Below are 55462 nucleotides of genomic sequence, written 5' to 3' on the forward strand. Positions count from 1 at the left end.
AATGGGTCGACTGGTATAATAACACGCGCCTGCACAACGCCATCGGTTACGTCACGCCGAACGAAGCAGAGGAGACCTTCTACGCAAGCTTGAACGCAGATGAAAAAGCAGCCTAACTATTGAACCAAACCCTCTCCGGTAAACCCGGGGCGGTTCAGTCACGACCTCATTCGGATCGCGGGTTGGCGGGGATGGCGTCGATCCGGCGCGCGGCGCCCGGGCATAGCGCAGAACTGCGCTGCCATGGGGCACCCTGCGCCACGCCCACCCCGCCAGCCCGTGATCGGTCCATCGCGCGGGGGTCTGACACATCTGCCCCCTACCCCGCCACGCGAACCCTTGCTAACGTCTTTCCATGCGCTGGCTGGTTCCCCTTCTTTGCATGTTGCTGCTCGCTTGCGGCCGTCCGCTGACCCCGGCCGAGCAGAGCTTTGCCACCCAGATGCACGGACCCAGCCTTGATGTCAGCCGCATCCGGGTGCATGACGGCGCGCTGATCGGCAAGATGACCTATACCAGGCCCCGCCGCCCGCGCCTGACCTGCCGCGAACGCATCCTGCCCGAACCGACATCGAAAACGGTCACCGTGTCGCCCGCCGCGGCGGTGCTGTTCAACCACATCTACTTTGCCCGCGACTGGTACGCGGATGACTATCTGCCCGCCTATCCCGACCGGATCAGCCTGGTACACGCCATGCTGCTGGCGCATGAGATCACCCATGTCTGGCAATGGCAGAACCGCCACCAGACGGGTTATACCCCGTGGCGGTCGATGACCGAACACAGCCACAGCGCCGACCCCTATCTTTTCGACATAGACAGCAGCGCGGACCTGCTGGATTTCGGCTATGAACAGCAGGCTTCGATCGTCGAGGAATATGTCTGCTGCGCCGCGCTCGACCCGCAGGCGCCACGCACGAAGCGGCTGAAACAGATGCTGCACGGGGCCTTTCCCATGCAGCAGATCACCATCCCCGACAAGGTGGTCCTGCCCTGGTCGGGGGCGCAGCGGCGCGGCATCTGCCGCTAGGTCGGGCGGTTATTCCGCCTGGATGCTTTCGAGATAGGCCAGCAGTGCAGCCAGCGGGCGCGGCGTCGGCGTCAGCACCCCGTCACCCACATCCACCGGCACGGTGGGCCCTTCCAGCAGCAGGCCGAATTCCGGCATCTCCTTGCCCGGCAGGCCGGTGCGGTCATAGCCGTCGATCACGCTCAGCACCTCGGCGCGCGGGAACACGCCATTGTGCGACAGCCGGGTCAGGTCGGCCGGCGCCGGGTCGTATGACCCCGCCCAGGGCCCGTCGCCCCGCCCCGCGGGACCGTGACACTGGGCGCAGTCGGCCTCATAGATCGCCCGGCCCTCGGATGGTTCGGGCATCGAACGCACGGCACAGGCCGCCGCCGCGATCGTCACGCCCGCCAATAGCATCGCCGTCTTGCCCTGCATGCCTAGCACTCCCTTTTCAAACCACCCTAACAAGGGCCGAGCGGCGCAGCAACGGCGCCGAACCGCCCCGCCGGATCAGAGCAGTTCGCCCGCCAGCGCGCTGTCGATCAGCGCCACGGTTTCCTCGACCCCGTAAAGCGCGATGAAGCCGCCGAAACGCGGGCCCTGGCTGGCGCCCAGCAGCACCTCGTAAAGCGCGCGGAACCAGTCGCGCAGCGGGTCGAACCGGTCGCGCCCGATGGCATAGACCAGCGTCTGCAGCGCCTCGTCCTCGACCGGGCCGTCATAGGCGGCCAGCGCATCGCGCAGTTCCACCAGCGCCGCGCGCTCGGTCTCGGTGGGGGCGCGGTAGGTCTTGGCGGGCGCGACGAAGTCCTCGTAATACTTCACCGCGAAACCGGCGGCGGCGTCCAGATCGGGATGCGTTTCGGGGCTGGCATCGGGCGCATAGCGGCGGATAAAGCCCCAAAGCTGGTCCTTGTCATGGGCATGCGCCACCGAGGCAAGGTTCAGCAGCATCGCGAACGGCACCACCATGCGGCTTTCGGGCACGTCGCCGCCGTGGATGTGCCACACCGGGTTGGTCAGCCGCTGGGCCGTGTCCTGCCCGGCATAGGCGCGCAGCTGCTGGTGGTATTCGTCCACCGCCTTGGGGATCACGTCGAAATACAGCCGCTTGGCGGTCTTGGGCTTGAGATACATAAAATAGCTCAGGCTTTCGGACGAGGCATAGCTCAGCCATTCGTCGATCGAGATGCCGTTGCCCGAGGATTTCGAGATCTTCTGCCCGTTCTCGTCGAGAAACAGCTCATAGGTGAAATGCTCGGGCGCCTTGTGGCCCAGGATCTGGCAGATGCGGTCATAGATCGGCGTGTTGGTGGAATGGTCCTTGCCGTACATCTCGAAATCAACGCCCAGCGCGGCCCAGCGGGCGCCGAAATCGGGCTTCCACTGCAGTTTGACGTTGCCGCCCGTCACCGGCAGCGTCCATTCGCGCCCGTCCTCGTCGTCAAAGGTGACGGTGTGATCGCGCGCGTTCACCTCCTTCATCGGAACGTAAAGGACACGGGCGGTTTCGGGGTGGATGGGCAGGAAGATGGAATAGCTCTGGCGGCGCTCGTCACGCAGGCTTTTCAGCATCACCTTCATGATGTCGTCATAGCGTTCGACCGCGCGGCACAGCACCTCGTCGAACTGGCCGGAGCGATAGAAATCGGTGGCCGAAATGAATTCATAGTCGAATCCGAAGGTATCGAGGAACCGGCGCAGCATGGCGTTGTTGTGATGGCCGAAACTTTCATGCGTGCCGAACGGGTCGGGCACCGATGTCAGCGGCTTTTGCAGATGTTCCTGCAACATCTCCTGGTCGGGCACGTTGCCGGGCACCTTGCGCATCCCGTCGAGATCGTCGGAAAAGCAGATCAGCCGCGTCGGGATGTCCGAGATCACCTCAAACGCGCGACGGATCATGGTGGTGCGCAGAACCTCGCCGAAGGTGCCGATATGCGGCAGGCCCGAGGGGCCATAGCCCGTCTCGAACAGCACATGGCCCTTTTCGGGCGGCGCTGCCTCGTAACGTTTGAGCACCCGGCGGGCCTCTTCGAATGGCCAGGCTTTCGACGTCATGGCAGCTTTGCGCAGCTCGGTCATGGGGGCTCTCCGCTAATTTGTCATTCGCGCAAACCATTACGCGAAAGTCGCAGGGGTTGCTATTGCCGCGCGACGTGACAGTCAATATGCTGCACCGCAACAAACCGCAGGTAAGGAAAGCCCGCATGACCGAACAGATTCCGCACCCGCTCAGCCCGCAGGACTGCCTTGTCACGGTGATGATCGCGGTATCGGCCTCGGACGAGACGATCCGCACATCCGAACTGGTCAAGATCGAGAACCTGATCAACCACCTGCCGATCTTCGCCACTTACGACCTCGACCGGATGCGGCTGATGGCGCAGACCGTGTTCGACCTGTTCAGCGTCGAGGACGGGCTTGATGCGCTGTTCGGTCTGGTGCGCGACAACCTGCCCGATCATCTGTTCGAAACCGCCTATGCGCTGGCCTGTGACGTGGCGGCGGCGGATGGCACGCTGACCGATGCCGAGCTGCGCCTGCTGGAAGAAATCCGCTTTGAGCTGGACATCGACCGGCTGCACGCCGCCGCCATCGAACGCGCCGCGCGGGCACGGCACCTGACGGTATAGTTAAATCGGCGGTTTCCATCGCGCCGGTTTTGGCGTTTAAATGCGCCCGACGGATCAAGGGGGTGACCACATGCGCTGCGTTTTCGTCAATATCCGCTGCCGGCCCGGCACGTCCTACCGCGTGGCCGAAGAGATCGCGCTGCGGGAAATCCATTCCGAGCTCTATTCCACCTCGGGCCCGTTCGACCTGTTGATGAAGATCTACATCCCCGAGGACGCGGATGTCGGCCACTACATCAACGAGAACCTGCTCGACATCGACGGGATCGAGCGCACCGAGACGACGCTGACCTTCAAGGCGTTCTGATCCGAGGGGCCACCTCGCCTGGCGGGGCAAAGGCGGCTTTCTTGCGCCCCCGGCGCATGCTAAGGTCGCCCGAACGAGGGCAATCCGGGCAAGACCCCAGCATGACGGCAAAAGACAGGCGCGACGACACGGCGGTCCTGGTAGTGGACCTCGACGGCACTCTCATTCGCTCAGACACGCTTTATGAAACCTTCTGGGCCGGCATGGCCGAGGACTGGCGCACCCTGTTCACCGCGCTGTCGGCGCTGGGCCAGGGGCGTGCCGCGCTGAAACGGCGGCTGGCGCTGCGTGCCCGGCTCGACCCCGAACGCCTGCCCTACAACCAGGCGGTGCTGGACCATATCCAAGCCTGGCGGAAAAATGGCGGGCGCACGGTTCTTGTCACGGCGGCGGATGAAAGCCTGGCCCAAGCCATCGCCGACCATCTGGAACTTTTTGACGAGGTTCACGGATCGGACGGGCGGCACAACCTCAAGGGTCCGGTCAAGGCGCGTTTCCTCGTCGAACGCTATGGCGAGGGCGGTTATGTATACATGGGCGACAGCGCCGCCGACCTGCCGGTCTGGCGGGGCGCGCGCAAGGCGGTCACCGTTGACGCCCGGGCCGGGCTGCGCCGCCGGGTGGCCGCGCTGGGCGTGGAAACCGATGACATCGCCTCTGAACGGGGATGGGCCTGGCTGACCCAGCTGCGCCCGCATCAGTGGCTCAAGAACGTGCTGGTTTTCGTGCCGCTGCTGGCGGCGCATACGATGAACGCACAGCTTCTTCTGTCCGCGCTGCTGGCTTTCGCCGCTTTCAGCCTGGTCAGTTCCAGTGGCTACGTCCTCAACGACCTGATGGACCTGGCCGCCGACCGCGCCCACCCGCGCAAGCGCAATCGCCCGCTTGCCTCGGGGCGGCTGCCGATAACGGTCGGCACGGCAATGATGCCGATGCTGCTGGGCGCCGGGCTGGTGCTGGCGGCGCTGGGTGGGGGTCTGTTGCTGGCCGTCATCGCCGCCTACTTCGTACTGACCACCACCTATTCCATGGTGCTCAAGCAGCACGCCATCGCCGATATCGGTACGCTGGCCGCGCTCTATACCCTGCGCATCATCGCCGGCGGCATGGCGACCGGGATCGCGCCGTCGGTCTGGCTGCTGGCGTTCTCGATGTTCTTCTTCTTCGCGCTGGCCGCGGTCAAGCGGCTGGCCGAACTGGTTGACCTCTCCAAACGCGGCGGCGGGGCGGCCAAGCGGCGCGGCTATCTGGTGGAGGACCTGCCGCTGGTGTCGCAGATGACCACCGCATCGGGCTATATCTCGGTTCTGGTGCTGGCGCTCTATCTCAATTCGCCCGGCGTGCAGGACCTATACAGCGCGCCCTGGCTGTTGTGGGGCATCTGCCTGGTGCTGATGTACTGGATCAGCCGGGTCGTGCTGGTGGCCCATCGTGGGTTGATGGACGATGACCCCGTGATCTATGCGGTGCGCGAACCCAAGAGCCTGGTCTGCATCGTCCTGGCCGGGCTTTTTGCCGTCGGGGCGGCGGTGTTGTGAGTCGCTCCGCGCTGATCCTGCGATACGGCGCTTTCGCGGTGATCGCGGTGCTGGTCAATCTGGCCACGCAGCGGCTGGTGCTGGCCTTTCCCTGGCCTGTACCGGGTACCGGGCTTGCCGCTGCCATCGCCGCCGGCACGCTGACCGGGCTGGTGGTAAAATACCTGCTCGACAAGCGCTGGATATTCCTTGATGCTGAGGGCGGACTGGCCGCGCATGGGCGCAAGTTCACGCTCTATACCGTCATGGGGCTGGTCACGACCGCCATCTTCTGGGGCAGCGAAACGGCGTTCTGGCTGATCTGGAAAACCGACACCATGCGCGAGGTGGGCGCGGTGCTGGGGCTGACGGTGGGCTATGTCACCAAATATCAGCTGGACAAGCGGTTCGTCTTTGCCCCCCCGCCTGCAAGCGCGAGGGCGGCACAATGAAACTCTCCGGTTGGGGGCGCTATCCGGTGGCCGACTGCGCGCTCAGCGCGCCCCGCGATGACGCCGCGCTGGCCGCCCTGCTGGCCGAGGGCACACCGCTGATCGCGCGCGGCAACGGGCGGGCCTATGGTGACAGCGCCCTGAACCGGCAGCGCACCGTCTCGACGCGGCATTTCAACCGGATGCTGGATTTCGACACGAAAACCGGCGTGCTGACGGCCGAGGCCGGCGTTCTGCTGGGCGACGTCATCGCCGCGTTCCTGCCGCATGGCTGGTTTCCCGCCGTCACCCCGGGCACCAGGTTCGTCAGCCTGGGCGGCATGGCGGCGGCCAATGTGCACGGCAAGAACCACCATCTTGACGGTGGCTTTCGCAACTTCGTCGACTGGGTCGAGGTGATGGGCGAAGACGGCACCGTCACCCGCGCATCACGCGACGAAAACCCCGACCTCTTTGACTGGACGCTGGGCGGTATGGGGCTGACCGGCGTCATCCTGCGGCTGGCGATGCGCCTGCGCCGGGTGGAAACCGGCTGGATCCGCCAGCGGGCCATCGCCGCGCCTGACCTTTCCGCCGCGATGGCGGCGTTCGAGGCGGGCCACGACGCGCCCTATTCGGTGGCTTGGATCGACTGCCTGAGCAGCGGCGCCCGGCTGGGCCGCTCGGTGGTGATGCTGGGCGAACACGCGCCGCTCGACCATCTGCCGACACGGTTTCGCCGCCTGCCCTATGGCCCGCCGCCCAAACGCGGGCGCAGCATGCCTTTCAACGCGCCCGGATTTGCCCTGAACCGCTGGACCGTCTCGGCCTTCAACGCGCTCTACTATCGCATGGGCGCGCGCAAGGCCGGCACCACCTATGTGCCGTGGGACAGCTATTTTTATCCGCTCGACAGCGTGCTGGGCTGGAACCGCATCTATGGCCGGCGTGGTTTCATACAGTTCCAGTGTGTGCTGCCCGAAGGCGCCGCGCGCGAGGGGCTGACCGCGCTGCTGAAAACCATCGCCGCCGCCGGACAGGGCTCTTTCCTGGCGGTGCTGAAAAAGATGGGCGCGGATGGCGGGCGGTTTTCCTTTCCCATGCCGGGCTATACGCTGGCGCTCGATTTTCCCGTTACCGACAAGGTGCTTACGCTCATGGATGAACTCGACCGCATCACGCTCGACCACGAGGGGCGTTTCTACCTGGCCAAAGATGCCCGGCTCCGGCCCGAAACCCTGCACACCGCCGACCCGCGCGCGGGCGAATTCGCGTCAATGCGGCGCCAGACCGGCGCGGCGCCGGCGTTTGCCTCGCTGCAATCCGAAAGGCTGGGGCTATGAGCGGCGGCGCGGTGCTGATCCTCGGGGCGCGCTCGGATATCGGGCTTGCCATCGCGCAGGCCTTCGCCGCCGAGGGGCACGCCATCCAACTGGCCGCGCGCGACCCGGACACGCTGGAAGCGGCGCGAAACGACCTGGCCTTGCGCCACGGCGTCGACGTGTCGCTGCACGCCTTTGACGCGCTCGATTATGACAGCCACGAGGCGTTTCTCGACGCCCTGCCGGTACTGCCCGAAATCGCCGTCTGCACCGTCGGTTTCATGGGCGAGCAGACCGAAAGCGAGACCGACATGAACGCCGCACGGCTGGTCATGCGTTCGAATTTCGAGGGGCCAGCCAGCATCCTGGGCCTGATCGCCAACCGGTTCGAGGCGCGCGGCAACGGCATCATCGTCGGCATCAGCTCGGTCGCGGGCGATCGCGGGCGGGCGACGAACTATGTCTACGGTTCGGCCAAGGCCGGCTTTACCGCCTGGCTGGCGGGGCTGCGCAACCGGCTGGCGGGCAGCGGCGTGCATGTGCTGACGGTCAAGCCCGGTTTTGTCGCCACCGCGATGACCGAGGGCATGGACCTGCCCGAACGCCTGACCGCCCAGCCACAGGCGGTGGGCCGCGCGGTACTGCGTGCGGTGAACGCCCGGCGCAACGTCATCTATGTCAAGCCGGTCTGGTGGCTGGTGATGCTGGTGATCCGGTCGATCCCTGAGGCGATCTTCAAGAAGATGCGTATCTGACCGGCGCTATTCCCCCTGCGCCAGCCGCTGTGCCGCGCCCAGTGTTCCGGGACCGACCATGGCGTCAAGCGCGCCGTTGTAATAGCCCAGATACTGCAGGATGTTCTGGAAATTGATCGCGGTCTCGCGGTCCCACCGGACCTGGCGGCCGTTGACCGTGCCGCGCAGCTGCGACACCGGCAGATCGCCGGTCTTGAGAGCCTCGATATACAGCTCGGCGGCGCGGACCGGGTCGTATTCGACCCCGTTGCCCTGTTCGTACATGAAGCCGAGCGCGTTCATCGCCTGGGCATTGCCGTTTTGCGCGCCGTGGCGCAGCCATTTCATCTGCACCTCGGGGTCGTCGAAACCGGTGCCGCCTTCATAGAATTTTTTCAGCGCCGCCTCGGCCTCGGCACTGCCCTGCGCCGCCGCCAGTTCATACAGCTCCGCCGCCTTGATCGGGTCGGGCAGGTCCATGCTCTGCGCCATCCGCTGGGGGATCGCGCCGGGGTTCATGTAAAGCTCGGCCAGGCGGAACTGGGCAAAGTGATAGCCCGCATCGGCGGACTCTTTCAGCAACTCGATCAGGCGGTCGAAATCCTGCGGCACGCCGCGACCGATCTGGTACATGATCGCCAGCGTCGATTTGGCCGGCGCATCCCCCGCCGCGGCGGCCTTTTGGTATTCCGCCACCGCGCGGGTGTGATCCTCGGGCACGGGGCCGATGCCGAAGTTGTAGTAATCCCCCAGCTTGGTATGCGCCGTTGCCAGCCCGGCCTCTGCCGCCATGCTAAAGACCTCGAGCGCGCGTTCATGCACGCCCTCGCGCTGCATGATGACGGCCAGGTGAAACAGGGACACGGTATCCGGGTCGGGGCCGATCACCGCCGCCTCGCAATGCGCGCGCGCCTCGCCCAGGCGACCGAAATGCGCGGCCAGCGCGTCGCGGCTGACGGGGGCGCCGCTGTCGGGCACGCCGGCAATGTCCTGACACCGCTGCGCCGCCGCACCGGACTGTGCCAGCCCCTGCCCCGCCGTCATCGAAATGGCTGCCCCCAAGACCGCCGCAACACCGCTGATATACCGCATTCCCAGTTCCCTCGTTAAATTCCGCTGCCGCATTCGCGGGCACATGTCCCCTGTCGGGCCAAATTGCCAGCACCGCGCCAAAAAAGCTACCGGTCTTTCCCTTCAACCAAGCGACAGGTGCCCCCGACAATGCACCTGCAGCATGGCGGGTATGTGCGCCAGGCCGGGCGCCACAGGCCGATACCCGCGCAACTTGTGGCCAATGGGCGGTTTCCCGCCGTTTGCCCCCCTGCTTAAAGGCCGGCGTTGACCGTGTTGTTGAAGCATCAAACATTCACTTCTAAGGGACAGCTGATGAAAAACGATTTACCTCTCTCACTGACGCAAGGCGCGAAACGCGTTCTGCCGAAGAATGCCGCACCAAAGGGTGCGGCCATCATCTGTACCTATCTGCTTGGCATGACCGCTATCGGCGCCGGTGCATTTGCCATGCGCCACCAGGTTTTCACCCCCCCGGCAATCGCGGCCGTGGTAACCACCACCCTGCCCCGTCTGGCGGCCGAAACCGACCAGGCGCCGCGTCTGGGTGCGGACAAGTCCGACACCAAGCCCGCCACCACCGCCCCGCGACTGTCGTCGCTGGCGCCATCGGGCACGCGCCTGCGCAACAATCTGGCCTCGCCGCTGTCGCGGGTCTTTCTGGGCCAGCCGGCCGCCGTTCCGCCGGCCCGTCCCGGCACACGCGCGGCCAAAGAGGCCGAAGCGGCACGCATCGCCAGCCTGCGCCCGCGTCTGCGACCGGCAGGGCTGAACACCACGCCGGCCCCAGCCGAGGCCGAACCGGTGATCGAGAATATCCAGCTTGCCAGCCTCGCCGTGCCCGACACCGTGGCCGAGGCTGCGCCGCAACGGCCCGAGGCTACGGCCCTGCCCGCCACGCCGCGCATCGCCCCCGCCAGCGGCAGCTGCCCCAGCCGCCTGAGCCGCGCCATGCCGCGCCGCCCCGGCAGCGCGCCCGGCGCGCAGGCGGTTCTGGCCTCTGTTCAGGGCCTTGACGGCGTCAAGCGCGACGCCGTGGTGTTGCGCGAGATCCTGCGCGGCAACATGCCCGGCTTTCTGCAGAACCTCGCACCGGTCACCGTCAGGGGCCTTGCCAGCGACGGCAGCGCGGCGGAAATCACGCTGTGCGTGACGCCCGATTACCTGGCGGTGGGCAGCGACCGCGACTATGTGCGCGTGCCTCTGGGGCTGCGCGCGGCCACCCGCATCAGCGACGAATTCAACATGATCCTGCCGACGCCACGCATGGTTGACATGATCTATCGCGCCGCCGCGCTGCGGCTGGCGCCGCAGCCGATGCCGCCGGGGCCGCAGATGACCTCAACCGCCTATTTCGTGCGCCACAACGCCACCGTCGAGGCCCAGCGCCGCCGCGCCGGCGCGGCGCCCGGCACGCTGATCTCGGGCCAGAAAAAGGACGTGGTGCTGACCACGCGGCTGGCCTCGAACCGCGGACGCGTCGCGATCTATGGCTGGCACCGCACCAACGGCCAGCCTATCCAGCCGCTCAGCACCGTGCATGGCGCGGGCTATGCCGACTACAGCCACGGCGTGCGCCTTGTCAGCCGCACGGCATTCCTGAACGGCAAGCCGGTCGATCTGCGCAGCCTGATGGCTGATCCGCGCTATGCCGGCCTGCTAAGCAAGGAAGGCCCGGTTGGCGGCCCCGCCCTGCGGATGGCGGCGCTGGCGGCGAACTGATCACTCTGAACAACAAGATCGGAAATGGCGGCCACTGGCCGCCATTTTCTTGCGTCGGGCACGACAGCCGGAGCTGGCAAAGATCAACGCCGCGCCGAAGAAATGCGCCCAGCCCGGAATCAAGGAGCGTAGCGACGCCGGGCAATACCCGACCGCCCCCCTGGCGGGCGCTTTTGCACCGATGCATTGCATTCATGACTCGGACGTGGGTGGCACCATGAAGCGCCACAATTCAACGTGGATGCGCCCACCCGCGGTCGGGCACTGCCCGGCTGAGCCAAACAACAGCGGATCGCCCCCTACTTCACATCCTTGAAGCAGCGGAAACCGAGGTGATAGTTGTGGTGGCTGCCCGCCGCCATCACCCGGCTGCCGTGCCAGTAGGGCGCGCGCCAGCGGCTCCAATGGGTGTGGGCGCGCACGGTGTCCCAGATGAACCAGCTTCCCTTCATCTCGGTCACGCCCAGCTTGCGGCTGCCGCGGCTTGCCATCTGGTCGGGGGCCAGGGGAAGGTTCATATGCTCGGCGGCGTTGCCGTCAAGGTCATAAACCCCAAGCGGGCTCTTGCACGCCGGAAAGCTGCCGGCGGGATAGGTGTTCGACCCGCAGCCGGTAAAGCTGCCGCCGTTGCAACTGCCATTCTTGAAACTGCCGGTGGCGCAGACGCCCGACCGCCATTGCGGCCCGATCGAATAGCGTGCGGTCGACTGGTACTTGGCATTATGCGCTGCGCGAGCGGCCTGCACGCTCATGCCAAAGAAATAGTCCGGCGGCGTCAGTGCGCCGTGCGACGCACCTTCCCATTCATGGGCATCGCCGATGCGCTTGCCCTCGGCCCAGCACAGCTCGGCCGCCTCCTTGGCGCGCACCCAGGTCACCGGGTACATGCCCGGCACGTCGGGATATTCGAACATGTCGGCGCAAACCCTGGCATCTGCGGGCGTCTCGGTCGCCGGGTCATAGAGCGGGGCCATATAGGGTTCTCCGCAGATACGCTCGAACGCCGCGTTGCGGTAATAGACCTTGGGGTCGGCGCCCAGTTTGGCTGCCAGCTGTTCGGGCGTCATGGGATGACGCGTCACCGCCGGGTTGCCCTGGCCGATATAGCTGGACCCGGCAAAGATGGCGCGGATGCGTTGCATCTCGGCATTGCTCAGCCCGCGCGCCGCCTGCATTTCGCGGAACATGCGTTCGTTGTTTTGCTGCAGCGTCTGCGCACCTGCCGGCAGCGCCAGCACCAGCGCCGCCACCGCGCCCATCCACCTTGTACAGCGTCCCATGTTCTCTCTCCGTCGTGTCATTTGCGAAGAAGGTAAAAGAAGTCGCGATTGTCAGCAAAGCTGACAAAACGGGGAATCGGCGTGCCGTCCCGGCCGCGCGAATCGGTCTCGGCCATGCCGCGGACCAGGTGATGCGGGATCACGTTGCGGTCTTCGCGGGTGTAAAGCGCCATGTAGGTAAGATCCTGCGAATTCATGTCCAGCAGCATGGCGTGATCGCAGCCATAGGCCTGGAACGTCCGCGCCATCGCCGACGGCGTCGCGGTGGAGAAATAGGCATAGATCAGGAACTGCCGGCCGTTCACCGTCTTCATGCAGGCGCCGCCACGCAGGGTGCGCAGATCGGCCTCGGCAGAGCCCGACCAGTTGCCGCCCAGCCAGCTGACGACCTGGTCGCCCGGCACGCCATCGTTGATCAGCGGCACGCCGTTCTGGCGCGCAAAGCGCACCCGCTCCAGCAGCGCGTTGTCGGCCTCACGCCATTTGCGCATCTGGATCGACCCGTCATCGAGAACAAACAGCGTCGATAGCCCCGGATAAAGCCTTGAAAAGATGACGCCCTTGGACAAGAAGCCATAGTGATGGCCCTTGTTGCTATAGGCCATGTCGCCCGCGCGCCATGCGCCGTGATCGCGCTTGTAGCCGCCGGTAAAGGCGGCGGCGACACGCTCGGTCAGCGAGGGGCTGAGCATGCCGGTGCGCACGATCGGGTCAGAGGTATTGAACCCGTCCGGCCCGGACAGACCGCGCACACGCGCCGCCCCCGGCGGGCGCGACGACCAGCCAAGGCGCGGGTGATCTGTGCCCGCCTCGTAGCCCACTTCGAACTGGGTCAGATCGAACGCCACCAGATAGACATCGGCGCGCCGTTCGACCCCGTCCAGGCCGTGGGTCTCGCCCCGGCGATTAAGGATATCCGGTGAAATCATTCCCGGCTGCATGGCGCTGGCATAGACGCCCGGCGCATCCTTGACCGCGTACCAGCTTCCGGCCTGCACACCGCCCTCGGCGCCTTCCAGTTCGAACCCGAAATAGGTTCGAATCACCGGATGGCTCGACAGGTTCGCCTTGCCCAGCGCGGCGGCCACCTCGCCGGCATCGCCCCCGGCGATGACCTCTCCCGAACTCATGTAGGCGTCTTCGTAGAACGACCCCTTGATGAGGTTCACGATATCGTCGCCGAACACCACATTGTCGCGCAGAAACTGCGATACCGCCTCGCGGCTGGACCGCGCGCCGCGGGTGGCGTTGCGTACGAATGCCCGGTTGTCGCATATCGGCGCATAGGGCAGGTCCGAACCCGCCGCGCGCGCCAGCTCCGGGGTTCGCCCCTGCCACGGCGTGCAGCGCGCCACGATGCCGTCGCTTTCAAAGACCAGCGCCGGGTCATCGCCCCGCGCCAGCGTCAGAACGGTCTTTTCGGGGTCGGCCAGTTCCAGGTGATAGGTGACGGTCTGCCGGCTGCGGGACGGGTCAAGGACATCGACCAGAAACCATGTGTTGGCCTTGGGGTTGAGCGAGGTCAGCGTCACCTCGGCGCCGTCTGCCGATACCGCCTGCACCGAGGTGCGGAACGGCTGAAACTCCCGCATGGATCTGGACCGGTCAGTCAGGAAATCCTGCCATTGCTTGTCGCGCACCGCATCGTCGGTGACCAACAGGTCCGTTGCCTGCGCATTGGGCGCCGATGCCACCCCGGCGACAACCGCTAATGCGCCCGCCAGGTTCTTCAAACAATAACTGAAACGAAACACGATACCCCCTATTTTCACTCACCCCAAACACGGGATGGTCCCGTCAGCCCGAAAGAGGCGTCATTGCACAGGCTGCGCCCCCCAGGGTTTGCCCTTTGCGACATGCTATTGTGTGGTCGGGAAGTTCACAAGCATTGATGACTCGCAGGCGGCCGAGCCGCCTGCCCCCTCTTTGCCCCCCCGAGAACGGAAAAACGGGCCCCGAAAGGGCCCGCTTTTTCGGGTGATGGTGCGGTCGAGAAGACTCGAACTTCCACGGGTGTTACCCCACAGCGACCTCAACGCTGCGCGTCTACCAATTCCGCCACGACCGCATGATCCGGGCAGGTGGGGCGGCGTATACGCAATCGCTGCGCGCTTGTGAAGGGGCAAATCGCGCCTGCCTGCCCCGGAAATGCAAACCGCCGCGACACCATCGGCGCCGCGGCGGTGCATGACCGGTGTGATCGCTCAGTCGGTGGTGCTGAAGGTCGGCAGGGTCGCTGCCGGCTTGACGCTCTCCGTACCCTGCTGCGCCCCCGACGACTGTTCGGTAAAGACCGCCTTGCGGATCAGGTCGGTACGTTCCGGGCTGCCCGGGGCAAAGACCGGCTCGCCGCTGCGCTCGACCGAGGTGATGCCCGCCTCGTACCAGGCCATGGCCAGGTCGGGCCGGCGAGTGGTGCCGAAGCCCTCGTTCAGGTGGTGGCCGATCAGCTCGCTATAGGCGTCCTCGCCCAGACCGGTCAGCAGCAGGGCCGAGCCCAGCGCCACATCCATGTTGTCGGTGCGATACCCGACCGACAGGCAGATCTTGGCGGTGCCGGACAGCTGCGCCGGCGACTGCCCCGATTCGAGCACGAACCCACGCACGTCGTCGAGCACCGCGTCGCGCGGTTCCAGCGACAGGGCCGCGACGTGATCACGCATCGCCGGGCCGATGGCGCCGCACTGTTCTTCGAGCTGGGCGTTGTTGACGCCCGACAGGTTGGCCGCAGCCGCCTCGCCCGACGAGATCGCATAGGTCCGCGCCAGGCAGAACTGTTCATTCAGCGCAAAGCGCGGATCGCCCATCGACGCGGCGGTGACAAAGCCGCCGTTGGAGCTGGTCACCAGGCTGACCTGGTTGCAATGCGACGCCAGCGACGGGCCGTCGCTGCCATCGCCCATCAGGTTGGGCAACGCGGCCATGGTCGCGCCGGTGCCGGCATCCGCGCCCTGGGTGGGTTTCGAAACCATCACCGACCCGCCGCCGGTCGCGCCCGGGGTCATCATGCCCGCAGCCTCGTCCCGATAGGCGTGCAACAGGCCCCGCTGCCCCATGCCACGCTGGGCGACAAGCTGTGCGGTAAGGGTCGGGTTGGTCTGGGCGCGAAAGTAGGAAGAGACCAGGAACTGGCGCTCATACTCGGTCATGTTGCCGGTGGCGGGATAGCCCATATGCGCCTGAAACTGCGCCGCGGCGTTGCGGGTATTGCGCCCCCGCACGCCATCCGGCGTTCCGGCGGGAAAGCCGAAATAGTTCAGCGCTGTCTGTTCCTCGATCACCTGCTGGCGCGCCACGGTGTTGACCGGCGCCCGGTATACCCGCCGCGGCGCAGTCCGGCGTTCGCGCGCCTTGGCGCTTTCATTGACAATGATTCCGCTGACCGCGCCACCAACAAGCCCGCCGACGAGCCCGTCCGCAAGATCCGCCGCCGCCCGCGTCGCAGGCGTGGCCGCGATGGCCGCCGCCAGCATGCTTAATGCAATTCTTTTTGAAAACATCTGACATCTCCCCTAGTGAGTCCCGACCAACCTTACTTGATATTACCATGAATCCCATATCCTACATATCCGGATCGCCCATATGAGCCAGAAACCCCTCAGTAGTGCCCCGTTGCCGGGCGTGGAATGGTACCGATCCGAGGCGCCGGTGCCCTATCCCGACGCCATTGCCGAGATGGAGGCCAGGGTTGGCCGAATCGCTGCCGGAACAGCGCGCGAGGCGATCTGGCTGCTCGAACACCCGCCGCTTTACACCGCCGGTCCAGCGGCAGACCCTGCTGATCTGTGCGATCCTGACCGATTTCCTGTCTACCAGACCCGGCGTGGCGGACAGTACACCTATCACGGCCCCGGCCAGCGGGTGGTCTATGTCATGCTGGATGTCGGCCGGCGCGGGCGCGATGTGCGCCGCTTTGTATCGGCGCTTGAAAACTGGGTGATCGCCACGCTCGACCGCTTCAACGTGCGCGGAGAAATCCGCCCCGGACGCGTCGGCGTGTGGGTGGTGCGCGACGACAAGCCCCTGATGCCCACGGGCGAACGGCAAGAGGACAAGATCGCCGCCATCGGCATTCGGATGCGCAAATGGATCAGCTTTCATGGGCTGTCGATCAATGTCGAACCGGATCTCGGCCATTTTTCCGGCATCGTGCCCTGCGGCATCAACGAACACGGCGTGACCAGCCTTGTCGATCTGGGTCTGCCGGTCGAGATGGGCGATCTGGACGTGGCGCTGAAACAGACCTTTGCGCAGGCATTCCCGCCGCCTGCAAACTGATCTGCTACCGGCCATTGCGGGCGCGGCACGGTTCGCGAATTTTTGATCTGCGTCAAATTCTCGGATTGCCCTGCCCCCCGACACATTCTAGAAACACCACAATCTGACGCGGCCCGGGCGACCGGCGGCGCGCTTGTCTATAACCTGCAGGAGGCAACCAATGGCGGACGCAGCCATTCACGGCCACGGACACGACGACACGCGCGGTTTCTTTACCCGCTGGTTCATGTCCACCAACCACAAGGACATCGGGATCCTCTACCTGGTCACCGCGGCTGCGGCCGGGTTGGTCGCGGTTCTCTTCACCGTCTACATGCGGATGGAACTGATGCATCCCGGCGTGCAGTACATGTGTCTCGAAGGGGCGCGCCTGACGGCCGCCGCGGCGGGCGAATGCACGCCCAACGGGCACCTGTGGAACGTGATGATCACCTATCACGGCGTGCTGATGATGTTCTTCGTGGTCATCCCGGCGCTGTTCGGCGGCTTTGGCAACTTCCTGATGCCGCTGCAGATCGGCGCGCCGGACATGGCGTTCCCGCGGATGAACAACCTCAGCTACTGGATGTACGTTGCCGGTGTCGGGCTGGGGGTTGCCTCGCTTCTCAGCCCAGGCGGCAACAGCCAGTTGGGTTCGGGCGTGGGCTGGGTGCTCTACCCGCCGCTTTCGACCTCCGAGGCGGGCATGTCGATGGACCTGGCGATCTTTGCCGTGCACCTGTCGGGCGCGTCGTCGATCCTGGGCGCGATCAACATGATCACCACCTTCCTGAACATGCGCGCGCCGGGCATGACCCTGTTCAAGGTGCCGCTGTTTTCGTGGTCGATCTTTGTCACCGCCTGGATGATCCTGCTGGCGCTGCCGGTGCTGGCCGGTGCCATCACCATGCTGCTGACCGACCGCAATTTCGGCACCACCTTCTTTGATCCCGCCGGTGGCGGCGACCCGGTGCTGTACCAGCACATCCTGTGGTTCTTCGGGCATCCCGAGGTCTATATCATCATCATCCCCGGCTTCGGCATCATCAGCCACGTCATCTCCACCTTCTCGCGCAAGCCGATCTTCGGCTACCTGCCGATGGTCTGGGCGATGATCGCGATCGGGGTTCTGGGCTTTATCGTCTGGGCGCACCACATGTACACGGTGGGGCTGTCGGTCAGCCAGCAGAGCTATTTCATGCTGGCCACGATGGTGATCGCGGTGCCCACGGGCATCAAGGTGTTCTCCTGGATCGCCACCATGTGGGGCGGCTCGATCGAACTGAAGGCGCCGATGCTGTGGGCCTTCGGGTTCCTGTTTCTCTTCACCGTGGGCGGCGTCACGGGCATCGTCCTGTCGCAGGCCGGCGTCGACCGGGCCTATCACGACACCTATTATGTCGTGGCGCACTTCCACTATGTGATGAGCCTTGGCGCCGTCTTTGCCATCTTTGCCGGGGTCTATTTCTACTTCGGCAAGTTCACCGGACGGCAATACCCCGAATGGGCGGCCAAGCTGCATTTCTGGATGATGTTCATCGGCTCGAACCTGACCTTCTTCCCGCAGCACTTTCTGGGACGGCAGGGCATGCCGCGGCGCTATATCGACTACCCCGAGGCGTTCGCCTACTGGAACTGGTGGTCGTCGCTGGGCGCCTTCATCGCCTTCGCGTCGTTCGTGTTCTTCCTCGGTGTGGTGTTCTACTCGCTCTTCCGCGGGGCGCGGGTGACGCAGGCGAATTACTGGAACGAATACGCCGACACGCTGGAATGGACGGTGTCCTCGCCCCCGCCCGAGCACACCTTTGAAATCCTGCCCAAGCAGGAAGACTGGGACAAGGGCCACGCACACTAGGTGCAGCGGCTCATGACAATCGGACAGGCCCCGGATCATTCCGGGGCCTGTTTTCGTTACGGACCCCGGGATGCCGGAAACAGCGCACGACCTGGCGGGCCCCTATCCTCAATCCTGCCGCGTCCGGCTGCGCAGCCGTCGCATTCGTCCTTTCCCCGCCGGGACAGCGCATGCTATCCCCCGCGGCACTGCCCCCCGGGAAAGGACAAGGAAATGTCCAACGAGATCCGCCTCGCATTCGAGCACCCCGACGCGCGGGCCGACGCCACCGCGCCCGATGGCCCGCTCGACCGTATCTCGGTGCGCGATCATATCGTCGAGGTCGAGATCGGCGCCTTTCAGGCAGAGCGCGGCACCACACAGCGTGTCAGTTTCAACGTGGTGGTCGAGGTGCGCCCGCAGGGCGACCCCATCGACGACGATGTCGACCGCATCCTGAGCTACGACAAGGTGACCGAGGCGATCGAGGCGGCGCTGGCCGAAGAGCGGCTCAACCTGCTCGAAACACTGGCCGAACGCATCGCCGAACGCATCCTGCTGGAACCACGCGCGGTGCGCACCTTCGTGCGTATCGAAAAGCTCGACCGCGGCCCCGGCGCGCTGGGGGTCGAGATCGTGCGCTCGATCGCCGACCTGCGCACCCGCCCGATCAGCCCGCAGCCCGACAGCGCGCCCCGCCCGCATGTCGTCTTTCTGGGCAACGACGCGATCGCCTCGCCCAATCTCGGCAACTGGCTCGACCAGCTCGAGGCCCGCGCCGAACCGGTGATCCTGTGCGTCGGGTCCGCCGACACGCCCATACCCCGGACCGGCCACAAGATGACCCAGCGGCGCATTGACCTGCTGGCGCTGGAACAGAACGCCTGGATGCTGGCCGCCCGCGACCACCGCTGCGTGGTGGTGGGCACGCGCACCGAACTGGACTGGTCGATGAAACACGGCCAGATCAGCGTCTGGGCGCCGTCCAAGATCGTGCTGGACGCGGTCGACGGCCCCGCGTCCGGCCCCGACGACCCGGTGGCGCTGTCAGCCTGGTTCGCCGGCCATATCGGCGCATCCGACCTGCTGGTGATCGGCGCCGCGCCGCCAAAGGCCTGTGCCGTGCCGGTGCTGTTGCAGGACATTGCGCAATCGGGGCTGTAGGAACTGGCCGCTGCCCCGATCACCACCACAGCGGACATGATGCCATGACCTATTTCCGTCCCATCCCCCGCACCGACCATGCCCGCCCCGAGGGGGCGCAGCGGCTTGCCGGGGGCTGGTGCTGGTTCGACACCGTCGAAGTGTTGCAACGCGATGCCCCGTCACGGCTGGTGCCGGCGCGGGATATTCCCGCCGATGTTCTGGCGCGCCTCACCGCCCCGCGCGCGGCCATTGCCGGGCTGAACCTGGGCATGCCGCGCCTGATGGGCATCCTGAACGTCACGCCCGACAGCTTTTCCGATGGCGGACGGCACAACGCACCTGACACCGCACTGGCCCATGCCCGCGCCATGCTGGCGGATGGGGCCGACCTCATCGACGTGGGTGGCGAATCGACCCGTCCGGGCGCGGCGCTGGTGCCGGTGGCGGACGAGATCAGCCGCACCGCCCCGGTCATTGCCGCCATTCGCGCCGGCTGTGACGCGCCTATTTCCATCGACACGCGCAAGGCCTCCGTGGCCCGCACCGCGCATCAGGCCGGCGCGAATTTCGTCAACGATGTCGCCGGGCTGACCTTTGATCCCGAACTTGCCCCCTTTTGCGCCGAAACCGGCCTGCCGGTCTGCGTCATGCACGCCCAGGGCACGCCCGAGGTGATGCAGAAAGACCCGCGCTATGACGACGTGGTGCTGGATGTCTATGACTGGCTGGAAGGGCGCATAAAGGCGTTGGAGGCAGCGGGCATCCCCCGCGCGCGCATCGTGGTCGACCCCGGCATCGGTTTTGGCAAGACGCTGGAACACAACCTAGACCTGCTGCGCAATCTCGCACTCTTTCACGCGCTGGGGTGTGCGGTGCTGCTGGGGGTGTCGCGCAAGCGGTTCATCGGCACGCTGGGCGGGGCGGAAAACGCAGCCGACCGCACACCGGGCTCAATCGCGGTGGCGCTGGCGGGGGTGGCACAGGGGGTGCAGATGCTGCGGGTCCACGACGTGGCCGAAACCGCGCAGGCGCTGCGGCTGTGGCAGGCGGTGATGCCGGGGATAACAGGCTGATCCGGCGACACCCGCCGCCCTATCCCCGCCGAAAGAGCCGCGACAACGCGCCAAGCTGGCTCAGCACCACGCCGGACAGGATCAGCACCATCGCCAGCAGCAGGCTGGGCGGCAGCGGCTCGGCCAGCAACGTCACGCCGAAGATGACCGACCACACCGGCACCTGGTAATTGACAAGGCTCATGAAGACCGGACCGGCATCGCGGATGACATGCACCAGCAGCACCTGCGCTGCACCTGTCGGAAAGAGCCCCAGAAACAACAGCGCCAGAGCACTCTTCAACGGCATCGCCTGCGGCAGACCCTCGACATAAAGTGCATAGGGCGTGAACACCACAGCCGCCACCAGCAGCACCGCCGCCGCCAGTGCCAGCAGATCGACGGCCGGGCACAGGCGTGTCAGGATCGCCCCCACGGCATAGCCGCACGCCGCGCCGATACAGGCCAGCCGGGCCAGCAGTTCCAGGTCATCGCCGGTCGAGCGGAACGCGCCGGCGCCGATCAGCACCACCACCCCGACCGTGCCGATCAATAGGCCCGCCAGCCGCCGCAGGCTCAGCCGTTCGCCGGGAACGAGGACATGCGCCAGCGGCAGGATCAGCAGCGGCACCGCCGCCATGCAAACCCCGGCAAAGCCCGAGGCAACGACCTGCTGCCCCCAACTGAGCAGCGCAAAGGGGATGGCATTGGAACAAAGCGCCAGCGCCAGAACAGATATCCAGATCCGCCCCGCCGTGCGACCCCGCAAGGGAGGCAGGCCGTGACCGGTGGCATAGGCGATCGACACCAGCAGCGCCGCCCCCAGGCACAGCCGTATCGCCACCACCATCAGCGGTCCCGTCCCCTGCAAGGCTACGGTCGTGGACATGAAGGACGCCCCCCAGATGATACCGAGGGCGGTGATGCGCAGCCAGTTGACGGGGCGGATGTCCTGCATCGTGGTGGTCCAGTTGAAACGCCAAGAAAAAGGGGCAGCCGCAGCCGGCCGCCCCTCGCATCGGTTGTCAGATGACAGCCATCAGTTCTTTTCCCGGTCGACCATCTTGCCGGCCGAAATCCACGGCATCATGGCGCGCAGCTTTTCGCCGACCTGTTCGATCTGGTGGGCGTCGTTCATCCGGCGCGTGCCTTTGAAGAAGGGCTGGCCGACGGCGTTTTCCTGCATGAAGTCACGCACGAAGGCACCGGTCTGGATGTCGTGCAGAATGGCCTTCATCTCGGCCTTGGTGCGCTCGCGCGGCAGAACGCGAGGGCCCGAGACGTATTCGCCGTACTCGGCGGTGTTCGAGATCGAGTAGTTCATGTTGGCAATGCCGCCTTCATAGATCAGATCGACGATCAGCTTGACCTCGTGCAGGCACTCGAAATAGGCCATTTCCGGGGCATAACCGGCCTCGACCAGGGTTTCAAAGCCCATGCGGATCAGCTCGACCAAACCGCCGCACAGAACCGCCTGTTCACCGAAGAGGTCGGTCTCGCATTCTTCGCGGAAGGTGGTCTCGATGACGCCCGAGCGCCCGCCGCCGATGGCCGAGCAATAGGATAGGCCCAGTTCCAGCGCCCGGCCCGAGGCATCGGTGTCGACCGCCACCAGGCAGGGCACGCCGCCGCCCTTGACGTATTCGCCGCGCACGGTGTGGCCGGGCCCCTTGGGCGCCATCATGATGACGTCGATGCCCTCTTTCGGCTCGATCAGGCCGAAATGGATGTTCAGCCCGTGGGCAAATGCAATCGCCGCGCCGGGGCGGATGTTGTCGTGGACGTATTTGCGATAGGTCTCTGCCTGCAGCTCGTCAGGCATGGTGAACATCATCAGGTCGCACCAGGCGGCGGCCTCGGCAATGCCCATCACCTTGAGGCCTTCGCCCTCGGCCTTCTTGGCGCTGGCAGAGCCCTCGCGCAGGGCAACGACGAGATTTTTCGCGCCCGAATCGCGCAGGTTCAGCGCGTGGGCATGGCCCTGGCTGCCATAGCCCAGAATGGCGACCTTCTTGTCCTTGATGAGATTGATATCGCAGTCGCGATCGTAATAGACGCGCATTTCGCATGCTCCTCTGGTGCGGGTTTCCTCGCGGCGCAGAATACCGGGCGCACACGGAAACATGAATGCGATTAAGGGTGTTTCCCGTTATATTTTTGGGTATTTATAACCAGAAAGAAACATTTTTGAGAAAATCATGCTTGACGACACCGACCGATGGATTTTGCGCCACTACCAGCACGACCCCGGGCTGGCCAATGCCGACCTGGCCGCGCGCGCCGGGCTGACACCCGCCACCTGCGCGCGCAGGCTGGAACGGCTGCGCGCCGACGGCATCCTGCGCGGGGTGCGCGCGGTGATCGACTGGCGGGCGCTGGGTTACGAGGTCGAGGTGTCGCTGCGCGTGTCGCTGGAGAAATCCGACCCGCGCGCCTTCGACGAATTCCTGGAAGCGGCGCGGCAGGTGCCCGAGGTGATCGAGATACAGACCTTCCTGGGCCGGGTGGACCTGCGGCTGGCGGTCGTCGCCCGCGACATGGGGCATTATCAGCAGATCTATCGCAGCGCCATCCTGGGGCTGCCGCATATCGCCGATGTCGAGGCGCTGATGCATGTCGCGCAGATCAAGACGCAGGAGGTGCTGCCGCTGTGATCGAGCTGGACACCACCGACCGGCAGCTCTTGCGCGAGCTGGAGCGCGACGCCACCCAGAGCGCCAGCGCGCTGGGGCGCAAGCTGGGCCTGTCGCAGCCCGCCGCCTGGCGGCGCATCCACCGCCTGCACGAAAGCGGCGCGATCAAGGGGTTGCGGCTGGACCTGGACACCGAAAGGCTGGGTTTCGGCGTGTCGGTGTTCCTGGGCGTCAAGCTGGCGACCAAGGGCCGCGTCGGCATCGCCGAGTTCGAACGCGCGGTCACGGCCATCCCCGAGGTACAGACAATCGAACATATCCTGGGGCTGTTCGACTATCGCCTGCGGGTGGTGGCGCGCGACATCCCCGATTTCGAACGTGTCCTGCGGCGGCGCATCATGATGCTGCCCGGCGTGGGCGAGGTCGAGGCCAACGTGCTGCTGAGCGAGGAACGCCGCCCCGGCCCGATTGGCTGAGGGCGAGGCGGAACAATCGCTTTGCCTCCGGCCATCAGGCGCGCTAGCACTGGCATGACATACCAGGGAGACAGGCCCATGACCGCGCTGCGTGATGACATCGACCCGGACGGGTTGCTTGAGTATTCCGTCGTTTTCACCGACCGATCCCTCAATCACATGAGCAAGGCGTTTCAGCAGGTGATGCGCGACATCGCGGACATGCTGAAAGAGGTCTACAGCGCCGATGGCGTGGCCATCGTTCCCGGCGGCGGCACCTACGGGATGGAGTCTGTGGCGCGCCAGTTCGGCAACGATGCGCATGCGCTGATCGTGCGCAACGGCTGGTTCTCCTATCGCTGGTCGCAGATATTCGAGACCGGCGGCTTTGCCGGCAAGACCACCGTCTGCATGGCCCGGCAGACCGGCAATGGCCCGCAGGCGCCCTTTGCCCCCGCCCCGATCGAAGAGGTCGAGGCGCAGATCCGCGACGCCCGGCCGGATGTGGTGTTCGCCCCGCATGTGGAAACCTCTGCCGGGATCATCCTGCCCGACGACTATATCACCCGGCTGGCCACGGCCGCGCACGAGGTCGGCGCGCTGATGGTGCTGGACTGCATCGCCTCGGGCTGCGCCTGGGTCGACATGGGCCGGACCGGCGTCGACGTGCTGATTTCGGCGCCGCAAAAGGGCTGGTCGGCCTCGCCCTCGGCCGGGTTGGTGATGATGTCCGAGCGCGCGCTGACACGGCTGGAGGCGACCGAGTCGGACAGCTTTGCGCTGGATCTGAAAAAGTGGCGCGCGATCATGCGCGCCTACGAGGATGGCGGCCACGCCTATCACGCCACCATGCCTACCGATGCGCTGCGTGCGTTCCGGGACACCATGGCCGAGACCCGCGAATACGGGTTCGAGGCGCTGCGCCAGGCACAATGGGCGCTGGGCGACGGCGTGCGCGAGATGCTAGCGCAACGGGGCGTCGTTTCGGTCGCAGCCAAGGGATTCGGCGCGCCGGGGGTGGTGGTCAGCTATACCACCGATCCGGAGATCCAGAACGGCAGCAAGTTCGCCGCAGAAGGGATGCAGATCGCGGCCGGTGTGCCGCTGGCCTGTGACGAGCCAGAGGGCTTCATGACCTTCCGGCTGGGGCTTTTCGGTCTCGACAAGCTTTATGACGTCGAAGGCGCCAAGGCACGGCTTGCGGCGGTGTTCGACAAGGTGCTCTGAGGGTAGCGGGGCGTCAGCCCCGCATCCGAACGCCCAGCCCGAGGCGCATCAGCGTCCGGCGCACCGGCTTGATCGAGTGCAGCATATCCAGACCAAAGGCGCGCGCGTCGCGCAGCGGCTGCGCGTGGGCCATCGACGCACGGTCAAGCAGGTCGATCCCCGCGACCCGCGCCGCGATGTCGGGATGGCGGCGGCGGTGATAGGCCTGCAGCATCTCCGCCTCGCCCAGCCGGTCGGGGGCGGCGCGCGCCAGGTCCAGCAGCGCCGCCATGTCGGCCAGGCTCATGTTCAGGCCCTGCGCGCCGATGGGCGGCACCACATGCGCAGCCTCGGCCACCAGCGCCATACGCTCGGCCCACATGCGAGAGGCGATGCGCCCGATGATCGGCCAGACCGTCCGGCGCGAGGCCAGCGAAAGCGGGCCAAGGACATGGCAGGAACGTTCGTTCATCGCCGCCTCGAACTCTGCCTCGGGCAGCGCGGCAAGGCGCAGCGCCTCTGGCCCCGTTTCCATCCACACGACAGCCGATGACGGGCGGCCCTGGTAGTCGGGCAGCGGGACCAGCGTGAACGGCCCGCCTGAGCGGTGAATTTCGGTCGAGACATTGTCATGCGGCACCGGGTGCGTGACGGCAAAGGCCAGCGCCTTTTGTCCATAGCGCAGCGTCTTTGCGCTGATCCCCGCCGCCCGGCGCAGGGCCGAATCGCGCCCGTCCGCTGCGATCACCAGCCGGCAGCGCAACCGCGTGCCATCGCTGAGCGATACCACCGCCCCGCTCTGGCGGGTAAAGACCGATTTGACGCCGGTGCCGGGGCGGAATTCTGCCCCCTCCAGCGTTTCCAGATGGGACACCATCTCGCGCCGTAACAGCCAGTTGGGCAGGTTCCAGCCGAACGGCAGGTCTGAAATGTCGGCGGCGTTGAATTCCTTGATCAGCCGCGCCTCGGGCTCTGGCCCGCCGGCATCGACGATGCGCATCACCTGCAGCGGCGCGGCATGTTCGGCCAGCCGTTGCCACAGCCCGGCCTCATCCAGCAGTTCGCGGGCGGGCTGCAGAAAGGCGGTGGTGCGCAAGTCGGCGCCCTCGGCATCGCGTTCGGTCACCGGCGGGGCGGGATCGACACAGATCACGCTGAACCCGGCCTTGCCAAAGACACTGGCCGCCGTCAGCCCGGCGACGCCGCCGCCCGCCACAACGATATCGCAATCAAACCCGGTCATCGCACCGCCCTCCGTCAGCCGATACATAGGCGGCAGCGGCGGCGGGGGCCAGCCCCCGGGGCCGGGCCGCGCGAAATCGCGTCTCGCGCTCCTCCCAGATCGCCGTACGCCATCCTGCACAACCCGGCCCGGCGCGAGGACAGGGCTTTCACCCCTTAGGTGCGCGAAATCGCGAGCAGCGTCAGCCAGACCACAGGCACCAGCGCCACTGCCGGCAGGTACAGCCCCGGCACACCCCACAATACCACCGCGCCCGCCCAAAGGGCGACAAGGGCAAGGACCACCGCCACGATCAGAACCTCCTGCCGCGACATGCGCCAGTCGTGAACCTCGTGGTCGTGATCGGCCTTGGTTTCGGATTCGGGGGCAATGCTGTGGGGGGCGTTCATCGATGGCTCTCCGTTAAGATGATTCTAGGAATCATCTAGTCGAACCACCCCGACATGGAACCCGCACTGGCCGCTGCATTTCGCCGCAGACAGGTGGCTCAGACCAGCTGCGCCAGGAACCCACCCAGGTCGTCGGTGTGGTGGTGGATATGCGCGCCCGCCGCGCGCTGTGGCGCCACGTGCACGGTGCGCATTCCCATCGCGTGCGGCTCAGCCAGGTTGCGCGGGTCGTCCTCGAAAATCGCCGCGCGCATGGGCGCCACCCCGCCCCTTGTGAAAACCGCGTCAAACGCCGCGCGCTCTGGCTTGGGCCGATAGCCCGCGTGCTCGACGCCGAAAACCGCGTCGAATATCCCGTCCAGCCCACGCCGCGCCAGCACCCGTTCGGCATAGGGCGCGCAGCCATTGGTATAGACGATCTTGCGCCCCGGCAGCGCACGGATGCGCGCGGCCAGCCCGGCATCGGGTTCCAGCCGGTCAAGCGGGATGTCGTGGACATGGTCCAGATAGGGGCCGGGGTCGAGGTCATGCTCGCGCATAAGCCCGGCCAATGTGGTGCCATGCTCGACCCAGTAGTGATGGCGCAGGCGGTCAGCCTCGGCCCGGTCCACCCCCAGCGCAGTCATGACATAATCGGTCATCCGCCGTTCGATCAGGTCGAAGAGACGCGCCTGCGGCGGGTAGAGCGTGTTGTCGAGGTCGAAGACCCACGCCTCGACATGAGTGAAATGCGATTTCGGCATGTGGGCAGGATAGGCCCGCGCGTGCCCGGCGGCAATGGCACCTTGCCCGAGGACGAACTGTACGCGGCAAGGGTTGATCGCCACCTTGCCGGGCGCATATGCTCCGGGAATTGACGTCACGCCACCGCAGGAACAAGGCCGGGAAATGAAAGCTCCGATAAAGGACGCCTATTCGCTCATCCTCGAAGCGATCGACACCGGCATCTACAAGCCCGGCGACCGGCTGGTCGAAAGCGATCTTGCCGAACGCTTCGGCGTGTCACGCACCCCCATCCGCGAAGCATTGCAACGGTTGGAGACGCAATCGCTGCTGACGCGCGACGGGCGCAGCCTGATCGTGGCCTCGCTCGATCACAACGAACTGGCCGAGCTATACGTCGTCCGCGCCGAGCTGGAAGGACTGGCCGCTGGCCTGGCCGCCCGTCACGCCACCGCCGAAGAGGTGCGCGTTCTGCGCGACATGGTCGAGCACGACCGCAAGCTGATCGGCGACCCAAAGGCGCTGTCGCGCGCCAACCGGCGCTTTCACAAGCAGATCCACCTGGCATCGCATAACCGGTTCCTGGTTCAGCAGCTCGACCTTGTGCATCGCTCGATGGCCTTGCTGGCGACGACGTCGCTCGCGGCGGCAGGCCGGGACGAGGACACGCTGAACGAACACGAAGCCATCGTTTCCGGGATCGAGGCGCACGACGCCAACACCGCCAGCAAGGCGCTGCGCGAACACATTTCCAAGGCGTTCGTGACCCGGCTCAAGCTCGATTCAGGAGAGATCGACAGCCTGGCGTAACTGTGCCTCGGGCGGGCGGCGCAGGATCGGTTCTTCGGTTGCGACCGGGACTTCCGGTTTTGATGTCCCCCCCAGCGACAGGCCATGCTTGGTCTTGTCCCAGAAGAACGGCTTTCGCACCAGTTCATACAGCGCCTTGTATCCCGCCACCGCCGCCAGCGGCATGTAGAAATGCATGGTGGGCGTCCACGGCAGCAGGTGCCGGTGCATCCGCCCACTGACGGCAGTCGCGTGGATCGCCAGGTTGATCACCTCAACCGCCAGGAACAGTGCGCCGAGGCCAAGCATCACCCCATGCGGCAGGTAGGCGTCCAGCGGGTGCGGCAGCCCCAGCAGCACCAGCCAGAACGACCACAAGAGCGGCGCAAGCAGCACCTGCGACAGTGCGGTAACGAAATGCGCCTGAAAGCCCAAGAACGCCCAGGTGCCTAACTGCCGGCGCAACAGGCGGGGGCGGCGCATGTGCACCAGGTAGGTGGTCATGTACCCCTTCAGCCAGCGCGACCGCTGCTTGATCCACGGCCAGGGCAGGCAGTTGGCCTCTTCGCGGGTCACCGTCTCGACCATCTCGGTGCGCATCCCGTGCCGGGCCAGGCGAAAGCCCAGGTCGGCGTCCTCGGTGACGTTGTGGGCGTCCCAGCCGCCCAGCGCCTCCAGCGCGTCGCGGCGGAAAAACAGCGTTGTACCCCCCAGCGGAATGGCAAAACCCAGCCGCGCCAGCCCCGGCAGGACAAGCCGGAACCAGGCCGCATATTCGATGGTAAAACAGCGCGCCAGCCAGTTCTGGCGCGGGTTGTAATAGTCGAGGATGCCCTGCAGGCACACCACGTCGGGCGGCGCGGCCTGAAACCGGCGCGCCACCTGGGTGATCTGGTCGGGGTCGGGCGCGTCCTCGGCGTCGAAGATGCCGATGATGTCGCCCTCGCAGAAATCGAGCGCGTAATTCATCGCCCGCGGCTTGGTGCGCGGCGTGCCGTCGGGCACCACCACCGGGCGCATCCAGGACGGCAGGTCGATCACCGCCAGAGCATCGCGGGTCCGGGTGTCGGTTTCCTCCAGCACGAGGATCACCTCGAGCAGGCATTTGGGATAGGTCAGGCAGCTGAGCCGCGTGACCAGCGCATTTACGATCTCTGTTTCCTTGAATAGCGGCACCAGCACAGACACGCGCGGCAGCGGCGCATCGCCAGCCGCACGGTCGGCAACCGGCACCTGCGGCCCCGTTGCCAGTCGCGCCACGAAGGCGGCCGTCTTGAACAGAATCGCCACCACGAGCGTGACTACCGCCCAGCCGGCCAGCATCGCCAGCACCACGCCCGGCCACATTACAGAAACCACCGTGGCGGCGGCCAGCATGCCCAGCACGGCCGCAAGCCGCAAGCGCCGCCCCCTGCCCCATCTGCGACAGCTTTCCGCCTCGGGCACGCGGGTGACCATCGCCGCGCTCAACGCCGGGCGAAAGGCCTGGGCGATCCGGTCCTGGATGATGTCGCGCGTCGCCCACAACGTGTGGGCATCGCGCATTTCGAGCGGAAGATGGGGCCGGATCGCCGCGCGCCCCTCGGGCGTGTGGCAGACCAGCGCCGCGCGCCCGTCACGGTCATAAACCGGCAGCACCCCGTGGCGCAGCAACAGGGCCGGCGCAATCCCGGCAGGCGCCACCGGCATCTGCGCCAGCGCCAGCGCGCCCACCCGGCGCGAGCGGAAATGTCGGGCGTGCGCCTCCAGCAATTCCTCGCCCTGCGCCAGCCCCTCGGCCGTCAGGATACGGTCGAGCGTGGCGTCGCAGACCTGCCCCACACGCCGCGCCAGCCGCATGTCGCCATCGCTGACGGTGCCGCGCGACACCAGGTCGCGTTCCAGCGGCGTGCGCCCCGCCGGAGACAGGCCCGGCGGCATTTCCAGCCGGCGCAGCTCGGATATTCCCATGCCCTTCGGCCCCTTCTGACCCGAAACCGGGCCAGAATGCGAAGAGTTGGTTAATGAACGGTAAACAAATGCTTAACCATGTTGCCCGGCACGTCGAGGCACCGGGCATAGCCGGTCAGTCGGCCATCGACGCCGCGAAACGCTCGAACAGGTAAAAACTGTCCTGGGGGCCGGGGCTGGCCTCGGGGTGGTGCTGCACGGAAAAGACCGGCCGCCCCTCTAGCCGGATGCCGCAGTTCGACCCGTCGAAAAGCGACACATGCGTTTCCACCACCCCCTTGGGCAGGGTCTGGCTGTCGACCGCAAAGCCGTGGTTCATCGAGGTGATCTCGACCTTGCCGGTATCGATTTCCTTGACCGGGTGGTTGGCGCCGTGGTGGCCGTGGTTCATCTTGACCGTCCGCGCGCCCACCGCCAGCGCCAGCATCTGGTGACCAAGGCAGATGCCGAACACCGGCAGACCCGCATCCAGTATGCCGCGAATCACCGGCACCGCATATTCGCCGGTCGCCGCCGGGTCGCCCGGGCCGTTCGACAGGAACACCCCGTCAGGGTTTTGCGCCAGCACGTCCTCGGCCGTGGCGGTGGCGGGCATCACGGTCACCGCGCATCCCGCGCTGGCCAGGCAGCGCAGGATGTTGCGCTTGGCGCCATAGTCGATGGCGACGACCTTGTGGCGGGGTTCGGTCTGGCGGACATAGCCCTCGGGCCAGGCCCAGCGCATTTCGTCCCAGCGATAGGACTGGGCGCAGGTCACCTTGCGCGCCAGGTCCATCCCTTCGAGCCCGGCAAAGCCGCGCGCCGCCGCGACCAGCGCATCGGTGTCGAAATTGCCCTGCGCATCATGGGCCAGCGCCACGTGCGGCGCACCCTGCTGGCGGATCGCGCGGGTCAGCCGCCTTGTGTCCAGCCCGCCGATCGCCACCCGCCCGCGCCGCGCCAGCCAGTCCGACAGACGTTCGGTCGCGCGCCAGTTGCTGGGCTCGGTCGGGTCCCACTTGACCACCATGCCCGCGGCCACCGGTTCGGCGGTCTCGTCATCCTCGGGGTTGACCCCGACGTTACCCACATGGGGAAAGGTAAAGGTGACGACCTGCCCGGCATAGGACGGGTCGGTCATGATTTCCTGATAGCCGGTCATCGCGGTGTTGAAACACAGCTCGGCGGTGACCTGCCCCTCGGCGCCGAAACCACGCCCGTAAAAGAGCGATCCGTCAGCAAGGGCAAGACATGCGGTCGGGCGGTTCTGGGGGGCGTGCGCCATTGGCGGGGATTCTCCGGGGTGTGAAGCCGGCGCGACCCTATGTGCGTGGCCCGCAAGGGTCAAGCACGATAGCCCTTTCGCGGCGTTTCGCGCTGTTGTCTCTGCCTGCGCGCTCCGGTAGGGTCGGAGACTTGCAATCGGTCAAGGGGATGGGCCACCGATGGAACTGAGACAGCAGGTAACAGCCGCGCTGAAACAGGCGATGAAAGACAAGGACAGCGCCCGACTGGCAACGCTGCGCCTGATCAATGCCGCCATCAAGGATCAGGATATCGCCCGGCGCGGCGCAGGCGGTGACACCGATACGGAGCTAAGCGATGCCGACATCCGGGCGATCATGGCCCGGATGATCAAGCAGCGCCAGGAAAGCGTGCGCGCCTACGAAGAAGGCGGGCGGCTGGACCTGGCCGAACGCGAAAGCCGCGAGATCAAGGTGATTTCCGAATTCCTGCCCAAGCAGCTGACCGAGGACGAGATCGCCCAAGCCATCGACAAGGCGATTACCGAAACCGGCGCCAGCTCGATCCGCGATATGGGGCGGATCATGGGCCTGCTCAAGGAACGCCATGCCGGGCAGATGGATTTCGGTATCGTCGGCCCCATGGTCAAGGACAAGCTGGGCTGAGGCATTGAACCTGTCAGCTCTTGCCGCGTGACAGGGGTCATCCCCTCGTGCCACGGCCGGGGCCGGGGCCAGGGCAAGGACATCCTTGCCGAATTCGGCGTTCCGCTGCCGGGAACCGGGCAGCGGGCGCTGCATAATCAAGGCGCAGGTCCGTCCCGGCGGCCACAGCGCGGCGGGCTGAACATCCGCCTATCGGAACGCAGAGGGCGGTTTGCCGAAATGGCGGGTAAACAGGCGCGAAAAATGCGACGAGCTGGAAAACCCGGTCGCAAGCGCGATCTCGGTCAGTGACAGCGGCGAATTCGTTATCAGGTTCATGGCCTTTTCAAGCCGGAGCTCGATATAGACCAGCATCGTCGACCGCCCCAGCACACCGTGAAACAGGCGGTTGAGCTGGCGCTCGGAAACCCCCGCAGCCGCGGCAAGATTGCCCAGCGGAACCGGATCGGCGACATGGCTTTCCATCGCTGCGACCGCCTGCAGGACAGCGGCATTGGTGGTGCCGATCCGGCTGGCCATCCCGCCGCGCTGCGGCCCCACGGGGGGGCGGATTTCGGTGTGCAGGAACCAGTCGCTGACACGATGGGCAAAACGCGCGCCGTGATGCCCCGCGATCAGCGCGTGCATCATGTCGACCGGCGCCGTTCCCCCGGCACAGGTCACGCGATCGCGGTCGATGACATAGAGCGTGCGCTCCAGCACCAGGTCGGGATGCATCTCGGCCAGCGCGGCGGCATGTTCCCAGTGCACCGTCATCCGCCGGCCGGCCATCAGCCCCGCCCGCGCCAGGATCACCGGCCCGCCCGACACGCCACCCAGCCGCACCCCCGAGCGCGCCATCCGGGTCAGCCAGCGAAACACCCGCGCATCCGAGAACTCCATCGGATTTCCGCCGGCGACGACGAAAAGGTAATCGAGCACCAGTTCATCCCCCACCACGGCCGAAGGCGCCACCTGGGCGGCGCCCGAGCTGGGGATCGGGCGGTCGTCGATGCCGATATTGACGACGTCATAATACGGCACCCCGCCCAGCAGGTTGGCCGCCCGCAACGGTTCGACGGTCGAGGCATAGGACATCAGCGCGAACCCCTTGATCGGCAGAACGCCGATCCGGTAGCGGGAAAATTCTGCACCAATTTGGTCCATATTATGCATTAAATCGACCATTTCATGAAAGTCAACGACTCGAAACGCGTCCAGCCTGATTGGCAAGCCTGACTCGAGGGGGTACCCAAATGCGATATTCCGCCTTCAGGATTCTGACCGAGGCCTTGCGCGGCAACCGGGGCTGGACACCGGCCTGGCGCGAACCCGATCCCAAGCCCGAATACGATGTCGTCATCATCGGCGGCGGCGGACACGGGCTGGCGACCGCCTATTACCTGGCCAGGGAATTCGGCATCCGCAATGTCGCGGTGCTGGAAAAGAGCTGGCTGGGGTCGGGCAATATCGGGCGCAACACCACCATCATCCGCTCGAACTACATGCTGCCGGGGAATGAGCCGTTCTACGAGTTCTCGATGAAGCTGTGGGAGGGGCTGGAGCAGGATTTCAACTACAACGCGATGGTGTCACAGCGCTCGATCCTGAACCTGTTCCATTCCGACCCGCAGCGCGATGCCTTCGTGCGCCGGGGCAACGCGATGATCCTGGCGGGCGCCGACGCCGAACTGGCCGATCAGGCACAGCTGCGCCACGAACTGCCGTTCCTCGATTTCGACAACGCGCGCTTTCCCATCAAGGGCGGGCTTTACCAGCGCCGCGGCGGCACCGTGCGCCATGACGCGGTGGCCTGGGGCTATGCCCGCGGCGCCGACAGCCGTGGCGTCGACATCATCCAGAACTGCGAGGTGACGGGTTTTGACATCAAGGATGGCAAATGCCTGGGCGTCCAGACCACGCGCGGCGCGATCCGCGCGGGCAAGGTGGGTGTCTGCGTTGCCGGGTCGTCGGGCCGGGTGATGGCAAAGGCAGGCATGCGCCTGCCGATCGAAAGCCACGTCTTGCAGGCCTTCGTCACCGAGGGGCTGAAGCCGGTCCTGCCCGGCGTCATCACCTTCGGCGCGGGACATTTCTATGTCAGCCAGTCCGACAAGGGCGGGCTGGTCTTTGGCGGCGATATCGACGGCTACAACACCTATGCCCAGCGCGGCAACATGCCGGTGATCGAGGACGTGGCCGAGGGCGGCATGGCGATCATGCCGATGATCGGGCGCGCGCGCCTGCTGCGGTCATGGGGCGGGCTGATGGACATGTCGATGGACGGCTCGCCCTTCATCGACCGCACCCATATCGACGGGCTCTATTTCAACGGCGGCTGGTGCTACGGCGGTTTCAAGGCAACGCCGGCGTCGGGCTATTGCTATGCCCATCTGCTGGCCCGCGACGAGCCCCACCCCACCGCCATCCAGATGCGCCTTGACCGGTTCCGGCGGGGCAACCTGATCGACGAAAAGGGCCAGGGCGCCCAGCCGAACCTGCACTGAGGAGAAAGCAGTCATGATCATCCCGCATCCGCTGCTTGGCCCCCGCGACGCCGCCGAGTTCGTCTATCTCGGCGACGCCATGCTGATAGACCGGCCCGACCCCGATGCGCCGGACGCGGCCGAGGCGTTTCACGACTATATGTATCTGCGCGACAACCCCGCCGGGCCGCACCGCGAGCTGTGGTATCACGAACAGGGCGACCGGTCGTGGCTGGTGGTCACGCGCGACACCACCACGCATGAAATCCTGTCGGCGGAACTGGCGCGCGATGTCGCCCTGGCACAGGGGCGTGACCGATGAGCGGCCCCTGGCGTTTGCCGTCGGGCGGTCTGATCGACCGTGACACGACGCTTGGTTTCCGCTTTGACGGGCGCGGCATGCGGGGGCATGCAGGCGATACGCTGGCCTCGGCGCTGCTGGCAAACGGTCGGCGGCTGGTGGGACGCAGCTTCAAGTATCACCGCCCGCGCGGCATATTTACCACCGGGTCGGAGGAACCCAACGCGCTGGTGCAGCTGCGCAGCGGCGCCCATCAGGAGCCCAACACCCGCGCCACCGTGGCAGAGCTTTTCGACGGGTTGACCGCCACCAGCCAGAACCATCGCGGTTCGCTCGAACACGACCTCATGGCGGTGACCGACCTGTTTTCGCCACTGCTGTCGGCGGGTTTTTATTACAAGACCTTCATGTGGCCCCAAAGCTTTTGGGAAAAGGTCTACGAGCCGATGATCCGGTCATCGGCGGGCCTCGGGCGGCTGTCGATGCAGGACGACCCCGACCGCTATGACAAGGGCTATCTGCATTGCGACCTGCTGGTGATCGGCGCAGGCCCCGCGGGGCTGGCGGCGGCGCGGGCGGCGGGGCGCGCGGGCGCGAGGGTGATCATTGCCGACGAGGATTTCCTGCCCGGCGGGCGGCTCAATTCCGAAACCTTCGAGGTCGATGACACCTCCGGCGTAGACTGGGCGGCGCAGGCGGCGGGCGAACTGGCGACGATGGACAATGTACGCCTGATGACCCGCACCACCGTTTGGGGCGCCTTCGATCACGGCAGCTATGGCGCGCTGGAACGCTGCACCGACCACTTGGCCGACGCTGGCGAACGCCCGCGCCAGATCCTGTGGCGGGTCACCGCGCGGCGGGCGATCCTGGCCGCTGGCGCCACCGAACGCCCGATCGCGTTCGGCAACAACGACCGTCCCGGCGTGATGCTGGCCGGCGCGGTGCGCACCTATCTCAACCGTTACGGCGTGGCCGCCGGCCAGCGCGTGGCGGTGTTCACCAACAATGACGACGGCTGGCGCACGGCGGCCGGCCTGGCCGCGCGCGGTGTCGGCGTCAGCGCGGTGATCGACCCCCGCGACGGCCCTGCCCCGGCCGAGGTGCCCGGCGCGCGCATCCTGCGCGGCGCACAGGTCGTCGACACGCGCGGCCGCAAGGGCCTGCGCGATCTGCAACTGAGCGACGGCAGCCGGATCGAGGCCGATTGCCTGGCCGTGTCGGGCGGCTGGAACCCCAATGTCCACCTGACCTGCCACCAGCGCGGCCGCCCCGCGTGGAACGAGGATATTGCCGCCTTCGTCCCCGGTGACACCCTGCCCCCTGGCATGACCGTGGCGGGCGCCGCGCGCGGGCAACTGACGCTGGCCGCCGCGCTGAAGGATGGGCACGATCTGGCCAACAGCATCGTGGCCGATATCGGCCTTGCCCCCAGCAAGGCGCCCCTGCCCCGCGCCTCGGACGAACGCAGCGACATCGCCCCCCTGTGGCATGTCGGCGCCAGCCGCAAGCGGGCCTGGGTCGACATGCAGAACGATGTCACCGCCAAGGACATCCACCTTGCCCGGCGCGAGGGGTTCCGCTCGGTCGAGCTGCTCAAACGCTATACAACGCTGGGCATGGCCACCGACCAGGGCAAGACGGCGAATGTCAACGCGCTGGCCATCCTCGCCGATGCCAGCGGCAAGAGCATCCCCGAAACCGGCACGACGATCTTCCGCCCCCCCTATACGCCGGTGGCGCTGGGCGCGCTGGCAGGCCGGTCGCGCGGGCAGAATTTCCGCCCTGTCCGGCTGACCCCGTCGCATGAATGGGCCAGCAAGAACGGCGCGACCTTTGTCGAAACCGGCAACTGGCTGCGCGCGCAATGGTATGCCCGCCCGGGCGAGAAAGGCTGGCGCGACAGCGTCGACCGCGAGGTCGAGATGACCCGCAAATCCGTGGGCATCTGCGACGTCACCACGTTGGGCAAGATCGACATCCAGGGCAAGGACGCGGCCGAGTTCCTTAACCATGTCTATACCAACGCCTGGCTTAAGCTGCCGATCGGCAAGGTGCGTTACGGGCTGATGCTGCGCGAGGACGGGATTGCCTATGACGACGGCACCACCGCGCGGCTAGATGAAAACCACTATGTCATGACCACCACGACCGCCAACGCGGTGCTGGTGTTCCGGCGGCTGGAATTCGCGCGGCAATGCCTGTGGCCGAGGCTGGACGTTCACCTGATCTCGGCCACCGATGGCTGGGCGCAATTCGCCGTCGCCGGCCCCAACGCGCGCAACCTGCTGCGCAAGGTGGTGGACAGCGAACACGACCTCTCGAACGAGGCGTTTCCGTTCATGGCTTGCGGCTCCGTCACCGTCTGCGGCGGCACGCCGGCGCGGTTGTTCCGGATCTCGTTCTCGGGTGAGCTGGCCTATGAAATCGCGGTGCCCACGCGCTATGGCAACGCGATGATGGGCGTGCTGATGGAGGCCGGGCGCGAATTCGACGCCGTGCCCTATGGGACCGAGGCTCTGGGCGTCATGCGCATCGAAAAGGGCCACGCCGCCGGGAACGAGCTGAACGGCCAGACCACGGCGCTGAACCTCGGGCTGGACGGGCTGATCAGCAAGAGCAAGGACTGCATCGGCAAGGTGCTGTCGCAGCGCCCGGAAATGTCCGACCCGGACGGGCTGCGCCTGGTGGGCTTCGTGCCGGTGGACCCCTCGCAACCGCTGCAGGCGGGGGCGCATTTCATCGACACCGACGCCGAGGCGACGATGGACAACGACCAGGGCTGGATGACCTCTGTCGCCTATTCGCCCTCGCTGGGCCACCACATCGGCCTTGGCTTCATCCGCCGCGGCAAGGACCGCATGGGTGACGTGGTACGCGCCACCAACCCTGTCCGCGGCAACGAGGTGAAGGTCAAGATCGTCTCGCCCCATTTCGTCGACCCCGCAGGAGAGCGTCTGCGTGCCTGATTTCGTCCTGACACCCTCATCCCCGCTGGGCGGGTTCTCCCGCGACTTCGGCCCGGTCAGACTGCGCGAGCTGACCGACCTTGCCATCGTGTCCGCCGCCCTGCCCCTGGGGGCCGAGGACGCCGCCGGGGCGGCGCTGAAGAAAGCCTTTGGCTGCGCCGTGCCCGAGCCGGGCACATCAGCCCAATCGAAGGACAGGCGCGAACGCCTGCTGCGGCTTGCGCCAGATCAGCTGTTTATCCTGTTCGACCATGCCACCCCCGATGCCGAGGCAGCAATCGCCGCGCGGCTGGACGGGGCGGCCTATACCACCGACCAGACCGATGGCTGGGTCGCGCTGGAAATCACCGGCCCCGGCTGCTGCGCGGCGCTGGAACGGATCTGCCCCATCGACCTGCACCCAAAGGCATTCGCGGTCGGGCAGTTCGTGCGCACCTCGATGGAACACCTGGGCAGCATCATCCTGCGCAGCGACGAGGACACATTTGTGCTGCTCTCGGCCAGTTCATCGGCCGGGTCGTTCCTGCACGCGGTCGAAACCTCGATCCGGAACACCTGCTGATAATGCCCGGCCACATCGAAGAGGTGTTGACCGTGACCGAAATCGCAGAAATCATCGGCATATCGCCCCGGCAGCTGGAACGCCGTTTTCGCACCACGCGGGACAGCTCGCCCCCGCAGATCTACCGCATCCTGCGGCTGGAACGCGCCCGGTCGTTGCTGGTGCAGACCGGGCTGCCGATCAGGGAAATCGCGCTCGCCAGCGGTTTCGGCTCAACCTCGGCGCTCAGTCGCTGGTATCGCGAACATTTCGGCGAACCGCCTGGCCGGGCGCGATCAAAGGCATTCGACGGCACCTGCGGCTGACGCGCGCACCCTTTGACAGACACGCCCGACGAGGATATTTGAACATGTGTTCATTTCCTCGAAAGGATGCCCCACATGCGTATCGAAGACACCGCCGCCATCATCACTGGCGGGGCCTCGGGCCTGGGCGAGGCGACCGCGCGCCAGTTCCGCAAACGCGGCGCGCAGGTTACGATTCTCGACCGTGACGCCAAACGCGGCGCCGCCATCGCCGATGAAATCGGCGCCACCTTTGCCGAAACCGATGTCACCGACGAGGCATCGGTCGCCGCCGCGATCCAGACTGCGACCAAGGCGATGGGGCAGCTGACCTGCGCCGTCAACTGCGCCGGCATCGCTATCGGCGAAAAGACCCTGGGCAAGTCCGGCCCGCACCCGCTGGACAGTTTCCGCCGGGTCATCGACATCAACCTCGCCGGCAGTTTCAACGTCGCCCGCCTTGCCGCGGCCGAGATCGTCCGCACCACGCCGCAGCAGGACGGGCTGCGCGGGGTGATCGTCAACACCGCCTCGGTCGCCGCCTTCGACGGACAAAAGGGCCAGGCTGCCTATGCCGCGTCCAAGGGCGCGATCGCGTCGCTGTCGCTGCCGATGGCGCGCGACCTGGCGCGCGACGGCATCCGCGTGATGGCCATCGCGCCGGGGATCATCCGCACGCCGATGCTGGCCGGGCTGCCGGCCGAGGTGCAAGATGAACTGGCCGCCGACGTCACCTGCCCCAAACGGCTGGGCGACCCGGCCGAATACGCCGCGCTGGCGCAGTTCATCGTTGAATGCGATTACCTGAACGGCGAAGTGATCCGCCTTGACGGCGCGCTGCGGATGCGCTGAGGCGCACCCCGGCCCGCGGGCCGGGGCCTGATCAGACGGTTTCGTCCTCTGCCGGGGCGCCGGTTTCGCCGTCGCTCTCGATCTGGTCGGCCAGCGCCTCGGCCCGGGCGGCCAGTTCGGCCAGGGTGTCGGCCATGCCCTCGGGCAGCACCGGCACCTCGACCGTCTTGGTCTCGGTCGGGGCGTTGCGCAGCTGGTCCAGCTCGGCCTCTTTTTCCAGCAGCTTGTCCTCGGCCTCGCGCAGCTTGTCCTGCAGGCCGGCGGTCTTGTCGGCCAGCATCAGCCCGGCCATCAGCAACATCCGCCCCTCGGGCACGCGCCCGATCTGGGCGGTCAGCGCCGAGGTTTCCTCGTCCAGCATCCTTGCGGCGCTCTTGAGATAGTGCTCTTCGCCCTCCTGGCAGGCGACCTCGAAACTGCGTCCGCCGATCTCGATCTCGACTTCCGGCATCACGACCCCTCCGGTTGTTCGTCAACTGTCCCCTGGTCCGTCTCGATGCCCGCGATCGCCGCTGCCAGCGCGTCATAGACCGCGCCGGCCTCCGCGCGGTCGGCGACCCGGGCGGCGCGCACGCCGTCCAGTTCCGCCAGCATGGCGGTGTTGATCAGGTCGGGTTCCGCCACGCCGGCGGCGTTGGCCTCGCGCAGACGGGTGTTGATATCGCGCAGCTTTTCGTTTGCCTCGCGCAGGCCCTGCAGCTCGGAATCAAGCTGGGCGACGGTGCGCGCGGCCTCCTGCACGGTGGTCAGTTCGGTCTCCAGCGCCTCGCGGCGCGACTTCAGAACCTTGATGCGCTCTTTCAACTGCTCGTTGGCGATGCGTTCGTCTTCCAGATCCCGGCGCAGCGTCTCCAGCTCTTCGGGGTCGGCCGCGGCGGCCCGCCCCCTCAGGTCGATGCCCTGCCCGATCCGGTCGAGCGCGGCGGCGATACGGCCCTGCAGCTCGTCGATATCGCTCATCTCCCGATCCCTTTCTCGTCTTTTTGTTGTCTTTACCCACCCCAGACAGCCGCGCCGCGCGGTGGCGCGGCGAATCGCCCGGTGGGAACTTGCCCCTCAAGCTTATCGAAAACATGAGGAAAGTGCGCCCCCCTTCGCCCGCGCCGGGCATGGCCGCTTGAACTTTGGGGCGGGGCTGGTATTCAGCCGCCATGCCTGCAGCCATCAAGGACACCTGCACCGTGGATATTGCCGCCCTCCGCACCGCCCATCCCGACCACTGGTCCCGCGCCACGGCGATCCGCGCGCTGACGCTGGATGCCGTCGCCGCCGCCAATTCCGGCCATTCCGGCATGCCGATGGGCATGGCAGATGTTGCGACCGTGCTGTTTGAAAAACACCTCCGCTTCGACGCCGCCAACCCCGAATGGCCCGACCGCGACCGCTTTATCCTGTCGGCCGGGCATGGCTCAATGCTGCTCTATTCGCTGCTCTACCTGACGGGGTACGAGGGCATGACGCTGGAGCAGGTCCGCAATTTCCGTCAATGGGGCGCGCTGACGGCCGGACACCCGGAAAACTTCCTCCATCCCGGGATCGAGACCACAACCGGCCCGCTGGGACAGGGGATTTCCAACGCCGTCGGCTTTGCCATCGCCGAAGAGGCGCTGCGCGCCCGTTTCGGCCGCAAGCGGGTGGATCACCACACCTGGGTCATTGCCGGCGACGGCTGCCTGATGGAAGGCATCAGCCACGAGGCCATCGCCCTGGCCGGGCGCCAGCGGCTGGGCCGGCTGATCGTGCTGTGGGACAACAACGACATCACCATCGACGGCCATGTCGGCCTTGCCGACATCACCGACCAGCCGGCACGTTTCCGCGCCGCGGGCTGGCAGGTGATCGAGATCGACGGCCACGACCCCGAGGCCATCGACGCCGCCATGACCCGCGCCAAGGCAGCGCGCAAGCCCTCGCTGATTGCCTGCAAGACGCATATCGCGCTGGGCCACGCCGCGCAGGACACCTCCAAGGGTCACGGCGCACTGACCGACCCCGATCAGCTTGCCGCCGCCAAAGAGGCCTATGGCTGGCCCTACGGCCCCTTCGAGGTACCCGCCGACGTCAAGGCGCAATGGGAAGAGATCGGCCGCCGCGGCGCCGCCGAACGCACCGCCTGGGAACAGCGGCTGGCCGAAACCGGCTCTCGTCAGAGGGCCGAGTTCGAGCGCGTCATCGCCGGCGAGGCGCCCAGGCAACTGTCGGCCCGCATCAAGGCGCTGAAGAAACAGATCAGCGAAGAGGCGCCCAAGGTCGCCACCCGCAAGTCCAGCGAAATGGTGCTGGAGGTGGTCAACCCGATCATGCCCGAAACGATGGGCGGCTCGGCCGACCTGACCGGGTCGAACAACACCCTGACCGCCGGTCTGGGGGTGTTCGACACCGGCAACCGCAAGGGCCGCTATATCCATTACGGCATCCGCGAACACGGCATGGCCGCGGCGATGAACGGCATGGCCCTGCATGGCGGCATCCGCCCCTATGGCGGCACCTTCATGTGCTTTACCGACTACGCCCGCCCGGCGATGCGGCTGGCGGCGCTGATGCGGGTGCCGACGGTATTCGTCATGACCCATGACAGCATCGGCCTGGGCGAGGACGGCCCGACCCACCAGCCGGTCGAGCATCTGGCGATCAGCCGCGCCACGCCCAACACGCTCGTCTTCCGCCCCTGCGACACGGTCGAGACGGCCGAGGCGTGGGAACTGGCGTTGCGCTCAACCACGACGCCGTCGGTGCTGTCGCTGACCCGTCAGGGCGTGCCAACACTGCGGCGTGAGCATACCACCAGGAACCTCACCGCCCAGGGCGCCTATGTCCTGGCCGAGGCCGAGGGCAAGCGGCAGGCGATCCTGCTGGCCACCGGGTCAGAGGTGCAACTGGCGATGGAAGCGCGCGAGATGCTGCAGGCCGAGGGGATCGGCACGCGCGTCGTCTCGATGCCCTGTTTTGAGCTGTTCGCGGCGCAAGACGAAAGCGTGCGCCGCCGGGTTCTGCCCGCCGGACCGGTGCGCGTGGGCGTCGAGGCCGCGGTGCGCCAAGGCTGGGACCGCTGGCTTTGCGGCGAACGCGGCCGCGACAAGAAAGCCGGTTTCGTCGGCATGGACAGCTTTGGCGCCTCTGCCCCGGCGGGTGAGCTTTACGAAAAGTTCGGCATCACCGCCCAGGCCGTCGCGGACGAGGTGCGCCGCCTGCTGGGCTGACGCCGGGGTACTGTTTCGCCCGGCGGCAACGCCGGGCGCGCGCCCATCACAATCCAGAATATCAAGCCGCCAGTCCGGGCCTCAGTGCCCGCTGCTCTTGCGCCCCCGCAGCTTTGCCCAGACCGGGCCGACCACGCGCGTGGCCACCGGGATCAGTACCAGCCCCAGCAGCAGGCCGAACACCCCGTCCAGCACCGCCGTCACCACCCATGTCACCGCACCTGCGGCCTGCGGCACGGCGGCCCCAGCCGCCTGGGCCATCACCTCTATCGTATGGCCCGGCTCGGCGATGTGGAAGGTGTGAAACCCGTGCAGGATGATCGAGCCGCCGACCCACAGCATCGCCGCCGTGCCGACGATTGTCAGCAGCTTCAGCAACACCGGCATGAACTTGACCAGCCCGTGCCCGAACCCGCGAACCGCCCCGGTATAGGCGTTGCGGGCCATATAAAGGCCGACATCGTCCATCTTTACGATCAGCCCGACCGCGCCATAGACCGCGACCGTCACCATCAGCCCCACCACCGCCAGCGTCGCGGCCTGCATCCAGACATTGGGGACCTCTATCGCCGACAGCGCGATGGTCATGATCTCGGCCGACAGGATGAAATCGGTCTTGATGGCGCCGCGCACCTTTTCCTCTTCCAGCCGGCCGGGGTCGCGCACCGACATGTCGGCCTCGACCCGCGCATCGGCATGGGGAAGGATGGCGTGAAAGATCTTTTCCGCCCCCTCGAAACACAGGTAACACCCGCCCATCATCAGCAGCGGCGTGATCATCCAGGGCGCGAACGCCGCCAGCAGCATCGCCACCGGCAGCAGGATCACCAGCTTGTTGAAGACAGACCCGCGGGCGATCCGCCAGACGACCGGCAATTCGCGCGCGGGCGCAAATCCCTGCAGATAACGGGGGGTCACGGCGGCGTCGTCGATCAGCACGCCGGCCGTCTTGGTCCCGGCCTTGCCGGCGGCGGCGGCAATGTCGTCAACACTGGTCGCGGCCACCTTGGCGATGGCCGCCACATCATCGAGAAGCGCCAGTAATCCGCTCATTGTTCCGCCCGTTTCAGCCTCGTCTCATGGATGGCTTAGCACAGCCGGGCGGCGATGGCAGGGTGAAATTGCCCCTTCGGACCCCGGTCAGATGACAGCCATGCGCCCGCTGGTGGCCTCGATCACCGCCCGTTCGCCGGCCGTGACAATGGCGGCGATCTCGCGCTGCTGGTCGGCATCCAGGTAGCCGCCTTCCGGGGCCTCGGCGATCAGCGCCAGCGCGCGGTCGCGCGCGGCGTCAAAGGCGGTGCAACGGCCGGTCTTTTCATAGTCGTCACGCCCCATCCGCTGGAACACGCCGGGGCGGTGCTGTTCACGGCACAGCGCCAGCGTCTGCGCGCTGTCCAGGAAATGCCCGCCGGTGCGGATGCCCAAAACCTCGTCCCAGTTCATCGCCGCCTCGTCCACCCTGGGCGGGGTCAGCTGCCGGCGCAGCATCGCGCCGATCTCGTCATCCAGCACCGCCTGCACGGGCGAAAACACCGTCGCCGTTTCCAACTGGCCGACGCCGCCCATTATGTCGGCCCCCGCCCCCGCCACAGCCTGCCCCAGCAGCGCGCGTTCGGCCATCGACTGGCCATCGGCGTCGGGCGTGTCCGACCCCATGCCATAGCTGTGGGCGACAAGGCCGAAGCCCTCTTTCATCAGCTGGATCGCCACCGCCGCCATGCGGATGCTTTCGGGGCAGGATTGCAGCGCCCGTCCGGTTGCCATGTCCAGCGCGAACATCAGCGGCGTGGCGATCACCGGCGTGCCCGGCGCCAGCACATGCGCCAGCACCACCATCGCCACGATCTCGGCCGCCGACATCAGCACCATGCCGGCCGCCGTCAGCGGCGCCGAGCCCCCCGCAGATGGTAGCGAACAGGCATGCAGCGGCAGGCCATAGCGCCCGGCCTGGATGATGCACTCGGTATCCATGTACTTGAATTCGAGCGGGGTAAAGGAACAGGTGATGCAACTCGCCAGCGGGCGGGCGCGCAGTTCCGCCTCGCCGCCCGCCGCCACCGCCGCGATGCGCATCAGGTATTCGACGTTGTCCTTGCCATAGGGCTGGATCCAGCAATGCTTGGTCGTGCGCCGCACCATCTGGGCAAAGGAATGGATGTCGGCACAGACCTCGGGCACACCGTGAACAAAGGGATGGGCGACGAACCCGACCTGGTCCAGCCCCTCGGCCACCGCCGCCATCTCGGCCACTGCCGCGAGGTCGGTGTTGCGATAGGCGGTGTCCTGCGGTGCCACATAGCCATGCGCGCCGGTGCCGGTGCGCATCACGAATTGCCCGTCGGCGCGCGGCAGGATCAAATCGCGCGCGGCAGTCTTGCCGCACAACCGCACCGATTTCGGGGTGGCGGCAAGCGCCGCCTCGACCATGCCGCGCGGCAGGCGCAGCCGGTCGGCGCCGGCCCCTTCAACCGCGCCGGCGGCCCGCAAGGCGCGATATGCCTGCGGGTGGATCACCACCACGCCATAGTCAGACAGCAGCGCCAGCGCGCGGTCGCGCAGCTCGGCCACCTGTGCATCCGTCAGCACCCTGGCATGGGTGCGCCCGGGCGTGGCGGCCTGGTGAAAGGCATCGGCAATCTGCGGGCCGGTGCGCTTTACCCCCCGTCCCCGCCGTTTCGGTGTCGCTCTGGTCATGATACCCTCAAGTGTTCCGATTTCAGTGGCGGGCCCCACCGTTTCGACTCACTGCGACCCCACTTGAGCAAGGAAACGCTAGCGGGGGTGCGCGCACCGGTCAAGCGCGGCGCCGGGGCGGCGGCATCCCGCCCGTTAGCGCAACCTGGCCGAAGTTATCGCTATCAGCCTGAAAACGCGAACCTTCCCCCCTTTCCGCCCGGCGCGGTTGGCACTATGAGACAGCCAACTCAGCCCAGTCAGGAGACCGCGAATGACCATCACCGTCGGCATCAATGGCTTTGGCCGTATCGGCCGCTGCACCCTGGCGCATATTGCCACCTCCGGGCGCGAGGATATCCGCGTCGTCAAGCTCAACGCCACCGGCCCGCTGGAAACGGCGGCGCACCTGCTGAAATACGACAGCGTTCACGGCCGCCTGCCGGCCGAGATCACGCTGGGCGACGGCACCATGGACCTCGGGACCGGCCCGATCCAGATGTTCTCGACCTATGACATGGACGAACTGGACTGGTCGGACGTTGACGTGGTGCTGGAATGCACCGGCAAGTTCAACGACGGCACCAAGGCAGGCAAGCACCTGGAACGCGGCGCCGGCAAGGTGTTGCTGTCCGCCCCCGGCAAGAACGTGGACCGCACTGTCGTGATGGGCGTCAACCACGAGGACCTGCAGGCGGGCGAGCGGATGATCTCGAACGGGTCGTGCACCACCAACTGCCTCGCCCCTGTGGCCAAGGTGCTGCACAACGCCTTTGGCATCGACAGCGGCATCATGACCACGATCCACGCCTATACGGGCGATCAGCCGACGCTGGACCGCCGTCACAAGGACCTTTACCGCGCCCGCGCTGCGGCGATGTCGATGATCCCCACCTCGACCGGCGCCGCCAAGGCCCTGGGCGAGGTCCTGCCCGACCTCAAGGGCCGGCTGGACGGCTCTGCCATCCGCGTGCCCACGCCCAATGTCTCGGCCGTGGACCTGACCTTTGTCGCACAGCGCGACGTCACCGCCCAAAACGTCAACGAGGTGGTGGCCGAGGCCGCCGCCGGGCCGCTCAAGGGTATTCTGGGCTATGACCCCGAACCCAAGGTCAGCGTCGATTTCAACCATACCGAGGAAAGCGCCATCTTTGCCCCCGACCAGACCCGCGTGACCGGCAAACGGCTGGTGCGGGTGCTGGCATGGTATGACAACGAATGGGGCTTTTCGTGCCGCATGGCCGACGTTGCAGCCCTAATGGGCCGGCTAGGCTAAGCAAACCCTTCCCATTTTGTCCCCGGTGCCCGGACGGCACTGGGGAAAGCAGACCGCCTGACCGAACCGGGCATGAACTTTGGTCATAAACGGGCGGTTCTGCATCCCTCCTCCGATAGCGAAATCGACGTGCCGATGGCAGATCGGTGTCACCGCGCGGCACCGTGCCGCCCGGGCTATCGCAAAGGAGACACCCCATGACCCGTATCATCGTCACCCTTCTGGCCATTGCCGCCGGCACCGCCGCCGTGGCCTCCGACAGCTGGCGCGCCCTCGACGACGCGACCCGCGACGGCATCCGCTCCAAGCTGGAGCAGGCCGGTTATGAAGTGCGCAAGATCGAGATCGAGGATGACCTCTTCGAGGCCTACGCGCTGAAGGACAACCAGCGCTACGAGATCTATCTCGACCGCGAGCTGAACATCGTGAAGACCAAGCTCGACGACTGATGCAACGGCGCGAGGCCGCCTGCATTGCCCCGGCCTCGCCGCTCCTGCGAAAGGCATGAAAATGACCGTCTACAAGGTATGGGATCCGTTTATCCGCCTGTTTCACTGGTCGCTGGTGGTCGGGTTCGCCGCCAACGCGCTCATCGTCGATGACGACAGCAAGCTGCACGAATGGATCGGCTATGCTGTCCTGGCGCTGGTGGCGCTGCGCCTCGTCTGGGGCTTTGTTGGCCCCGCCACCGCGCGGTTTGCCAGCTTTTTCCCCGCGCGGGGCGACGTCACCCAGCAGATCACCGAGATCGCCACCCATCGCCGCCACGCCCACCTGGGCCATTCCCCGCTGGGTGCGCTGATGATCTTCAACCTGTTGGCCACGATCATCGCCATCGGGGTAACTGGCCACATGATGACAACGACCGCGTTCTGGGGGGCCGAATGGGTCGAGGAGGCGCATGAAATCCTCGTAATCTGGGCCGAGGTTTCGATACTTCTGCACATCGCCGCCGTGATCTGGGAAAGCCGCCGCACCGGCGTCAACCTGGCGCGGGCGATGGTTACGGGTCGCAAATCGATTCCCGAGGACGTAAGACTTTCGCAATGACACACCCGGATTCCGGCCGCCCCGGCATTCTGATCGGGCTGATCGTGGTGCAGACGCTCTGCGCCGCGTTCTTTCTGTGGGACGTCTTTATCGACATCCAGTTTCTGGGCGCCGATGCAGCGTTCAACCTGCATATCGCGATCGAGTCGATGGCCGTGCTGGCGCTGACATCGGCGATCATCGTCGAAGCACGGTTTCTGTTACGGTTGCTGGCGCGCAAGGCGCACCTGGAAAGCCAGGTATCGATCGCGGCGGGTGCGTTTCACGACATCATGCTGGCCCATTTCGACGCCTGGGGCCTTACACCGTCGGAACGCGACGTCGCGCTGTTTGTCATCAAGGGGCTTTCCATAGCCGAAGCGGCGGCATTGCGCGGTTCGGCCGAGGGTACGGTCAAATCGCAGCTCAACGCGGTGTATCGCAAGGCCGGTGTCTCTGGGCGCAGCGCACTGCTGGGGCTGCTGATCGACGATCTGGTCAGCGCGCCCCTGATCGCGCCCGCATCATCCGCACACGCCCCGCGCTGAGCACCCTTGCACCGGACCGTCCCGCCGGGCACAGTCGGCGGGACCTGAACCACGGACAGCCCAACCATGACCAACCAGCTTGCCATACTTCTCGGCGCCGCCATCGTGATCGGGCTTGGCGTCGACTGGCAGTATTTCGACTGGGCGAACACGATCTTTCTGACGCGAAAGCTGGTCGATCTGATCGAATGGATGCAGTTCTGGCGCTAAGGCTCAGCCCTTGTTCAGCTTGCGCAGCAGCGCGTCTTTGACCGCCGGCCTGACGAACTTGGTGACATCGCCGCCAAGGCGGGCGACCTCCTTGACCAGCTTGGACGCAATCGCCTGATGATGCGCGTCGGCCATCAGGAACACCGTCTCGACCGAGCTGTCCAGCGTCCTGTTCATCCCCACCATCTGGAATTCGTACTCGAAATCCGCCACCGCCCGCAGACCTCGGATGATCAGCGTGGCGTCGACGTCGTGGGCGCAGTGAATGAGCAGGTTTTCGAACGGATGCACCACCATCTCGGTGCCGGTCAGTTCCGACAGCTTGGCGCATTCGGCCTCGATCATCGCCACCCGTTCCTCAAGATCGAACAGCGGGCCTTTGTCGCGGTTGATCGCCACCCCGATCACCAGCCTGTCGACCAGCACGGCGGCGCGGCGGATGATGTCGATATGCCCCAACGTGATCGGATCGAAGGTTCCGGGGTATAGTCCGATACGCATGTGCCGCTGCTCCTCTTTCCTGGCCGGGCCAAGCAACAATACGGAACGCGGGATTGCAAGCAGGAATTGGCGCCCGGGCGAGCCCGACCCGGCTAGACGGCGATGCGTTCACAGGTCGGCGTTGAATTCCTCGATCAGGTGGCGCACCACCGCCTGCAGCGCGCGCGGCCTGTCGTCGCCCGCCTCCAGCGCCTCGACCATGACCCGGCGCTGACGGGTGGCGCTGGTGCCCCCTGCCACGATGTCGCGCGCTGCCTCGACCTCGGCCAGGGCGCCCAGGCACTGCGCGTCCTCGGCCACCAGTTCGATGATTTCCTCCATCAGGTCGGCTATCGGCACCACTTCGCCGCGGCCAAAATCTATCAGCCCTTCGCGGATGCCGTATCGCTGGGCGCGCCAGCGGTTTTCGGCCAGCAGGAACCCGTCATAGATGCGCCAGCGCTGGTTGCGGGTGGCCAGGCGCCACAGCATCCGCGTGATTGCCTGCGTCAGCGCCGCCAGTGTCAGCGCATGTTCCAGCCGGGGCTGCACGTCGCAGATGCGCGACTCGATGGTGGGAAACCGCGACGAGGGACGCAGGTCCCACCAGATCTTGGACGCGTCCTCGATCACGTCGAGGTCAGTCAGCACCCTGACCGAGCGTTCGAACTCGCCAAAGCTTTCCATTCGTGGCGGCAGCCCGGTGCGCGGCAGGTTGTCGAACACCGTCAGCCGGTAACTGTCCAGCCCGGTATCGCGCCCCTGCCAGAAAGGCGACGAGGTGGACAGCGCCAGCAGATGCGGCAGAAAATAGGAAAGCTGGTTCATCAGGTCGATGCGCCGGTCGGGCGGATCTATGCCGACATGCACATGCATCCCGCAGATCAGCAGCCGCTGCACCACCCCCGCCAGGTCGTCATGCAGCGCGTTATAGCGATCCTTGTCGGTGTGGCTCTGCTCGCGCCAGTCGGAAAACGGATGGCACGAGGCGGCGATCGGCGCCAGGTTGAACCCGGCGGCATTGCGCGCAACGCAGGCGCGCAGCCGGCGCAGGTCTTCGCGCGCCTCGGCCACGGTCGCGCAGGGCTTGGTGCCGATCTCGATCTGGCAGCGCAGGAATTCGGGTGCGACCTGGCCCTCCAGTTCGACCTCGCAGGCCTCCATCAACCCTGGCGGCGCCTCGGCCAACTCCAAGCTGTCACGGTCAACGAGCAGGTATTCCTCCTCGATGCCGATGGTGAAGGCGGGTTCTGCTATGGCCATGCGCGGCCCTCCTGGCATTTCTGCCAGAAAAGCGTGTCACAGGCTGCAGGGCAACAAAAAAGCCCCACCCTGTCGGATGGGGCCAAGGCCGCAAGCGGCAAAATCTCGTGTCAGTCCATCGCCTTGAAGTGGAATTCTCCGCCTTCCTTCAGGCCCGAGGGCCAGCGCGACGTCACGGTCTTGGTGCGCGTGTAGAACTTGAACGCATCCGGCCCGTGCTGGTTCAGGTCGCCGAACATCGACTTCTTCCAGCCGCCGAAGGTGTGATAGGCAAGCGGCACCGGGATGGGCACGTTGATGCCGATCATGCCGACATTGACGCGGCTGGCAAAATCGCGCGCGGTGTCGCCGTCGCGGGTAAAGATCGCGGTGCCGTTGCCCATCTCGTGGTCCATCGTCAGGCCCAGCGCCTCTTCATAGCTGCCGGCGCGTACGGTCGACAGGACCGGGCCAAAGATTTCCTGCTTGTAGATATCCATGTCCGGCGTGACCTTGTCGAACAGGTGTGCACCGACGAAAAAGCCGTCCTCGTAGCCCTGCAGCGCGAAACCACGGCCATCGACCACCAGTTCGGCGCCCTGCTTGACGCCGGATTCGACCAGCCCCAGCACGCGCTTCTTGGCCTCGGCCGTCACCAGCGGGCCGTAGTCCACATCGTCGCCGGCGGTCCACGGACCGACCTTCAGCTTTTCGATGCGTGGCACCAGCTTTTCGATCAGCCGGTCGGCGGTCTCGTCTCCCACGGGCACCGCGACCGAAATCGCCATGCAGCGTTCGCCGGCCGCGCCATAGCCCGCTCCCACCAGCGCGTCGGCGGCCTGATCCATGTCGGCGTCGGGCATGATGATCATGTGGTTCTTGGCGCCGCCAAAGCACTGCACCCGCTTGCCGTTGGAACAGCCGCGGCCATAGATGTATTCGGCCACCGGGGTCGAGCCGACAAAGCCCACCGACTGGATCACCGGGTTATCCAGCATCGCGTCGACCGCTTCCTTGTCGCCATGCACGACCTGCAGGATCCCCTTGGGCAGGCCGGCCTCTTCCATCAGTTCGGCCAGCATCACCGGAACCGAGGGGTCACGCTCGGACGGCTTGAGGATAAAGGCGTTGCCGCAGGCGATCGCCGGGGCGAACATCCACAGCGGGATCATGGCCGGAAAGTTGAACGGCGTGATGCCGCCGCAGACGCCCAGCGCCTGGCGCATCGAGTACATGTCGATGCCGGGGCCGGCACCGTCGGTGTATTCACCCTTCAGCAGTTGCGGCGCGCCGATGCAGTATTCTACCACTTCCAGCCCGCGCTGCACGTCGCCCTTGGCGTCGGGAAAGGTCTTGCCGTGTTCCGAGCTCAGAACCTCGGCCAGCTTGTCCATGTCGCGGTTCAGCAGGCGGACATATTCCATCATCACCCGCGCGCGACGCTGCGGGTTGGTGGCAGCCCAGGCCGGCTGAGCCTCTTGCGCGATCTCGACCGCGCGGGCGAATTCCTCGGTGCTGGCCAGCGGGCAGCGCGCCTGCACTTCGCCGGTGGCGGGGTTGAAAACGTCCGAAAACCGGCCCGAGGTGCCTTTGACACGCTCGCCGCCGATGAAATGGGTTACTTCTTTCATGGGATCCTCCATCCTGATCGCGCGAACCCTAGCATTGCAAAAATAGGTGGAATAGAGGCAATATCCCAAAGACGTATTGCATTTTTGCAAAGGACAGACAATGGCACTCGACTGGGATGACCTGAGGGTCTTTCTCGCCGTCGCCCGCGCCGAAAGCCTGTCGCGCGCCGGCCGCATGCTGAAACTCGACCCCGCCACCGCCGGGCGCCGGGTTGCGCGGCTCGAGGCGGCGCTGGGCACGCCGCTTTTCGCCAAATCGCCCACCGGCTATGCGCTGACCGATGCCGGGCAGCGGCTGATGGCGCATGCGGTGCGCGCCGAACACGCGGTCGAGGACGCCGCCGACGACATGGCCGGCCAGGCCGCCGGCATCACCGGCCAGATCCGCATCGGCGCCCCCGACGGGGTGGCCAATTTCCTGCTGCCGCAGGTTTGCCGGCAGATCGGGCAGGACAACCCCGGGCTGGAGCTGCAGATCGTGGCGCTGCCACGGGTGTTCAACCTGACCCGGCGCGAGGCCGACATGGTCATCGCCGTCAGCCCCCCCACCGCCGGGCGGCTGACAGTGCAAAAGATCGCGGACTATCGCCTGCACATGGCCGCGGCGCAAAGCTATCTCGACGCCCACCCGCCGATCCGCACGCTGGAAGACCTGCGCGAACACCGCATCGTCGGTTATATCCAGGACATGATATTCGACCCCGAACTCGATTACCTGGCCGAGGTCGGGCTATCGCATGTCGACCTGGCGTCGAACTCGGTGGCGGTGCAGATGAACCTGATCCGCCAGGGCGCGGGGCTGGGCGTGATCCACGATTTCGCGCTGCCGTTCTTTCCCGGCATGGTGCGGGTGCTGCCCGAGGGTCTGTCGCTCAGCCGCAGTTTCTATCTGGTGCGGCACGCCGACGACCGCCGCCTTGACCGGCACAACCGCTTTGCCCAAAGTCTGTGCGACGGCATCCGCGCAGAGCTGCCCCGGCTGGAGGCGGAGGCTTGACAGATCATGCGCGATCTCTGACGCTTGAACCGGCAAAGCAATCAGGCGGGAGGGCCGGGCATGCTGGTACACCAGATACTCAAGTCAAAGGGCGACGACGCGGTAATCACCGTCACGCCGGACACCAGGGTCTCTGACGCCGCAGGTGTTCTGGCCGAACGGCGTATCGGCGGATTGGTGGTATCACAGGATGGGACCACAGCCGATGGCATCGTATCTGAACGCGATATCGTGCGCTCGCTGGCGCTGCGCGGAAATTCCTGCCTGACCGAAACCGTCGAACAAATCATGACCCGAAACCCGGTCTGCTGTTCGCGCGAGGACAGCTCCGACGCGGTTCTGTCGCGGATGACCGATGGCCGCTTTCGCCACATGCCCGTGGTCGAGGACGGCAAGCTGGTCGGCATCGTCACCATCGGCGACATGGTCAAGGCCCGGCTGATGGAACTGTCGATGGAAAAGGACGCGCTCGAAGGCATGATCATGGGGCACTGAACGGGCACGCCCCCTTCCGAACAAGGTTTCTTTCTGGTTGAAAATACCCCGGGGAGGCGCTGCCCCCCCCCCCCCGGGGGCCGCGACGGGGGCAGCGCCCCCTGACCTAACCTGCCAATGCCTGGTCCAGGTCGGCGATCAGGTCGTCCGCATCCTCGATCCCCACCGACAGCCTGAGCAGGTTTTCCGGGATGCCCGACTGCGGCTCGATGGTGGCGCGGTGTTCGACCAGGGTTTCGATGCCCCCCAGCGACGTCGCCCGCTCGATCAGTTGCAGCCGGCCGACCGCCGCCAGCGCCTCGGCCGCGCCGCCCCTGACCAGCACCGACATCAGATAACCCGCCCCGCCCTGCATCTGCCGCACGGCCAGGTCGTGCCCGGGATGCCCCGGCAGGCCCGGATACCACACCGCCTCGACCGCATCATGGGCGGCCAGCCATTCGGCCAGCCGCTGCGCATTGGCGCACATCCGTTCCAACCGCAGGGGCAGCGTGCGCATCCCCCGCATCAAGAGCCACGCCTCGAACGGGCCGATGATCGCGCCGGCCTCAACCCGATCGGCACAGATCGCCGCCCAGGCGGCACTGTCGGCATCGCGGCACGACAGCACCCCGGCCAGTACATCGGTATGCCCGTTGATCGCCTTGGTGGCCGAGTGCATGGAAATATCCGCGCCCAGCTCCAGCACGCGCGTCAGAACCGGCGTCGCCGCCGTACCATCGACCGCCAGCAGCGCCCCGGCCCCATGCGCCAGCCGCGCCACGGCGGCGATATCGGCCAATTTCATCCACGGGTTCGAGGGAACCTCGATCCAGACCAGATCGGCCGGCGTGCCCAGCGCCGCCGCAATCAGGGCCGGGTCGGCGGCGTCGACTTCGTCCAGTGTGATGCCACGGCGCACGCAGAAATTCCGCGCGAACGAGGTCACGCCGTAATAGATGCCCGATTGCAGCACCACCCGCGCACCCGCCGGCAAGGTCCGGAATACCGCCGCCGCCGCCGCCATGCCCGACGGGAAAAGCCGCGTCGCGGCCGCGCCTTCAAGCTGGCGCAACACCTCTTCGGCGGCCGTCACGGTGTCGTTGTGGTCACGTCCATAGGTGCCCGGCGCCATCAGTTCATAGCTCGCATCGCGCCGATAGGTGGTCGAGACGTTCACCCCCGGCACCACGGCACCGCCCGCGCCATGTGCCCCAGCGGCATGGGCCGTCACGCTGGCGGGTTTCAGGCTTTTCCCGCTCATTGCGGCACCTCCCTTTCCAGAACCGATGCAATGGCCTGCTGCAGCACCTCGTTCCCCAGCGGGCCAAGGTGCACATTGTCGATGAAAAGCGGCACACCGTCGATCTGATAGTTGCACTGATCTGCGTCGCAGAACCAGTCCTGCGCCGCAACATGCAGCGCGCCATTGGCCTCGGTTACGCGGCGCACCTCGGCCACCGCGCGACCCGAGCGGCGCTCGAACTCACCCCGCGTGACACGCAGCGGCTCGGTTCCGAACCGCAGGATGCGCAACATGGATTTGGGCACCGAGGCCGGGAAATCGGGGATGTTGTTGACCACGATCACCCGGTGACGTTCAGACAGGTGTGCGATGGTTGCCTCCAGCGCCTCGGCAAACAGGGCAAAATTGTCCTCGGGCCGCGTGCCGTCAGTGCGCAGAAGCGGCTTTTGCCCCGGCGTGTTGCCGATATTGCCGTAGCCCTCGGAATAGAACGACCAGCGCGCGACCAGAAAGACATCCATCGGCGGGGCGGCGTCGAGATAGGCCAGGATCTTGCGGTTGTACTCGATGCAATCGACGCGAAAACCGGCGTCCAGCAACGGCGCGCAGGCCGGCGCCGTGGCCAGGAAACCGCTTTCGCCATGGGCGCGGCCATAGGCGTCAAAGGCGGCAAGGGCCGAATTGGCCATGCTGTCGCCCCAGACAAAGAAATCCGCGCCCGCGCCCGGCACCGCATCGGCCCCCAGTTGGCAGAACGTCTCGGGGCTGGTGTTGCCCCAGCAATCGTCCCAGCGGGGATGAACGTTCATCACCTCGGCCTTGAGCGTCTCAAGCTGCGCGTCCTCGCCCGGGTCGGCCCGGCCCGGCTGGTCCAGCAGCCAGACCGCCACCGCCAGCAAGACCGCGAACTGCACGGCGAACAACGCATAGAGATGCCGCTTGCGCCCCACCACCGGGATACGCCGCACCGGCATTTCGACCAGGTGATAGGACAGCGCCCCCAACCCCAGCGAAATCAGCAGCAGCACCGCGCGCAGTTCGTCCGACATGTGCTTGCCGTAATAAAGCACCCCCACGATCAGCGGCCAGTGCCACAGGTAGGTGCCGTAGGATATGCGCCCGATATAGGCCATTGGCCGGCTGGCCAGGAATCGCGCAACGCGGCTGTGCCCCGGGCGCGCAAAGGCGATCAGGATCAGCGTGCCCGCAACCGGCAGAACCGTCCCCCAGCCGGGATAGAGCCACGAGGCATCCAGCAGGTAGACCGGTGCCAGAACCAGACCCAGCCCCGCCAGCGGCGCCAGCGGCACCCGTTCGGGCAAGAGCCGGTGATGCAGCGCCAAAAACACCAGCCCGCCCGAGGCCAGCTCCCACACCCGGAAAAAGGACGAAAAGAACCGCGCCTCGCGGTCATGGACGATG

54 protein-coding genes and 1 tRNA gene (1 of these 55 cut by a window edge) are annotated in these 55462 nt (G+C 66.3%); 31 read left to right on the forward strand and 24 right to left on the reverse strand.

Annotated elements, in window-relative coordinates; translation table 11 throughout:
* The first annotated feature begins 382 nt into the window (after positions 1–382).
* Positions 383–1030, forward strand: coding sequence for a DUF4157 domain-containing protein (locus DL899_RS13285; protein WP_239494704.1), 648 nt, complete (start codon positions 383–385; stop codon positions 1028–1030).
* Between the two features lie 9 nt (positions 1031–1039).
* On the opposite strand, the gene DL899_RS13290 is transcribed toward DL899_RS13285, so the two are convergent.
* The gene (locus DL899_RS13290; protein ID WP_111734850.1) at positions 1040–1447 is read right to left on the reverse strand and encodes a c-type cytochrome; all 408 of its coding nucleotides are present in this window, start codon (positions 1445–1447) and stop codon (positions 1040–1042) included.
* 75 nt (positions 1448–1522) lie between these two features.
* Positions 1523–3097 (reverse strand): lysine--tRNA ligase, encoded by a 1575-nt coding sequence (locus DL899_RS13295; RefSeq protein ID WP_111734851.1) that lies wholly within the window; start codon positions 3095–3097, stop codon positions 1523–1525.
* A gap of 125 nt (positions 3098–3222) precedes the next feature.
* Here DL899_RS13295 and DL899_RS13300 point away from each other — a divergent pair, with 125 nt between their 5' ends.
* The 6 genes from DL899_RS13300 (at position 3223) to DL899_RS13325 (ending at position 7980) form a co-directional block, all read left to right on the forward strand.
* Complete coding sequence (locus DL899_RS13300; protein WP_111734912.1) at positions 3223–3648, forward strand: tellurite resistance TerB family protein; 426 nt, start codon at positions 3223–3225, stop codon at positions 3646–3648.
* Positions 3649–3718: 70 nt separating this feature from the next.
* Positions 3719–3955, forward strand: a complete 237-nt coding sequence (locus DL899_RS13305) for an Lrp/AsnC family transcriptional regulator (protein ID WP_111734852.1) — start codon at positions 3719–3721, stop codon at positions 3953–3955.
* 101 nt (positions 3956–4056) lie between these two features.
* Positions 4057–5493, forward strand: coding sequence for a UbiA family prenyltransferase (locus DL899_RS13310; protein ID WP_111734853.1), 1437 nt, complete (start codon positions 4057–4059; stop codon positions 5491–5493).
* A complete protein-coding gene (locus DL899_RS13315) occupies positions 5490–5924 on the forward strand; it encodes a GtrA family protein (RefSeq protein ID WP_111734854.1) in 435 nt (144 codons plus the stop codon). The genes DL899_RS13310 and DL899_RS13315 overlap by 4 nt, the downstream gene beginning before the upstream one ends.
* On the forward strand, positions 5921–7246 hold the full coding sequence (locus tag DL899_RS13320) for an FAD-binding oxidoreductase (RefSeq protein WP_111734855.1): 1326 nt from the start codon (positions 5921–5923) through the stop codon (positions 7244–7246). Before DL899_RS13315 ends, DL899_RS13320 begins: the two co-directional genes overlap by 4 nt.
* Positions 7243–7980, forward strand: a complete 738-nt coding sequence (locus DL899_RS13325; protein ID WP_111734856.1) for an SDR family oxidoreductase — start codon at positions 7243–7245, stop codon at positions 7978–7980. The genes DL899_RS13320 and DL899_RS13325 overlap by 4 nt, the downstream gene beginning before the upstream one ends.
* A 6-nt stretch (positions 7981–7986) precedes the next feature.
* Here DL899_RS13325 and DL899_RS13330 read toward each other — a convergent pair whose 3' ends face one another.
* On the reverse strand, positions 7987–9051 hold the full coding sequence (locus DL899_RS13330; protein ID WP_162685578.1) for a tetratricopeptide repeat protein: 1065 nt from the start codon (positions 9049–9051) through the stop codon (positions 7987–7989).
* A 294-nt stretch (positions 9052–9345) separates the two neighbouring features.
* Here DL899_RS13330 and DL899_RS13335 point away from each other — a divergent pair, with 294 nt between their 5' ends.
* Complete coding sequence (locus DL899_RS13335; RefSeq protein ID WP_111734858.1) at positions 9346–10752, forward strand: hypothetical protein; 1407 nt, start codon at positions 9346–9348, stop codon at positions 10750–10752.
* Between the two features lie 299 nt (positions 10753–11051).
* Here DL899_RS13335 and DL899_RS13340 read toward each other — a convergent pair whose 3' ends face one another.
* From DL899_RS13340 to DL899_RS13355, 4 genes are all read right to left on the reverse strand, one after another.
* On the reverse strand, positions 11052–12032 hold the full coding sequence (locus DL899_RS13340) for an SUMF1/EgtB/PvdO family nonheme iron enzyme (protein WP_111734859.1): 981 nt from the start codon (positions 12030–12032) through the stop codon (positions 11052–11054).
* Positions 12033–12049: 17 nt separating this feature from the next.
* Positions 12050–13786, reverse strand: a complete 1737-nt coding sequence (locus DL899_RS13345) for a hypothetical protein (RefSeq protein ID WP_239494705.1) — start codon at positions 13784–13786, stop codon at positions 12050–12052.
* Between the two features lie 227 nt (positions 13787–14013).
* Positions 14014–14100: transfer RNA gene (locus DL899_RS13350), tRNA-Leu, on the reverse strand.
* 136 nt (positions 14101–14236) lie between these two features.
* A complete protein-coding gene (locus tag DL899_RS13355) occupies positions 14237–15505 on the reverse strand; it encodes a peptidoglycan-binding domain-containing protein (protein WP_239494706.1) in 1269 nt (422 codons plus the stop codon).
* 109 nt (positions 15506–15614) lie between these two features.
* Here DL899_RS13355 and lipB point away from each other — a divergent pair, with 109 nt between their 5' ends.
* From lipB to folP, 4 genes are all read left to right on the forward strand, one after another.
* Positions 15615–16310 (forward strand): lipoyl(octanoyl) transferase LipB, encoded by a 696-nt coding sequence (gene lipB / locus DL899_RS13360; RefSeq protein WP_111734862.1) that lies wholly within the window; start codon positions 15615–15617, stop codon positions 16308–16310.
* 160 nt (positions 16311–16470) lie between these two features.
* Complete coding sequence (locus DL899_RS13365) at positions 16471–18144, forward strand: cytochrome c oxidase subunit I (protein ID WP_111734863.1); 1674 nt, start codon at positions 16471–16473, stop codon at positions 18142–18144.
* A 213-nt stretch (positions 18145–18357) separates the two neighbouring features.
* Complete coding sequence (locus DL899_RS13370) at positions 18358–19287, forward strand: dihydroneopterin aldolase (protein ID WP_111734864.1); 930 nt, start codon at positions 18358–18360, stop codon at positions 19285–19287.
* A 44-nt stretch (positions 19288–19331) separates the two neighbouring features.
* Positions 19332–20342, forward strand: a complete 1011-nt coding sequence (gene folP, locus DL899_RS13375; protein ID WP_111734865.1) for a dihydropteroate synthase — start codon at positions 19332–19334, stop codon at positions 20340–20342.
* 19 nt (positions 20343–20361) lie between these two features.
* Here folP and DL899_RS13380 read toward each other — a convergent pair whose 3' ends face one another.
* Both DL899_RS13380 and ilvC read right to left on the reverse strand, forming a co-directional pair.
* Positions 20362–21279 (reverse strand): DMT family transporter, encoded by a 918-nt coding sequence (locus tag DL899_RS13380; RefSeq protein ID WP_111734866.1) that lies wholly within the window; start codon positions 21277–21279, stop codon positions 20362–20364.
* A gap of 81 nt (positions 21280–21360) precedes the next feature.
* Positions 21361–22383 carry a ketol-acid reductoisomerase gene (gene ilvC / locus DL899_RS13385; protein WP_111734867.1) on the reverse strand — a complete coding sequence of 341 codons (1023 nt, stop codon included), beginning with the start codon at positions 22381–22383 and terminating at the stop codon, positions 21361–21363.
* Positions 22384–22519: 136 nt separating this feature from the next.
* On the opposite strand from ilvC, the gene DL899_RS13390 reads away from it, so the two are divergent.
* The 3 genes from DL899_RS13390 to DL899_RS13400 all read left to right on the forward strand — a co-directional run bounded on the left by DL899_RS13390 (position 22520) and on the right by DL899_RS13400 (position 24636).
* Positions 22520–22975, forward strand: coding sequence for an Lrp/AsnC family transcriptional regulator (locus DL899_RS13390; RefSeq protein ID WP_111734868.1), 456 nt, complete (start codon positions 22520–22522; stop codon positions 22973–22975).
* On the forward strand, positions 22972–23430 hold the full coding sequence (locus DL899_RS13395) for an Lrp/AsnC family transcriptional regulator (protein WP_111734869.1): 459 nt from the start codon (positions 22972–22974) through the stop codon (positions 23428–23430). The genes DL899_RS13390 and DL899_RS13395 overlap by 4 nt, the downstream gene beginning before the upstream one ends.
* Before the next feature lie 78 nt (positions 23431–23508).
* Positions 23509–24636 carry an aminotransferase class V-fold PLP-dependent enzyme gene (locus tag DL899_RS13400; RefSeq protein WP_111734870.1) on the forward strand — a complete coding sequence of 376 codons (1128 nt, stop codon included), beginning with the start codon at positions 23509–23511 and terminating at the stop codon, positions 24634–24636.
* A 13-nt stretch (positions 24637–24649) separates the two neighbouring features.
* Here DL899_RS13400 and DL899_RS13405 read toward each other — a convergent pair whose 3' ends face one another.
* From DL899_RS13405 to DL899_RS13415, 3 genes are all read right to left on the reverse strand, one after another.
* Positions 24650–25858: a UbiH/UbiF family hydroxylase gene (locus DL899_RS13405; protein WP_111734913.1), complete on the reverse strand. Its 1209-nt coding sequence runs from the start codon at positions 25856–25858 to the stop codon at positions 24650–24652.
* Between the two features lie 155 nt (positions 25859–26013).
* Positions 26014–26247, reverse strand: a complete 234-nt coding sequence (locus DL899_RS13410; protein WP_111734871.1) for a hypothetical protein — start codon at positions 26245–26247, stop codon at positions 26014–26016.
* Between the two features lie 98 nt (positions 26248–26345).
* On the reverse strand, positions 26346–26990 hold the full coding sequence (locus DL899_RS13415; RefSeq protein ID WP_111734872.1) for a pyrimidine 5'-nucleotidase: 645 nt from the start codon (positions 26988–26990) through the stop codon (positions 26346–26348).
* Positions 26991–27135: 145 nt separating this feature from the next.
* On the opposite strand from DL899_RS13415, the gene DL899_RS13420 reads away from it, so the two are divergent.
* Complete coding sequence (locus tag DL899_RS13420) at positions 27136–27780, forward strand: GntR family transcriptional regulator (protein ID WP_111734873.1); 645 nt, start codon at positions 27136–27138, stop codon at positions 27778–27780.
* On the opposite strand, the gene DL899_RS13425 is transcribed toward DL899_RS13420, so the two are convergent.
* Both DL899_RS13425 and carA read right to left on the reverse strand, forming a co-directional pair.
* Positions 27754–29709, reverse strand: a complete 1956-nt coding sequence (locus DL899_RS13425) for a glycosyltransferase (RefSeq protein ID WP_111734874.1) — start codon at positions 29707–29709, stop codon at positions 27754–27756. The genes DL899_RS13420 and DL899_RS13425 overlap by 27 nt on opposite strands.
* Before the next feature lie 115 nt (positions 29710–29824).
* Positions 29825–30973, reverse strand: a complete 1149-nt coding sequence (carA, locus tag DL899_RS13430) for a glutamine-hydrolyzing carbamoyl-phosphate synthase small subunit (protein WP_111734875.1) — start codon at positions 30971–30973, stop codon at positions 29825–29827.
* Positions 30974–31133: 160 nt separating this feature from the next.
* Between carA and DL899_RS13435 the strand changes: the two genes are divergently transcribed.
* Positions 31134–31598, forward strand: coding sequence for a GatB/YqeY domain-containing protein (locus DL899_RS13435; RefSeq protein WP_111734876.1), 465 nt, complete (start codon positions 31134–31136; stop codon positions 31596–31598).
* Between the two features lie 189 nt (positions 31599–31787).
* On the opposite strand, the gene DL899_RS13440 is transcribed toward DL899_RS13435, so the two are convergent.
* On the reverse strand, positions 31788–32753 hold the full coding sequence (locus DL899_RS13440) for a GlxA family transcriptional regulator (protein WP_239494707.1): 966 nt from the start codon (positions 32751–32753) through the stop codon (positions 31788–31790).
* A gap of 80 nt (positions 32754–32833) precedes the next feature.
* On the opposite strand from DL899_RS13440, the gene DL899_RS13445 reads away from it, so the two are divergent.
* The 6 genes from DL899_RS13445 (at position 32834) to DL899_RS13470 (ending at position 39031) form a co-directional block, all read left to right on the forward strand.
* Entirely contained in the window at positions 32834–34084 is a 1251-nt protein-coding gene (locus tag DL899_RS13445) for a sarcosine oxidase subunit beta family protein (protein WP_111734878.1), read from the forward strand.
* 13 nt (positions 34085–34097) lie between these two features.
* Positions 34098–34385 (forward strand): sarcosine oxidase subunit delta, encoded by a 288-nt coding sequence (locus DL899_RS13450; protein WP_111734879.1) that lies wholly within the window; start codon positions 34098–34100, stop codon positions 34383–34385.
* On the forward strand, positions 34382–37333 hold the full coding sequence (locus tag DL899_RS13455; RefSeq protein ID WP_111734880.1) for a sarcosine oxidase subunit alpha family protein: 2952 nt from the start codon (positions 34382–34384) through the stop codon (positions 37331–37333). The genes DL899_RS13450 and DL899_RS13455 overlap by 4 nt, the downstream gene beginning before the upstream one ends.
* Positions 37326–37895: a sarcosine oxidase subunit gamma gene (locus DL899_RS13460; protein ID WP_111734881.1), complete on the forward strand. Its 570-nt coding sequence runs from the start codon at positions 37326–37328 to the stop codon at positions 37893–37895. Before DL899_RS13455 ends, DL899_RS13460 begins: the two co-directional genes overlap by 8 nt.
* A 2-nt stretch (positions 37896–37897) precedes the next feature.
* Positions 37898–38200 (forward strand): helix-turn-helix domain-containing protein, encoded by a 303-nt coding sequence (locus tag DL899_RS13465; RefSeq protein ID WP_111734882.1) that lies wholly within the window; start codon positions 37898–37900, stop codon positions 38198–38200.
* 75 nt (positions 38201–38275) lie between these two features.
* Entirely contained in the window at positions 38276–39031 is a 756-nt protein-coding gene (locus tag DL899_RS13470) for an SDR family NAD(P)-dependent oxidoreductase (protein WP_111734883.1), read from the forward strand.
* 31 nt (positions 39032–39062) lie between these two features.
* Here DL899_RS13470 and DL899_RS13475 read toward each other — a convergent pair whose 3' ends face one another.
* Both DL899_RS13475 and DL899_RS13480 read right to left on the reverse strand, forming a co-directional pair.
* Positions 39063–39482, reverse strand: a complete 420-nt coding sequence (locus DL899_RS13475) for a cell division protein ZapA (RefSeq protein WP_111734884.1) — start codon at positions 39480–39482, stop codon at positions 39063–39065.
* Positions 39482–39991: a hypothetical protein gene (locus DL899_RS13480; RefSeq protein ID WP_111734885.1), complete on the reverse strand. Its 510-nt coding sequence runs from the start codon at positions 39989–39991 to the stop codon at positions 39482–39484. Before DL899_RS13480 ends, DL899_RS13475 begins: the two co-directional genes overlap by 1 nt.
* A gap of 221 nt (positions 39992–40212) precedes the next feature.
* Here DL899_RS13480 and tkt point away from each other — a divergent pair, with 221 nt between their 5' ends.
* A complete protein-coding gene (gene tkt / locus DL899_RS13485) occupies positions 40213–42231 on the forward strand; it encodes a transketolase (protein WP_111734914.1) in 2019 nt (672 codons plus the stop codon).
* 81 nt (positions 42232–42312) lie between these two features.
* Here tkt and DL899_RS13490 read toward each other — a convergent pair whose 3' ends face one another.
* A complete protein-coding gene (locus DL899_RS13490) occupies positions 42313–43284 on the reverse strand; it encodes a DUF808 domain-containing protein (RefSeq protein WP_111734886.1) in 972 nt (323 codons plus the stop codon).
* Between the two features lie 87 nt (positions 43285–43371).
* On the reverse strand, positions 43372–44928 hold the full coding sequence (locus DL899_RS13495; RefSeq protein ID WP_111734887.1) for a trimethylamine methyltransferase family protein: 1557 nt from the start codon (positions 44926–44928) through the stop codon (positions 43372–43374).
* Positions 44929–45181: 253 nt separating this feature from the next.
* Between DL899_RS13495 and gap the strand changes: the two genes are divergently transcribed.
* From gap to DL899_RS19670, 5 genes are all read left to right on the forward strand, one after another.
* Positions 45182–46183, forward strand: a complete 1002-nt coding sequence (gene gap / locus DL899_RS13500) for a type I glyceraldehyde-3-phosphate dehydrogenase (RefSeq protein ID WP_111734888.1) — start codon at positions 45182–45184, stop codon at positions 46181–46183.
* A 197-nt stretch (positions 46184–46380) separates the two neighbouring features.
* Positions 46381–46632, forward strand: coding sequence for a PepSY domain-containing protein (locus DL899_RS13505; protein WP_111734889.1), 252 nt, complete (start codon positions 46381–46383; stop codon positions 46630–46632).
* 61 nt (positions 46633–46693) lie between these two features.
* The gene (locus DL899_RS13510) at positions 46694–47233 is read left to right on the forward strand and encodes a cytochrome b/b6 domain-containing protein (RefSeq protein WP_111734915.1); all 540 of its coding nucleotides are present in this window, start codon (positions 46694–46696) and stop codon (positions 47231–47233) included.
* A complete protein-coding gene (locus DL899_RS13515) occupies positions 47230–47760 on the forward strand; it encodes a helix-turn-helix transcriptional regulator (protein ID WP_111734890.1) in 531 nt (176 codons plus the stop codon). The genes DL899_RS13510 and DL899_RS13515 overlap by 4 nt, the downstream gene beginning before the upstream one ends.
* A 66-nt stretch (positions 47761–47826) precedes the next feature.
* Positions 47827–47970: a hypothetical protein gene (locus DL899_RS19670; protein ID WP_204355313.1), complete on the forward strand. Its 144-nt coding sequence runs from the start codon at positions 47827–47829 to the stop codon at positions 47968–47970.
* A gap of 3 nt (positions 47971–47973) precedes the next feature.
* Here the strand turns inward: DL899_RS19670 and coaD are convergent, their stop codons facing one another.
* The 3 genes from coaD to DL899_RS13530 all read right to left on the reverse strand — a co-directional run bounded on the left by coaD (position 47974) and on the right by DL899_RS13530 (position 51323).
* Positions 47974–48471, reverse strand: a complete 498-nt coding sequence (gene coaD, locus DL899_RS13520) for a pantetheine-phosphate adenylyltransferase (protein WP_111734891.1) — start codon at positions 48469–48471, stop codon at positions 47974–47976.
* Positions 48472–48579: 108 nt separating this feature from the next.
* A complete protein-coding gene (locus DL899_RS13525) occupies positions 48580–49713 on the reverse strand; it encodes a carboxylate-amine ligase (protein WP_111734892.1) in 1134 nt (377 codons plus the stop codon).
* 110 nt (positions 49714–49823) lie between these two features.
* Positions 49824–51323, reverse strand: a complete 1500-nt coding sequence (locus tag DL899_RS13530) for a CoA-acylating methylmalonate-semialdehyde dehydrogenase (RefSeq protein WP_111734916.1) — start codon at positions 51321–51323, stop codon at positions 49824–49826.
* A 100-nt stretch (positions 51324–51423) separates the two neighbouring features.
* On the opposite strand from DL899_RS13530, the gene DL899_RS13535 reads away from it, so the two are divergent.
* Positions 51424–52320 (forward strand): LysR family transcriptional regulator, encoded by an 897-nt coding sequence (locus DL899_RS13535; RefSeq protein ID WP_111734893.1) that lies wholly within the window; start codon positions 51424–51426, stop codon positions 52318–52320.
* A 60-nt stretch (positions 52321–52380) separates the two neighbouring features.
* Positions 52381–52815 carry a CBS domain-containing protein gene (locus tag DL899_RS13540; RefSeq protein ID WP_111734894.1) on the forward strand — a complete coding sequence of 145 codons (435 nt, stop codon included), beginning with the start codon at positions 52381–52383 and terminating at the stop codon, positions 52813–52815.
* A gap of 106 nt (positions 52816–52921) precedes the next feature.
* Here DL899_RS13540 and DL899_RS13545 read toward each other — a convergent pair whose 3' ends face one another.
* Complete coding sequence (locus DL899_RS13545; protein ID WP_111734895.1) at positions 52922–54058, reverse strand: trans-sulfuration enzyme family protein; 1137 nt, start codon at positions 54056–54058, stop codon at positions 52922–52924.
* Positions 54055–55462, reverse strand: partial view of an acyltransferase family protein gene (locus tag DL899_RS13550; protein WP_111734896.1) — the 3' portion only. 551 nt of this gene lie beyond the right edge of the window; 1408 of the gene's 1959 nt are visible here — the last part of the coding sequence; the start codon falls outside the window, past its right edge — the gene reads right to left on this strand; it ends in the stop codon at positions 54055–54057. Before DL899_RS13550 ends, DL899_RS13545 begins: the two co-directional genes overlap by 4 nt.

The sequence above is a fragment of the Roseovarius amoyensis genome, from assembly GCF_003260265.1.
GTDB classification, from domain to species: Bacteria; Pseudomonadota; Alphaproteobacteria; order Rhodobacterales; family Rhodobacteraceae; genus Roseovarius; species Roseovarius amoyensis.

What these genes read in the sequence shown, in the direction of transcription:
- DL899_RS13540 (WP_111734894.1), top strand. Translation starts at nt 52,381, where the DNA reads ATGCTGGTACACCAGATACTCAAGTCAAAGGGCGACGACGCGGTAATC.
- DL899_RS13325 (WP_111734856.1), top strand. Translation starts at nt 7,243, where the DNA reads ATGAGCGGCGGCGCGGTGCTGATCCTCGGGGCGCGCTCGGATATCGGG.
- DL899_RS13490 (WP_111734886.1), bottom strand. Translation starts at nt 43,284, where the DNA reads ATGAGCGGATTACTGGCGCTTCTCGATGATGTGGCGGCCATCGCCAAG.
- DL899_RS13455 (WP_111734880.1), top strand. Translation starts at nt 34,382, where the DNA reads ATGAGCGGCCCCTGGCGTTTGCCGTCGGGCGGTCTGATCGACCGTGAC.
- DL899_RS13300 (WP_111734912.1), top strand. Translation starts at nt 3,223, where the DNA reads ATGACCGAACAGATTCCGCACCCGCTCAGCCCGCAGGACTGCCTTGTC.
- DL899_RS13465 (WP_111734882.1), top strand. Translation starts at nt 37,898, where the DNA reads ATGCCCGGCCACATCGAAGAGGTGTTGACCGTGACCGAAATCGCAGAA.
- DL899_RS13510 (WP_111734915.1), top strand. Translation starts at nt 46,694, where the DNA reads ATGACCGTCTACAAGGTATGGGATCCGTTTATCCGCCTGTTTCACTGG.
- DL899_RS13530 (WP_111734916.1), bottom strand. Translation starts at nt 51,323, where the DNA reads ATGAAAGAAGTAACCCATTTCATCGGCGGCGAGCGTGTCAAAGGCACC.
- DL899_RS13535 (WP_111734893.1), top strand. Translation starts at nt 51,424, where the DNA reads ATGGCACTCGACTGGGATGACCTGAGGGTCTTTCTCGCCGTCGCCCGC.
- DL899_RS13405 (WP_111734913.1), bottom strand. Translation starts at nt 25,858, where the DNA reads ATGACCGGGTTTGATTGCGATATCGTTGTGGCGGGCGGCGGCGTCGCC.
- gap (WP_111734888.1), top strand. Translation starts at nt 45,182, where the DNA reads ATGACCATCACCGTCGGCATCAATGGCTTTGGCCGTATCGGCCGCTGC.
- DL899_RS13295 (WP_111734851.1), bottom strand. Translation starts at nt 3,097, where the DNA reads ATGACCGAGCTGCGCAAAGCTGCCATGACGTCGAAAGCCTGGCCATTC.
- DL899_RS13435 (WP_111734876.1), top strand. Translation starts at nt 31,134, where the DNA reads ATGGAACTGAGACAGCAGGTAACAGCCGCGCTGAAACAGGCGATGAAA.
- DL899_RS13400 (WP_111734870.1), top strand. Translation starts at nt 23,509, where the DNA reads ATGACCGCGCTGCGTGATGACATCGACCCGGACGGGTTGCTTGAGTAT.
- DL899_RS13335 (WP_111734858.1), top strand. Translation starts at nt 9,346, where the DNA reads ATGAAAAACGATTTACCTCTCTCACTGACGCAAGGCGCGAAACGCGTT.
- DL899_RS13415 (WP_111734872.1), bottom strand. Translation starts at nt 26,990, where the DNA reads ATGCCGAAATCGCATTTCACTCATGTCGAGGCGTGGGTCTTCGACCTC.
- DL899_RS13495 (WP_111734887.1), bottom strand. Translation starts at nt 44,928, where the DNA reads ATGACCAGAGCGACACCGAAACGGCGGGGACGGGGGGTAAAGCGCACC.
- DL899_RS13410 (WP_111734871.1), bottom strand. Translation starts at nt 26,247, where the DNA reads ATGAACGCCCCCCACAGCATTGCCCCCGAATCCGAAACCAAGGCCGAT.
- DL899_RS13505 (WP_111734889.1), top strand. Translation starts at nt 46,381, where the DNA reads ATGACCCGTATCATCGTCACCCTTCTGGCCATTGCCGCCGGCACCGCC.
- DL899_RS13380 (WP_111734866.1), bottom strand. Translation starts at nt 21,279, where the DNA reads ATGCAGGACATCCGCCCCGTCAACTGGCTGCGCATCACCGCCCTCGGT.
- DL899_RS13355 (WP_239494706.1), bottom strand. Translation starts at nt 15,505, where the DNA reads ATGCTGGCGGCGGCCATCGCGGCCACGCCTGCGACGCGGGCGGCGGCG.
- folP (WP_111734865.1), top strand. Translation starts at nt 19,332, where the DNA reads ATGACCTATTTCCGTCCCATCCCCCGCACCGACCATGCCCGCCCCGAG.
- DL899_RS13445 (WP_111734878.1), top strand. Translation starts at nt 32,834, where the DNA reads ATGCGATATTCCGCCTTCAGGATTCTGACCGAGGCCTTGCGCGGCAAC.
- DL899_RS13340 (WP_111734859.1), bottom strand. Translation starts at nt 12,032, where the DNA reads ATGGGACGCTGTACAAGGTGGATGGGCGCGGTGGCGGCGCTGGTGCTG.
- DL899_RS13305 (WP_111734852.1), top strand. Translation starts at nt 3,719, where the DNA reads ATGCGCTGCGTTTTCGTCAATATCCGCTGCCGGCCCGGCACGTCCTAC.
- DL899_RS13470 (WP_111734883.1), top strand. Translation starts at nt 38,276, where the DNA reads ATGCGTATCGAAGACACCGCCGCCATCATCACTGGCGGGGCCTCGGGC.
- lipB (WP_111734862.1), top strand. Translation starts at nt 15,615, where the DNA reads ATGAGCCAGAAACCCCTCAGTAGTGCCCCGTTGCCGGGCGTGGAATGG.
- DL899_RS13370 (WP_111734864.1), top strand. Translation starts at nt 18,358, where the DNA reads ATGTCCAACGAGATCCGCCTCGCATTCGAGCACCCCGACGCGCGGGCC.
- DL899_RS13450 (WP_111734879.1), top strand. Translation starts at nt 34,098, where the DNA reads ATGATCATCCCGCATCCGCTGCTTGGCCCCCGCGACGCCGCCGAGTTC.
- DL899_RS19670 (WP_204355313.1), top strand. Translation starts at nt 47,827, where the DNA reads ATGACCAACCAGCTTGCCATACTTCTCGGCGCCGCCATCGTGATCGGG.
- carA (WP_111734875.1), bottom strand. Translation starts at nt 30,973, where the DNA reads ATGGCGCACGCCCCCCAGAACCGCCCGACCGCATGTCTTGCCCTTGCT.
- DL899_RS13515 (WP_111734890.1), top strand. Translation starts at nt 47,230, where the DNA reads ATGACACACCCGGATTCCGGCCGCCCCGGCATTCTGATCGGGCTGATC.
- DL899_RS13290 (WP_111734850.1), bottom strand. Translation starts at nt 1,447, where the DNA reads ATGCAGGGCAAGACGGCGATGCTATTGGCGGGCGTGACGATCGCGGCG.
- DL899_RS13420 (WP_111734873.1), top strand. Translation starts at nt 27,136, where the DNA reads ATGAAAGCTCCGATAAAGGACGCCTATTCGCTCATCCTCGAAGCGATC.
- DL899_RS13425 (WP_111734874.1), bottom strand. Translation starts at nt 29,709, where the DNA reads ATGGGAATATCCGAGCTGCGCCGGCTGGAAATGCCGCCGGGCCTGTCT.
- DL899_RS13390 (WP_111734868.1), top strand. Translation starts at nt 22,520, where the DNA reads ATGCTTGACGACACCGACCGATGGATTTTGCGCCACTACCAGCACGAC.
- DL899_RS13525 (WP_111734892.1), bottom strand. Translation starts at nt 49,713, where the DNA reads ATGGCCATAGCAGAACCCGCCTTCACCATCGGCATCGAGGAGGAATAC.
- DL899_RS13330 (WP_162685578.1), bottom strand. Translation starts at nt 9,051, where the DNA reads ATGCGGTATATCAGCGGTGTTGCGGCGGTCTTGGGGGCAGCCATTTCG.
- DL899_RS13545 (WP_111734895.1), bottom strand. Translation starts at nt 54,058, where the DNA reads ATGAGCGGGAAAAGCCTGAAACCCGCCAGCGTGACGGCCCATGCCGCT.
- DL899_RS13285 (WP_239494704.1), top strand. Translation starts at nt 383, where the DNA reads ATGTTGCTGCTCGCTTGCGGCCGTCCGCTGACCCCGGCCGAGCAGAGC.
- coaD (WP_111734891.1), bottom strand. Translation starts at nt 48,471, where the DNA reads ATGCGTATCGGACTATACCCCGGAACCTTCGATCCGATCACGTTGGGG.
- DL899_RS13480 (WP_111734885.1), bottom strand. Translation starts at nt 39,991, where the DNA reads ATGAGCGATATCGACGAGCTGCAGGGCCGTATCGCCGCCGCGCTCGAC.
- DL899_RS13440 (WP_239494707.1), bottom strand. Translation starts at nt 32,753, where the DNA reads ATGCATAATATGGACCAAATTGGTGCAGAATTTTCCCGCTACCGGATC.
- ilvC (WP_111734867.1), bottom strand. Translation starts at nt 22,383, where the DNA reads ATGCGCGTCTATTACGATCGCGACTGCGATATCAATCTCATCAAGGAC.
- DL899_RS13320 (WP_111734855.1), top strand. Translation starts at nt 5,921, where the DNA reads ATGAAACTCTCCGGTTGGGGGCGCTATCCGGTGGCCGACTGCGCGCTC.
- DL899_RS13475 (WP_111734884.1), bottom strand. Translation starts at nt 39,482, where the DNA reads ATGCCGGAAGTCGAGATCGAGATCGGCGGACGCAGTTTCGAGGTCGCC.
- DL899_RS13365 (WP_111734863.1), top strand. Translation starts at nt 16,471, where the DNA reads ATGGCGGACGCAGCCATTCACGGCCACGGACACGACGACACGCGCGGT.
- DL899_RS13310 (WP_111734853.1), top strand. Translation starts at nt 4,057, where the DNA reads ATGACGGCAAAAGACAGGCGCGACGACACGGCGGTCCTGGTAGTGGAC.